The organism is Streptomyces sp. YJ-C3 (assembly GCF_053891275.1).
The window spans coordinates 7088569-7142135 of the sequence record NZ_CM132685.1; the positions used below are offsets into that span (position 1 = coordinate 7088569).

Sequence of the window (53567 nt, forward strand, 5' to 3'; positions counted from 1 at the left end):
CCGGTCGCCGCGGAGAACGACGCGGCGCTGACCAAGGAGCTCGACAAGCAGTTCGCGGCGCTCGACACGCTGCTCGACAAGTACCGCGAGGACAAGACCTCCTACGACTTCACCTCCTACGACAAGGTCGGCAAGGCGGACCAGAAGGAGCTGTCCGACGCCGTCAACGCGCTCGCGGAGCCGCTGTCGAAGCTCGCTGCCGCGGTCGTCAAGTAGCCGATACGTGCACGCAGAACCAGCGACCACGGAGGACCCCGTCATGACGGACAACTCCCCTGCCCCGTCCCGGCGTTCGCTGCTCGCGGTCGGCGGCGCCGGGCTCGCGCTCGGTGCCGCGGCGGCGGGCGGCGCCGTCGCGCTGACCCGATCCGACGGCGACGACATGCAGCCGGCCGCCGAGTCGGGCGGCGCGGTGCCGTTCCACGGCGCGCACCAGGCCGGTATCGCGACGGCGGTGCAGGACCGGCTGCACTTCGCCGCGTTCGACGTGAAGACGGACGACCGCGAGGAGTTCGTGCAGCTCCTCAAGGACTGGACGAAGGCCGCCGCCCTGATGACCGAGGGGCGCACGGTCGGCGAGGGCGCGTACGGCGGGCTCGCCGAGGCACCGCCGGACGACACCGGCGAGGCGCTCGGCCTCAAGCCGTCCCGGCTCACCCTGACGATCGGCTTCGGGCCCTCGCTGTTCGAGACGTACGGGAAGAAGTTCGGGATCGCCGGCCGCCGGCCCGAGGCGCTGGTGGAGCTGCCGAGGTTCCCCGGCGACAACCTCGACAAGGCGCGCAGCGGCGGCGACCTGTGCGTGCAGGCCTGCGCGGACGACCCGCAGGTCGCCGTGCACGCGATCCGCAATCTGGCCCGGATCGGCTTCGGCAAGGTCGCCATCCGCTGGTCGCAGCTCGGCTTCGGCAAGACGTCGTCGACGACGCCGGACGCGCAGACCCCTCGTAACCTGATGGGCTTCAAGGACGGCACCCGCAACATCGCGGGCACGGAGACGAAGCGGCTCGACGAGCACGTGTGGGTGTCCGGCTCGGACTGGATGGACGGCGGCTCGTATCTCGTCGCCCGGCGGATCCGGATGAACATCGAGACCTGGGACCGTACGTCGCTGCAGGAGCAGGAGGACGTGTTCGGCCGGGACAAGGGCGAGGGCGCCCCGGTCGGCAGGGCGAAGGAGCGCGACGAGCCGTTCCTGAAGGCCATGAAGCCGGACGCGCACGTGCGGCTCGCGCACCCCGACTCCAATCACGGCGCGACGATCCTGCGCCGCGGCTACTCGTTCACCGACGGCACGGACGGCCTGGGCCGCCTGGACGCCGGGCTGTTCTTCCTCGCGTACCAGAAGGACGTGCGCACGGGGTTCATCCCGGTGCAGCGGAGCCTGTCGCGGAGCGACGCGCTCAACGAGTACATCCAGCACGTCGGTTCGGCGGTGTTCGCGGTGCCGCCGGGGGTGCGGGACGGCAAGGACTGGTGGGGCCGCGGGCTCTTCGAGCGGAAGGCGAGCTGAGCGATGTTCGCGAACTATCTGATCGGTCTGCGCGAGGGTCTGGAGGCGAGCCTGATCGTCTGCATCCTCATCGCGTACCTGGTGAAGACGGACCGCAGGGACGCCCTGAAGCCGGTGTGGCTGGGGGTCGGGGTCGCCGTGTTCGTGGCGCTGGCGTTCGGCGCGGGCCTGGAGTTCGGCTCGCAGGAGATGACGTTCAAGGCGCAGGAGGCGCTCGGCGGCTCGCTGTCGATCATCGCGGTGGGCCTGGTGACGTGGATGGTGTTCTGGATGCGGCGCACCGCCCGGCACCTGAAGTCGGAGCTGCACGGGAAGCTGGACAGCGCGCTGCGGATGGGCACGGCGGCGCTGGTCCTCACCGCCTTCCTGGCGGTGGGCCGGGAGGGTCTCGAGACGTCCCTCTTCGTCTGGACGGCGGTGCACGCCACCAGCAACGGCACCACGGAGCCGGTGATCGGCGCGCTGCTCGGCCTGGCCACGGCGGTCGTCCTCGGCTGGCTGTTCTACCGGGGCGCCCTGCGCATCAACCTGGCGAAGTTCTTCACGTGGACCGGCGCCATGCTGGTCGTCGTGGCCGCGGGTGTCCTCGCGTACGGCTTCCACGACCTGCAGGAGGCCGACTTCGTCGGCGGCCTGAACGACCTGGCGTTCGACATCAGCGGCACGATCGCCCCCGACGGCTGGCTGGGCACGCTCCTGAAGGGCGTCCTCAACTTCCAGCCCGACCCGACGGTGCTCCAAGTCGTCGTCTGGTGCGTGTACTTGGTGCCGACGCTGGCGCTGTTCTTCGCCCCGCCCGGGCTGCTGTCCCGCAGGGGCGAGGCACTGGGTGCTTCTTCTTCCCGGTAGGGTTCGGCCCCGGGAAGGGGAAGGTGAGGTCAACGTCATGAGCGAGGTCAGGAACAGGCTCGGCAGACCCGCCGCGGCGGCGGCAGCGACGGTCGTGCTGTCCCTCGCGGCGAGCGGCTGCGTGACCGTGCACGGGGAGCTCGAGGTCGTGCCCACGACCACGAAGGCGCAGGCCGCACGCGCCCTGGACACCTTCGTGACCGCGTACAACAAGGCGGACAAGACGTACGACCGGGCGGCCGACGCGCGGTACGTCACCGGGGCGCTGGCCGCGATCGACGGGGCCAAGCTGAAGGCGGGCCGCGCGGTGAGCCCGCAGGGCAACCCGAAGCACGCGCCGCTGAAGCTCACCGACACGAACTTCACGGTCCCGAAGAAGGCCGGCTGGCCGCGCTGGTTCGTCACCGACTCCGCCAACAGCCGGGTCGCCAACTCCCGCTGGGTGATGGTCTTCACCCGCGACGACGTCGACGAGCCGTGGGCGGTCTCGTATCTGACGCTGTTCCGGGGCGACACGCTCCCCGCGTTCAAGAAGGACGCCGACGGCTGGGGCGAGGCCATCGCCGCCGACGACAAGGGGCTCGCGATGCCGCCGGGCGAGGTGAGCGACAAGTACACCGGGTACCTGAAGGACGGCGGCGACGGGTTCGCGCAGGGGCCGTACACCTCGCAGTGGCGCGAGTCCCGCAAGAAGAGCACCCGGCCCGGCCTCGCCACGCAGTTCGTCGACGAGCCGCTCACGTCCGGGGACTACGCGCCCGTCGCGCTGCGCACCGAGGACGGCGGGGCGCTCGTCTTCTTCACGACGCGGCGCTACGAGAAGCAGACCGCGTCGCCGGGCAGCGATCTGCCCACGATCAGCCCGGGCGTGAAGGCGCTGATGTCGGGGGACGCGAAGCAGTCGGCGACGTACGGGTACGTGTCGAACCAGACGGCCCTCGACCCGGCGAAGGGCTCCGCCGGGGACGGGGTGCAGGTGCTGAACCGGGTCGAGGGGATCACCACGGCCGAGGGGTCGTGACCGTCACGGGGCTCCGCCCCGGGCCCCGCTCCCCGGAAGGGGCTCGGACTACGGCCAGGCGGACGTGAAGTCCGGCTCCGCTCCCACGTAGCGCGCGCACGCGTCGGTGAGGGTCTCCAGCAGGGTCAGCGGGTCCGGCAGCGGGTACTCGGGGCCGCGCACCCACTCCACGGACCGGTCGGCCGGGAGGCGGGCCGGGGGGACCAGGACGTACGAGCCGCGGCAGTGCCAGCGCAGGCCGGGGTGCTCGTCCATCGTCTCGGGGTGGCAGTCCAGCTCGCAGGGCCACCACTCGTCCTCGTCCTCGGGCGTGCCGCGCGTCGCCGTGAAGAAGAGCATGCGGTCGCCGCCGGACTCCGCGACGGGGCCGACCTCGACACCCGCCGCGAGGAGGCGCTCCAGGGCCTCACGGCCGGCCTCCAGCGGTACGTCCAGGACGTCGTGGACCATGCCGGTCGCGGTGATGAAGTTGGCCTGCGGCTGGTGCCGGGCCCAGCGCTCGATCTGCGCGCGGTCCGTCGTGGACTGGGTCTGCCAGGCGAAGGAGACGGGGTGCCGGCCGGGTGTCGGACAGCCGATGCGGTTGCAGGAACATCGGTAGTCGGCGGGGTACGCGGCCGGTGCGAGGGGCAGTCCGGCGGCGGCAGCGGCGATCAGCAGGGACTCGCGGTCCGTGTCGACCGGGGTCTCCTTCGGGCCCCGGGCGGACTTGAGCCACTGGGCGAACCTGCCCAGGCCCGTGCGTGCGCTGTCGCTGTGCTCCGCGCCCATCTATCCCCTCACCATCGCCGTCGTGCCGGGTGCCGGATGAACCCCGGGTCTCCATGGTCCCACCATCCCGCTTCCCGAGAGGCCACAGGGTGTCATTGCCTGATTTGCCCATATTTGGGGGCCTACCTTGGTCGCCATGGTCACTCTCGCCCACCGGGCCGCGCGGGTGGGCGGCCTCGCCGGCGCCCTCTCCCTGGCCGTACTGGCCTCCGCGCCGCCGCTGGAGTGGGGCCGTGGCCCGCTCACCGTCGACGCCCTGCCCCGCGTCACGTACACGGCGCACCGCGGCGGCGCCCTGGAGGTGCCGGAGAACAGCATGGCGGGACTGGCCGCGGCCTTCGAGCGGGGCACCGCGCAGGTCCTCGACTTCGATACGCGGATGCTGCGCGACGGCACCCTCGTCGTGATGCACGACGCGACCCTGGACCGGACGACCTCCTCGGGCGGCCGGGTGGCCGCCCTGGACCGGACGGAGTGGCGGGGCGTGCGGCTGCGGCCGAAGGCGTCGCTGCCGGGCGGCTGGCGCTCGGAGCGGCCGCCGACGGTCGCGGAGGTGCTCGACCGGTTCGGCGGCCGGATCGTCCTGATGCTGGAGGCCAAGGACCCCAGGAGCCTGACCGGGCTGGCCCGGCTGATCCGCGACCGCGGCCTGACCCGCTCGGTACTGGTCAACTCCAACCGGCCGGCCGTCGCCGAGCGCGCGCACCGCCTCGGCCTCATCTCCCAACTGTGGCGCTCCGCACGGCAGATGAGGACCGACCGGCCCGCGCGCTGGGCCTCGTACGTCGACATCCTGGACATGGATCACCGGGCGCGCGACGCGGATCTGGTGCGGGCGGTCCGCTCGGGGGTGCCGCGCGTGTGGGCGCACACCGTGAACCGGCCGGAGGACCGGGACCGGGCGCTGCGGCTCGGCTGCAACGGGGTCATCACGAACGCGCCGGGCCTGCTGGCGGCTACGCCGGTGCGGACCCCGGGCGGGCGCTGATCCCGTAGAGGGCGTACTCGACGAGCCTGTCGGCGTACGCGTGGTCGAGCGGGCCGGTCTCCTGCAGCCAGCGCTGGGCGAGCGGCCCGGAGAACAGGTCGCGGGCGATCTCGGGGTCGACGTCCGCGCGGACCTGGCCGGCGCCCTGGGCGGCGCGCAGCCGGGCGGCGTAGAGGTCGAGTCCGGGCATGAGGAGCTTGCCGACGAACTCGCGGGCGAACTCGCGGTTGGCGACGCCCTCGGCGGCGAGCGCGCGGGCCGGGGCGTCGAAGCGGGGGTCGAGGAGTTCGTCGACGGTGGCGCGCAGCACCAGCTTGAGGTCGGCCTCGAGGTCGCCGGTGTCGGGCAGGGCGACCGGGTCGAGCGGGACGTCGGGGTGGTTCTCGGAGGCGGCCTGCTGGTTCTGCTCGTTGAGGTCGATGAAGGCCTCCATCAGGACCTGCGCCTTCGAGCCCCACCAGCGGTAGATCGTCTGCTTGCCGACGCCGGCGCGGGCGGCGATGCCCTCGATGGTGGTGCGGGGGTAGCCGATCTCGCCGACCAGGGCGAGGGCGGCGTCGTAGATCGCGCGGCGGGAGCGCTCGCTGCGGCGGGCGGAGTCGGGGGCCGTCTTCTTCGGGGCGCGGCTGGGCGTGGCAGACATGGTTCGAATGTAGCAGCGGGCGAGGCGAGACGTCCCGTCTCGAAAACGATTGACAAGACGAACCGTCTCGTTCACAGTGGAACCGTCGACACGGCGAGACGAACCGTCTCGTCGAAGGTGAGTGAGGCAGAGGAGTACGTCATGACCCGAGGTGGAGCAGGCGGCATGCTGGGCGTCGGCGGGACCCGTCGCACGCTCTCCCGCAAGGCGCTGCGCGGCGGCGGCCGGGGCGGGCAGGTGGGCGGCGGGGGCGTCGATCCCGTGGCGCAGAAGCGCGAGCTGCTGCGCAGGATGCAGGAGAGGCGCGGCACCTCCGACGCCTCGTGACCGGGTGCGGGTGTGAACCACCCGTTCGGTTCACAGCCGTGAGGGCTCCTCCGACCGCACCATGGGCGCAACAGCCCCTGCGGTCGTGAGGAGCCCTCATTGCGTAATCCGTACTCCGGGTGTTCCGTCGAACGGCGCGCCACACCCCGGCGCTACCTGATGTGCCCGCCTGCGCACTTCAAGGTCACGTACTCGATCAATCCGTGGATGGACCCGGCGAAACCGGTCGACGTCCCCCTCGCCGTCGCACAGTGGGAGGACCTGCGCGACCGCTACCGCGCCCTCGGCCACACCGTCGAGGTGCTCGACCCGCGGCCCGGACTGCCCGACATGGTGTTCGCGGCGAACGGGGCGACCGTCGTGGACGGGCGGGTGCTCGGCGCGCGGTTCGCCCATCCCCAGCGGGAGCCGGAGGCCGTCGCGCACCTGGAGTGGTTCCGTGCGCACGGGTACGCCGAGGTGGGCGAGCCCGTGCACGTCAACGAGGGCGAGGGCGACTTCGCCGTCACCGCGTCGTACCTGCTCGCCGGGCGCGGGTTCCGGGCGTCACCGCTGTCGCACGGGGAGGCGCAGGAGTTCTTCGGCCGGCCGGTCATCGGGCTCGATCTGGTGGACCCGCGCTTCTACCACCTGGACACGGCGCTCGCCGTGCTCGACGACGCGGCGGACGAGGTCGTGTACTACCCGGGGGCGTTCTCCGCGGGGAGCCGGGCGGTGCTGCGGCGGCTGTTCCCGGACGCGCTGATCGCCGAGGAGTCCGACGCGGTGGCCTTCGGCCTGAACTCGGTGTCGGACGGGCTGCACGTGCTGTTGCCGCAGGCGGCGGTGGGGTTGTTCGAGCCGTTGCGGGAGCGGGGTTTCGTGCCGGTCGGGATGGATCTCGGGGAGCTGCTGAAGGGGGGCGGGTCGGTGAAGTGCTGCACGCTTGAGCTGCGCCCCTAGAAGCCTCTCCGGCGAGTGAGGAGCGGGGGCCGGGGCAGAGCCCCGCGGCCGTGCGCTAGCGCGGCTGTGCCCAGGAATCCCCCCAGTCCGCGTCACGGGCCTCTCTGTACAGCGCCCCGTGCTTCTTCGTCACGGTCACCCGGTCCAGGCCGCCCTCGGCCCCGCACAGGTCCAGGAGCACCTGGCCCTTGCGGATCTGGGGGCGGCGGACCACCCGGGACGGGGCCGGTTCGGGGGTGAAGCGGGTCGCCGCCACGTACGCGAACTTCTCGTCCTCGTACGCCAACGAGCCGCCCTTGACCCGCCGGTGCAGCGAGGAGCGGCTGACCCGGGCCGAGAAGTGGCACCAGTCCTCGCCGGGCGTGATCGGGCAGGCGGCGCTGTGCGGGCAGGGGGCCGCGATGTGGAAGCCCGCGGCGATCAGCCGGTCGCGGGCCTCGATGATCCGGGTGTAGCCGTCGGGGGTGCCGGGTTCGATGATCACCACGGCGCCGGTGGACGCCTGGGCGGCGGCGTCGACCACCGCGGCGCGGTCGGCGTCCGTCAGTTCCTTCAGGACGTAGGAGACCGTGACGAGGTCCACGGCGGCGGGCAGCTCCGTCGCGCCGATGCGGCCGCGCCTCCACTCCACCGAACGGGCCAGCTCGGCGTCCCTCGACGCCAGTTCGCGGCCCAGCGTCAGCGCGGGCTCCGACCAGTCGAGGACCGTCGTCGGGCGCGCTCCGGGCAGCGTCTCGTGGGCCGCCCAGACCGCGGCGCCGGTACCGCCGCCGATATCGAGGTGCCCGTCGGGCCTCCAGTCCGCCGGTGCCGCGCCGACGAGGCCGCCCAGCGCGGAGCACACCGCCTCGAACGTGGCCGGCATCCGGTACGCCGCGTACGCCGCCACGTCCGCCCGGTCGCGCAGGATCGGGGCGTCGGTCGGGGTGGTGCCCCGGTAGTTCGCGATGAGCCGGTCCACGGCGCGGGCCGCCTGCGTCGGCGGGAGGCCGTCGAGGAGTCCGGCGAGGGCCGAGCGCAGGGTGTCGGCGGGGGCGTGCGGGTCGGTCGGGGCGTTCACCCGGACGATTTTAGGCGGCCCGCGGCTACGGGCCCGCCGGGCCGGTGACCGCCCGGGCGAGCCGGGTCGCCGCGGCCTCCCGGGGGCCGCTGTCGGCGGGGCGGCGACGCGGGTGGACGGTGTTGGCGAGGAGCACCAGGAAGGTGTCGGTCACCGGGTCCAGGACGAGGGAGGTGCCGGTGAACCCGGTGTGCCCGGCCGCGCCCCGGCCCGCCAGCTCCCCCATGAACGAGGGCTGGTCGACCCGGAAGCCGAGCCCGGGCGCCGCCAGCATCAGGTCGACGAAGTCGGGGCCGAGGATGCGCGCGGTGCCGTACGAGCCGCCGTTGAGCAGGGCGCGGCAGAGCACCGCCAGGTCGTACGCCGTGGAGAACAGGCCCGCGTGGCCGGCGACGCCGCCGAGCGCCCAGGCGTTCTCGTCGTGGACCTCGCCGCGCAGCATGCCGCGGTCGGCCTTGGCCCAGGGGCGGCGCTGGTCCTCCGTGGCGGCGGCGCCGGGCCGCGGCCCGTACGACGTGGCGGTCATGCCGAGGGGGCGGGTGATGCCCTCGCGGACGAGGACGTCGAGTGCCCGGCCGGTCAGACGCTGCAGGAGGTGCTGGAGCAGCAGCATGTTCAGGTCGGAGTAGCGGAACTCCCCCGGCTTCGACGAGGGCGCCTCCGCGCGCAGCAGCGCCAGCCGGGAGGACATGTCCGGGGCGTCGTACAGCGGGAGTTCGGGGCGCAGGCCCGAGGTGTGGGTGAGGAGCTGGCGCACGGTGATGCCGTGCCGGGCGGCGGCGGTGAAGTCGGGGAGGTACGCGCCCACCCGCGCGTCGATGCCGAGGGTGCCGCGCTCGATCTGCTGCACGGCGGCGATCGTGGTGAACAGCTTGGTGACCGAGGCGAGGTCGAAGGGCGTGTCCAGGGTCATGGGGACCCGGGCCGCCACCGGGAGCTCGACGCCCCGGTCGGCCGTCTCGTCGTACGCCGCGTGGCGCACGGCCCAGCCGCAAGCGGCCTCGGCGGCGATCACCGGGCCGCGCCCGGCGATCAGCACGGCGCCCGCGCACCAGGGGCGCGGCCCTTCGGGCAGCGCGCGCACGCCGCGGACCAGGCGGGCGATCCGCGCGGCGTCCAGGCCGGCCCGCTCGGGCGTGCCGTGGCGCAGTCGTGGGGAACTCAGCGCTCCGTCACCTCCCCCATCGCTCTGGCGGTGTGCCGCCAGGGGCGGCACAGTGCCATGAAGGCGACGGCCGCCGCCAGGCCGCAGGAGAGTTGCACCAGGGCCATCGGTACGGCCGTGCGCTCGCCCGCGATGCCGACGAGCGGCGAGGCGACCGCGCCGATCAGGAACGACGAGGTGCCGAGCAGGGCGGACGCGGAACCGGCGGCGTGCGGGGTGCGCAGCAGGGCGAGGGCGTTGGTGTTGGGGGTGGCCAGGCCCATCGACGCCATGAGCACGAACAGGCCCGCGGCGACGGGCACCAGGCCGAGCTCGTCGGGGTCGCCGAGCACGCCGGTGGCGACGAGGAGGAGGAAGGCGGCGGCCAGCACGATCAGGGTCAGGCCGACCGCGAGGACCTTGTCGAGGCTGACCCGGCCGACGAGGACCTTGCCGTTGAGCTGGCCGACGGCGATCAGGCCGATCGAGTTGAGCCCGAAGAGCAGGCTGAAGGTCTGCGGCGAGGCCCCGTAGATCTCCTGGATCACGAACGGGCTGGCGCTGATGTAGGCGAAGAGCGCGGCGAACGCGAAGCCGCCCGCGATCATGTATCCGGTGAAGACGCGGTCGGCGAGCAGGGACCGCATGGTGCGCAGCGCCTCGACGGTGCCGCCCCCGTGCCGCCGCTCGGGCGGCAGGGTCTCGGGCAGGCACTTGCCCACGAGGGTGGTGAGCGCGATGCCGATGACGGTGAGCACGACGAAGACGCCGCGCCAGTCCGTGACGCGCAGGACCTGGCCGCCGATGAGGGGCGCGACGATCGGGGCGACGCCGGAGATCAGCATCAGGGTGGAGAAGAACCGGGCCATCGCGACGCCGTCGTAGAGGTCGCGCACGACGGCCCGGGCGATCACGATGCCGGCCGCGCCCGCCAGGCCCTGCAGCAGCCGGAAGGCGACGAGCAGGGCGGCGTTCGGCGCGAGGGCGCAGATCGCGGTGGCGGCGACGTACACGAACAGACCGATCATGAGCGGCCTGCGGCGGCCCCACTTGTCGCTCATCGGGCCGACCACGAGCTGGCCGAGCGCCATGCCGGTCAGGCACGCGGTGAGGGTGAGCTGGGCGGTGGCGGCGGAGGTGCCCAGGGCGCCGGTGACCTCGGGCAGGGCCGGGAGGTACATGTCCATCGACAGCGGCGGCACGGCGGTCAGCCCGCCGAGCACGAAGGTGACGAGCATGCCGGTGCGAACGGCCGCCCTGGGCGCGGCGGTTGGGCCGCCATCCGGGGTGACCTGCGCGGGTCCGGCCGCGCTCGTGGTGCTCCCGGTACTTCCGCTCTCCGCCATCCCGATGCCCCTCGTTCCCTTTCGTCTCTCCCGGTCGTACGTGCGATTACCTATGCTCTCAGCTCGGTGGAGTGGTCGAGACCAACAACTGAGGTGGGCAGGGATGGCAGCGGAGCGCGTGCGGTGGGGAATTCTCGCGACGGGCGGGATCGCCGCGTCGTTCACGGCGGATCTGCTGGATCTGCCGGACGCCGAGGTGGTGGCGGTCGCCTCGCGGACCGAGACGTCGGCGAAGGCGTTCGCGGAGCGGTTCGGGATCGAGCGGGCGTACGGCGACTGGGCGTCGCTCGCCGCGGACGAGGACGTCGACGTGGTGTACGTGGCCACGCCGCACTCCGCGCACCGGGAGGCGGCCGGGCTCTGTCTGGAGGCGGGCCGTGCGGTGCTGTGCGAGAAGGCGTTCACGCTGAACGCGCGGGAGGCCGGGGAACTGGTGACGCTCGCGCGTTCGCGGGGCCTGTTCCTGATGGAGGCCATGTGGATGTACTGCAACCCGATGATCCGCCGCCTCAAGGCGTTGGTCGACGACGGCGCGATCGGTGAAGTCCGCACGGTGCAGGCCGACTTCGGGCTCGCGGGCCCGTTCCCGCCCGCGCACCGGCTGCGGGACCCCGCGCAGGGCGGTGGCGCGACGCTGGATCTCGGGGTGTACCCGGTGTCGTTCGCGCAGCTGCTGCTCGGGGAGCCGTCGGGGGTGACGGCGCGCGCGATGCTGTCGGAGGAGGGCGTCGACCTCCAGACGGCGATGCTGCTGTCGTGGGACAGCGGGGCGCAGGCGCTGCTGCACTGCGCCATCAACTCCGGTACGGGCGTGACGGCTTCGGTGACGGGGTCCGCGGGGCGGATCGATGTGCCGGCCGGGTTCTTCTACCCGGAGCGGTTCGTGCTGCACCGGGACGGGCGCGACCCCGAGGAGTTCACGGCGGTGCCGGAGGACGGGCCGCGGGACTCGATGCGGCACGAGGCGATCGAGGTGATGGGGCGGCTCCGGGCCGGCGACACGGAGTCGCCCTTGGTGCCGCTCGACGGGTCGCTCGCGGTGATGCGGACCCTGGACGCGGTGCGGGGGGCTGTGGGGGTGCGGTATCCCGGGGAGCGGTGAGGCGTCCGCCCTGGTGCGGTCCCGTCGCCGGGTGCCGGCCCGGTGGGGCTTCTCGCGCAGTTCCCCGCGCCGCTGAAGGCTTGCGGCTTCGCCGCTCGCCTTCAGCCCCCACCGCACCCGCACCCGGCGTCAGACCTGATCAGGCAGGACGCAGGCCCTGGTCGCCGACGGCCGTCACGAACGACGCCGCCGTCGTGAGCGGCGCCCCCGGGACGGTGACCGCCGAGACCGTCTTGAAGTCGGCCCGGGCCGACTCCTCCCCCAGGTCCACGGTGACGTAACCACGACGCCCGTTGTAGAACTTCAGATGCGGGTTGGCCTGCGTGTACGTGGCCCAGTTGGACGGCCTCTCGGAACCGTCCTTGCCGGAGGCGATGGACGTGGCCACGATCTCCGTGCCGAGCGTGCGCGACGCGGGGTCGTCGAAGTCGTCCTTGATGTCGAAGGCGTACCCGACGTGCACGTCACCGGTGAGCACCATCAGGTTCTCGACGCGCGCGGCCTTGGCGCCGGCCAGCACCCGGTCACGGGAGGCGCGGTAGCCGTCCCACGCGTCCATGGAGACCTTCGCCTCGGCGTTCAGGTCGAGCTTGCGCTGGGAGAACGTGACCTGCTGCGGCACCACGTTCCACAGGGCGCGCGAGCGGCGCCAGCCGTCGAGGAGCCAGCGCTCCTGCGTGGCGCCGGTGATGGTGCGCGCCGGGTCGTCCGACTCGGGACCGGGGACGTGCGAGCCGTCGCCGTAGGCCTGGTTCGAGCGGTACTGGCGGGTGTCGAGGATGTCGAACTGGGCGAGGCGGCCCCAGACCAGGCGCCGGTAGAGCTGGGCGTCGGGGCCGGTCGGAAGCTGGGGGCGGCGCAGCGGCTGGTTCTCCCAGTACGCGCGGTACGCGGAGGCGCGGCGCAGCAGGAACTCGTCCGCCGGACCCTCGGTCTCGGAGGTGTCGTCGGCGTAGTTGTTCTCGGTCTCGTGGTCGTCCCAGGTGACGACGAAGGGGTGGGCGGCGTGCGCGGCCCGCAGGTCCGGGTCGGACTTGTAGAGGGCGTACCGCAGCCGGTAGTCCTCCAGGGTCATGGTCTCCCGGTTGAAGATGTCGGGCACGACGCGGTCCGTGTAGTTGCGGGCGCCGCCGACCGAGTTGACCGCGTACTCGTAGAGGTAGTCGCCGAGGTGGAAGACGACGTCGACGTCGTCCTCGGCCAGGTGCTTGTACGCGGTGAAGTAGCCGTCGTGGTACGCCTGGCAGGAGACGGCGGCCAGGGTGAGGCCGGGGACGTGCCGGGAAGAGGCGGCGGGCGCGGTGCGGGTGCGGCCGGTCTCGCTGACCCGGTCGCCGACGCGGAAGCGGTAGTAGTAGACGCGGCCCGGCTCCAGGTGGTCGACCTCGACGTGCACGGAGTGGTCGAACTCGGGGTGCGCGGTGGCCGTGCCGCGTCTGGCGACGCGCCGGAAGCGCTCGTCGAGGGCGAGCTCCCAGCGCACCTCGACGCGCTGCGCGGGCAGCCCGCCGCCGGTCTCGTACGGTTTCGGGGCGAGCCGCGTCCACAGCAGCACGGAGTCGGGCAGCGGGTCACCGGAGGCGACGCCCAGTGTGAACGGATCGCTGGTGATCTTGCGACCGTCCAGTTCGGCGGCGGCCGCGGTGCCGGCCGCGGGCAGGTTCACACTGAAGGCTAGCGCCGCGGCGGCACCCGCGACAGTGAGGAAGCGCCGGCGGCCCAAGTGCTGGGCGGCTGCGCGGAGTTCGGGTGCGTGCTGCGGTACGTGTGACATGGAGCCCCTCCCCTGACTGCTGGCGTCATCTGGCGTCACGGGGAATTGCAGTGGGCCGGGACGACGCCCGACTGTCGCGTACACAACAGCCACATGGCGGATCGGTGATCTCCGCATGGCGGGGCGCCCGTACGCTGCGGCCCCATGGACGATCTGCGAACCGCATCGACAAGGACCGCCGTGGTCACCGGCGCCGGCTCCGGCATCGGCCGGGCCGTCGCCCTGGAGCTGCTGCGCACCGGCTGGCGGGTGGCCCTGGCCGGCCGCCGCGTCGAGACGCTGGCACGGACGGCGGGGCTGGCCCCGGGCACGGAGTCGTTCGTCGCCCCGACGGACGTGTCGGACCCGGACGGGGTGACGGCCCTCTTCACCGCCGTACGCGACCGGTTCGGCCGGCTCGATCTGCTCTTCAACAACGCGGGGACGTTCGGGCCCGGCGGCGTGGCCGTGGAGGACCTGGCGTACGACGCGTGGCGGCACGTCGTCGACACCAACCTCAACGGGGCGTTCCTGTGCGCGCAGGCGGCGTTCCGGCAGATGAAGGAGCAGGACCCGCAGGGCGGCCGGATCATCAACAACGGCTCCATCTCGGCGCACACGCCGCGGCCGCACTCGATCGCGTACACGGCGACGAAGCACGCCCTGACGGGCCTGACCAAGTCCCTTTCGCTGGACGGCCGTCCGTACCGGATCGCCTGCGGGCAGATCGACATCGGCAACGCGGCGACCGACATGACCGAGCGCATGCAGTCCGGCATCCTCCAGGCCAACGGGGAGCTGGCGGCGGAGCCGGTGATGGACGTGGCGGACGTGGCGCGCACGGTGCGGCACATGGCGGAGCTGCCGCTGGAGGCGAATGTGCAGTTCGCGACGGTGCTGGCGACGAACATGCCGTACGTCGGCCGGGGTTGAGCGCACCGGCCCAGCTTGCTTGAGAGATAAATCTCCACAAACGGAATGGGATCTACCGCCGCATTACCGGACGCCGGGGCCCGTATGCTCAGTTCCTCTCCACGAGAACTTCACATTCGGAGCACACTTTGCGCATACGTTCCGCGGCCCCGGCCGCCCTCGCCGCGGCGGCCCTCGCGGGCTCGCTGCTCGCCACGACCCCGGCGTCCGCCGCGGCGCACCAGGGCGGGCTGCACCTCGGCTTCATCCAGTACGACAGCCCCGGCTCGGACAATCGCAGCAACAGCTCTCTGAACGCGGAGTGGGTGAACATCCACAACAACACCCGCTCCGCGATCCAGCTCAAGGGCTACAAGCTGAAGGACAACACCGGCTACACGTACACCTTCGGCAGCTACAACATCGGCGCGGGCAAGACCGTCAAGGTCCGCACCGGCAAGGGGACGAACGCCTCGGGCGTCCGGTACTGGGGCCGCGGCTCGTACGTCTGGAACAACACGGGCGACAAGGCCCGCCTGATCAAGCCCAGCGGCACGCAGCTCGACTCCTGCTCCTGGAGCCGTCTCGGCTCGGGCGCGATCAGCTGCCACTGAGCCACCACGAGGGGGGGAAGACGGTTCCCCGCGCTCCGGGAGGGGCGCGGGGAACCGCGCCTGCCGCACCGGCGAGAATGCACCGCATGACCGACAACGTGCTGCGCTACACCGCCTTCGCGACCGACCCCGCCGGGGGCAACCCCGCCGGGATCGTGCTCGACGCCTCCGCGCTCAGCGCCGAGGACATGCTCAAGATCGCCGCGGACCTGGGGTACAGCGAGTCCGCATTCGTGACGCCGGGCCCGGCCGGAAGCGGCGAACGGGCCTATACCGTGCGCTACTTCAGCCCCAAGGCCGAGGTCCCGTTCTGCGGCCACGCCACCGTCGCCACCGCGGTCGCCCTCGCCGAGCGCCACGGCACCGGCGACTACCTGTTCCACACCCTCGCCGGCGAGGTGCCGGTCTCCGTCGACCGGGCCGGGGACACGCTGCGCGCCACCCTCACCAGCGTCGCGCCGCGGGTGGAGGACGTGAGCGGCGAGGACCTCGCCGAGGCGCTCGCCGCGCTGGACTGGCCGGCCGCCGATCTGGACCCGGCCCTGCCGCCGCGCATCGCCTATGCCGGTGCCCGCCACCTCGTCCTGGCCGCGGCCACCCGGCAGCGCCTCGCCGACCTCGCGTACGACTTCGAGCGGCTCGCCGCCCTGATGCGCCGACTGGACCTGACGACCGTCCAACTGGTCTGGCGGGAGAGCGAGTTCACCTTCCACGTGCGCGACCCGTTCCCGGTCGGCGGCGTCGTCGAGGATCCGGCCACCGGCGCCGCGGCCGCCGCGTTCGGGGCGTATCTGCGCGAGCTGGGCCTGGTCCCGGAGGAGGCCGTGCTCACCCTGCACCAGGGCGCCGACATGGGCCGCCCCGGTGAGCTGACGGTGACGCTGCAGGCGGGCGACCCGCGGGTGCGGGTGAGCGGGACGGCGGTCCCCCTCGCCTAGGGGCTGTCACGTACCGGGGCTCGTCACGCCCGGCCCAGAAGGTGCTCCACCTGCGTCAACTCGTCCTGGGACAGGGGCCCGTGGGCCAGCGCGCCCGCGTTCTCCTCGGCCTGCGCCACCGTGCGGAACCCGGGGATCGGCACGGCGCGCGGGCTGCGGGCCCACAGCCAGGCGAGCGCGCCCTGCGCCGGGGTGCGGCCGCCGCCCGTGAGCACGGAGCGCAGCGCGTCGACCCGGGCCAGCCACTCCGGGTCCGCGCCGCCGCCCGTGCCGAAGCCGGGCAGCCAGGCGGGCGGGGCGCTGCGGATGTCGCCCGCGGCGGGCGTGCGCCCGGCGCCGTGGCCACCGCCGAGCAGGCCCATGGCGAGCGGGCTGCGCTGGATGCCGGCCAGCCCCAGCTCCTCGCACAGCGCGTGGAGTTCGGGCGCGTCCTGGAGGACGTTGCAGCGGTACTGCACGGCCGCGCAGTGCGGGCCCTCGGCGAAGACGCGGGCCCGGTCGGGGTCGTCGGTGCTCCACGCGTAGGCGCGTACGAGCCCTTCGCGGACGAACTCCTCGCAGGTGTCGCGGAGCCGGGCGGCCCGCTGCGGGTCGGCGTCGGAGAGGTGCAGCTGGTACAGGTCGATGCGGTCGGTGCCGAGGCGGGCGAGCGACGCGGTGAGGGCGCGGCGGGCGTGCTCGGGGGAGTCGTCGCCGCCGGTGAGGGTCCTGGTGCGTTCGTCGAAGACGTTGCCCCACTTGGTGGCGATGACGACGTCGTCCCGGCGCTTGCCGAGGGCGCGGCCGAGCACGCGTTCGCTGTGGCCGGTCCCGTACGCGTCGGCGGTGTCGAAGAAGGTGACGCCGAGGTCGAGCGCGCGCCGCACGGCACGCTCCGATTCCTCGTCGTCGACGCGGCCCCAGCCGAGCGGCCGCCCGTCCGGGTCCTGCCACTCGCCGCCGATGGCCCAGCATCCGAAGCCGAGGGCGCTGACCTCGATGCCGCTGCCGCCCAGTGTCCTGGTGTCGATGTCCATGCCCGGGAACGCTAGGAGTTGAAGCGCACGCGAGGTCAACAGCCCTACGGATACGGGATGTTCAGGCCTGTCCGGTCTCGAACCGGGTGACCTTGCCGCCCGACACGTCGAACGTCCACCTGGTGCGCATCTCGCCCCAGGTGTCGTTGCGGTAGCGGGCGACGAGGGAGCGGCCCTCGGCGGTCTCCTTCTCGACCTCCATGTGGCCGTTCGAGTCGAAGATCTCGCGGGCCGTCCAGTCGTCGAGGTCCCGGTCGCTGCCGTCGTCCGCCATGGTCGCGCCGGGCGCGAGCGCCGCACGGAAGGCTTCCTGGTCGTGGGCGTTCAGCGCCGACACGAAGGCGCGGACCGCCGGGTCGCTGAGCTTTGCGGTCTGGATGGGCATGCGCCCAGGCTTGCACCGCGGCCGGCCGGCCGCCACCCGAATGGGCCCGCGCGCGAGGTGCGCGGCGCACGGCTGCCGGACGGTGGGGACATGACCTGCACTCGATTGCGTACCTCTCGCACCTCCTGCTCCAGCCGTCGTGACCTGGGCCTTCTCGCGTTGCGCCTGGGGACCGGCGGGGTTCTCGCCGCGCACGGCGCCCAGAAGCTGCTCGGCTGGTTCGGCGGCGGTGGCGTGTCCGGGACGACCGCCGCCATGGACGCCATGGGGTACACCCCCGCCAAGGCGAGCGCCCTCGCGGCCGGGCTCGGCGAGGCGGGCGGCGGGGCGCTCCTCGCGCTCGGCCTCGCCACACCGCTGGGCGGCGCCGCGGCGGCCGGGACCATGGCGGGCGCGGCGGCCGTGCACGCCCCGAACGGGTTCTTCGCGATGAACGGCGGCTACGAGTACCCGGCGTTCCTCGGTTTCGTCGCGGCGGGCCTCGCGGTGACCGGCGCGGGCCGCTACTCCCTCGACCACGCGCTCGGCCATGTGCTCGACCGGCACTGGATGGTGCCGGCGGCGCTCGTGGGTGCCGGGGCGGCGGCGCTGGCGGTGGTCGCCTCGCGCACCAGGCCGACGCAGGATCCGGACGCGGGCGAGTAGCCGCGCGGGCCGAGGCTCTAGGCTCGTCGCTCGTGACGACGTACGACGACGAGCTGTGGACGACCATCGACCGGCTGCGCGACTGGCTGGACTCGAACAATCGGCGGCCTTCCCAAGAGGCGCTGCTCCTGCGGGTGTTGAAGCTCTCGGAGGAGGTGGGCGAGGTGGCGGAGGCGGTCATCGGGGCCGTCGGCCAGAACCCGCGCAAGGGCGTCAGCCACACCTGGCAGGACGTCGAGTCGGAGCTGTGCGACGTGGTGGTCACGGCGCTGGTCGCGCTCGGCACGCTCACGCCGGACGCGCGCGAGGCGCTGTCCGCGCATGTGGCGAAGCTGGCGGAGCGCTCGCTGGGGCCCGCGTAGGCGGTGACCGGACGGCCGGGCGTCAGGGACGACGGGGCGGACCGCCCGGAACCCCGGACGCCACCGCCGCGCGGGGGCCTTGCGGAGCCGCCCTCAGAGCCGCCCCGACGCCCGCAGCATCGGCACCACGTGCCCCGCGACGGCCGGGGCCAGGCGGGTGTCACGGCCGTCGGTCCAGCGCAGCGCGGCCAGCTCGGCCGCGGGCCGCGGCCGCCCGGACAGTGTGGCGGTGAACAGCGTCAGCCGCATCGGGACGCCTTCCAGCGCCGCGACGTCCTCGACCACGCCGAGCGGTTCCAGGTCTTCCGGCGCGACCCCGAGCTCCTCGTCCAGTTCGCGCCGCAGCGTCTCCTCGGGGCTCTCCCCCGGCTCCGGCTTCCCGCCGGGCAGGTAGAAGAGGTCCGGCGCGGCCTCCTTGCTGACGACGAGCAGCTTGCCGTCCGCGACGACCGCGGCGGCGACGACTTCCATGACTTCCTGGCGCATACGGCCGATTCTGCCTCGGACTACGCTGCTCACGATCAGCGATCAGGTTGCTCAGCGGTCTCAGGCTTCAGGGGGTCACGCAAGATGAACGGGTTCGACAGCGCCGCCGTCACAGCGGTCAGCAGCAACAGCACCTACTCCTTCACCAAGCCGAACCGGGACAGCGTCACGCTGCTCGCGGGCCTCGGCGTCGAGGGGGACGTGCACGCCGGGGTCACGGTGCAGCACCGCTCCCGGGTGGCCCAGGATCCGACGCAGCCGAATCTGCGCCAAGTCCACCTGATCCAGGAGGAGTTGTTTGCGGAGGTCGCCGCGCTCGGCCACCGGGTGCGGCCCGGCGAGCTCGGCGAGAACATCACCACGCGCGGCATCGACCTGCTCGCCCTGCCGACCGGAACACTCCTGCACCTCGGCGCGGGCGGCGCGGTCGTCGAGGTCACCGGGCTGCGCAATCCGTGCCTGCAGATCGACCACTTCCAGGACGGCCTCCTCAAGCGCGTCGTGGGCCGGGACCCGGAGACCGGCGCGATCGTCCGCAAGGCCGGGATCATGAGCGTCGTACGGGAGGGCGGGACCGTCCGCCCCGGAGACGCCATCCGCGTGCAGCTGCCCGCCGAGCCGCATCGCCCCCTGGAGAAGGTCTGATGCCTCCGCACGAGAAGCCGGTCGTCGTTCCGCACGACCCCGGGTGGGCGGCCCATGGAGCCGCGCTCTGCACCCAACTGGCTTACCTTCTGGGCCCGTTGGCGCTGCACGTGGACCACATCGGTTCGACGTCCGTGCCGGGCATGGCCGCCAAGGACGTCTACGACGTGCAGGTGAGCGTCGCTGACCTGGACGCCGCCGCGGCCGCGTTCGAGGCGCCGCTGTCCACGCTCGGCTTCGTCCGCGCACCGTACATGCGCGACCACGTCCCGGCCGGACGCGAGGGCGAGGAGGACCCCGCCGACTGGACCAAGCGCTACTGGTCACGGCGGACCGCGGACGCCGCGCCGGTCAACCTCCATGTCCGCAGGGCCGGTTCACCGAACGAGCGGCTCGCGCTGCTGTTCCGCGACTGGCTGCGCGCGACGCCACGGGCCGTCCCCGCGTACGCCCGCTTCAAGTACGTACTCGCGCGGGCCGTCCCCGACACCGGGACGTACGCCGACGTGAAGGACCCCGTCGTCGACCTCGTCGGCGTCGTCGCCGAACAGTGGGCCGCGCGGACGGGCTGGCGCCCGCACGGGTAGCACGCCGCGGCCGCCCGCCGTGATCGGCGGACGGCCGGGGCCGGGGGCTCAGCCCTCCTGCGCGCGGCGTCGGCGCGCGGCGAACACCGTGCCCGCGCCCGCGGCGACGACCAGCGCGGCGGCCGCGGCGAGCGGGCCCGCCGGGACGTCGGCGCCGGTGGCGGCGAGCGAGCCGGTGCCGCCGGTGGTGGACCCGGTGCCGGTGGCGCCCGTGGTGCCCGTGCCGCCCGAAGTGCCGCCGGACGTACCGCCGTCGGAGCCGTTGCCGCCCGACGGGAGCGTGGCGTCCTCGTCGAGGGAGACGGCCACGTCGACCGGGTCGAGGGCGGCGCCCGCCTGGTAGAACCCGCCGAACGCCTTGGCGCCGTCGGCGGTGAGGGTGGCCGCGGCGCCGTCGAGCTCGACGATGTCGTCCTTCGCGGTCAGGTCGCCGGAGCCGACCTTGAGGGTGGCCACGGTCAGGTCGTCGTACGTGGTGACCTTGCCGGTCTGCCGGTCCTTGCTGGACACGTCGGCGACGAGCTTTCCGCTGCCGCCCTTCGCCGTCACCCGCAGATCGCTGAACTGCAGGTCGAGGGCGTACGTGCCGTCCTCCTCGTGGCCGAGGAAGCGGACCTTGCCCGCGAACTCGGCGTCGAGGGACCTGGCGTCGGCGTCGTAGCTGCCGTTCGCGTCGCCGAACCGGTACACCGAGCCGTTCTTCGCGGCGCCGCCGGTCAGTTCGACCTTGCCGTTCGCGATGGGGCCCGTGATGTACGTACGGAAGGACTCCTTGACGCCCCAGTCCAGGTTGCCGTCGGCGATGGCGCCGGAGACGGCCTCGTCGGACGGGGCGGCCGTGGCGGTGGCGGACGGCTTCGGGGTCGTCGTCGCGCTCGGCTTGCCGGTGGGCTGCGCGCTGCCGGTGGGGGCCGGCGAGGACGGGGGTGTCGTCGACGGGTCCGGGGAGGGCGAGGAGGCGGCGGCGGTCACGGTCAGCGTCGCCGTGTCGAGGGCGGTGCCCTCCTTGTACATGCCGTTGAACGCCTTGGCGCCGTCGGCGGTCAGCGTCGCCGGGATGTCCTTGAAGGTCATCGCGCCGCCCGCGCCCTGGCCCGGCTTCACGGCGGACAGGTCGAGCGTGGCGAACTCGATGTCGTTCTGGACGGTGCCGTTGAGGCTGATGTCGGCGTCGATGTGCCCGGTCGTGCCGGACGTCACGACCTTCACGTCACTGATCTTGATGTCGAACCCGTGGGCCGTGGAGGCGAACCGGACGGCGCCCTTGAAGGCGGTGTCCGTGCCGTGGGTGGCCGTGTCGTACGTGCCCGTGCCGTCGGTGAAGGTGAAGGCGCCGTTGTCGGCGGCCTGGGTCGCGCCGTCGCTCGCGGTGATCGATCCGGCGGCGATCCCGGTGACGTACTTGCGGAAGGACTCCTTCACGCCCCAGTCGAGCGTGCCGTCCTTCAGCTCGACGGCGGGAGCCTTGTCGGCGGCGAACGCGGGCAGTGCGACGGCACCGGCTCCGAGCGCGACGGCGGTGGCGGCGGCGAGGGCTATGGGGTGTCTGACGAGAGACATGCTTTCTCCTAGCGATGATCGGGGTGCGCCTTCAGGGGCGCGGGGAACTGCGCGAGCGACCGCGGACAACCGGCGCCCGGCAGCGAGACAGAAGGGGGCGGACGCCTAGCCGCCCACGGAGGCCCGCTTGCGCATCCGAAGAACGACCACCACGGCACCGGCGACGAGCACCACGACCCCGCCGGCGATCCCGGCGACGGCGCCACCGGACAGCCCCGAACTCCCGCTTCCGGCATCGGACTTGGCGGCAACCGCGCTGGGGCGGGGACTGGGAGTGGCCGAACCGTCCGACCCGGAGCTGCCGAGATCGGGCAGAGCGGGAAGCTTCGCGTCCGCGTCGAGCGCGACGGCCAGGGAGACCGGATCCATCGCGGCCCCCTTCTGGTACATGCCGCCGAACGCCTTCGCCCCGTCGGCGGTCAGCACGGCCGGCGCCTCGGTGATCCGCACGAGCCCGTCCTTCGCCGCGAGGGACTTCACGGTGAAGGTCACGAGCGGGCTGTCCTTGGTGGTCTTCCTGCCGCTGGTGACGTCGGCGCGCAGGGTGCCCTTGCCGTCGGCGACGGTGACGGTCGGGTCCGCGAGCGTCAGGTCGAGCCCGTGCTTCCCGGTGAACCGCACGGATCCGGTGAACTCCCCGTCGAGGGTCTGCTTCTTCTTGTCGTACGCACCCTCACCCTTCGGGAACCGGAACAGCGCGCCCCCGTCCTGCGCCCCGGCGCCGAGCTTCCACTCGCCCTGGGCGATGTCCCCGGTGACGTACTCGCGGAAGGTGCGGCGCACACCCCAGTCGACGGCGCCGTCCCGGAGCTTCCCGGAGGAGTCCTGCTTCTCCTTCTTCTCCTTGGACTCGTCCTTCTTCGTGGCGGAGGCCGACGGCTTCGCGGCCGCCTTCTCGGGCGCGACGTCCGCGGACAGGCTCACCGGGTCGAGCGCGGTGCCGGCCGTGTAGTAGCCGGCGAAGGACTTGGCGCCCTGTGCGGTGAGCGTGGCGGGCAGGTTGTTGAGGGTGACGGCGTTCCCGTCGCCCTTCATGTCGATCCCGCCCAGGGCGAGCGTGGCGAAGGGCACCTGGCTGGACGACGTGACCGTCCCCGTGCCCTTCGCCTTGCTCACGACATCGACGTACAACGTCCCGCTGCCGCCCGAGATGCGCACGGTGGGACGGCTGATGGTCATGTCGAGTTCGTAGGAGCCGTCGCTCTTCTTGTGTCCGACGAAGTGCACGCCGCCGGAGAAGGAGGAGGTGAAGCTCCCCGTCGAGCCGTCGTACGTGCCGGTCGCCGAGTGGAAGCGGAACTGGCTGGCGCCCACGGTCGCCGCGCCGCCCGTCAGGGAGTAACTCCCCTTGGCGATGGGCCCGGTGATGTAGCTCTGGAACGACGATTTCAGGCCCCAGTCCAGCCGGCCGCCCTGCACGCCGCGGGCCGCGGCGTGCGCGCCGGCGACCGGGAGCAGCGTCCCGAGCAACGCGGTGAACAGGGCGACGGCGAGGACGCGTATCCGTGCGCGTCGGGACATGACGATTCCTCCGGGTCTCCATCACCAGGACCTGGCGACTTAGGTAAGGCTAACCTAAACTATGCTCGCCTCTGTTCAACAGCCCCACTCACCACGACAGGACGGTGTCCGCGTGCCGACGCCAGCCGACCCTTCTCGCGCTCCCCGGCGGACGGGCGTACTGATCTCCGTACTCGCCCTGGCCCTCGCGCTGGCCGCCGCCGCCTGCGCAGGCGGCGGCACCATCACGGCCACCGCGAGGACCGGAGCGAAGGCGGCCACGACCGCGAACCGTCTCGAACCGCTCGCGTCGACGCCCCGCCCGAAGCTGCCCGTCACGGTCGACTCCGCCGACGGCCACGAGGTGACGGTGCGGAAGGCCGACCGGATCGTGCCGCTCTCCGGCAGCCTCAGCGAGATCGTGTTCACGCTCGGGCTCGGCGAGCAGGTGGTCGCCCGCGACATCACCGCCACCTTCGACCAGGCGAAGAAGCTGCCGGTGGTCACCCGCAACCACGACGTGTCCGCGGAGAGCGTCCTGTCGCTCAAGCCGGACCTGGTGCTGGCCGAGCGGACGACCGGGCCCGACGAGGCGATGCAGCAGATACGCGACGCGGGCGTTCCCGTCGTCGTGCTGGACCCGGCCCAGGGGCTCGACGACGTCGGCACCCGCATCCAGGCCGTCGCGGACACGCTCGGAGTCCCCTCCGCGGGACGGGAGTTGACCGAGCGCTCCGAGGACCGGATCGCCGCGGTGCAGAAGAACATCCCGCACGAGGAGGAGCAGCCCCGCGTCGCCTTCCTCTACGTACGCGGCTCGGCCTCCGTCTATCTCATCGGCGGCGCGAAGTCCGGCGCCACCTCGCTCCTGGAGGCCGCGGGCGCGGTCGACGCGGGCGCGGCGTCCGGCCTGAAGACCGACTTCCGGGCCATCACCAGCGAGGCCCTCGCCAAGGCCGCGCCCGACGCGATCCTCGTCATGACCAAGGGCCTCGACTCCGTCGGCGGCATCGACGGCCTGGTGAAGATCCCGGGAGTGGCCGAGACCCCGGCGGGCGTCGACCGCCGCGTGGTGTCCGTCGAGGACGGCGTCCTGCTGAACTACGGGCCGCGCACGGACCAGGTCCTGCAGTCGATCGTGGACCAGCTCTACGGCAAGAGCGGTGCCTGACATGACGACGACGGCGACCCCGCCCACGACCTCCCCCTCGAAGGTCCCCGCGCGTCAACCCCGCAGCAAGGCATGGCTGTTGACGGTCGTCCTGGCCGCGGCGCTGATCGTCCTGGCGCTGCTCTCGGCGGGCATCGGCGCGTACGACATCCCGGCGACGGACGTCCTCTCCTCGGTCCAGCACCGGATGGGCCTGGGCGGCTCCGCCCTGGACCGGGTCGGCGAATCGGTCCTGTGGAACGTCCGCCTGCCCCGCATCGTCCTCGCCCTCCTCGTCGGCGCCTCGCTCGGCTGCGCGGGCGCGCTGATGCAGGGCGTGTTCGGCAACCCGCTCGCCGAGCCGGGCGTCATCGGCATCTCGTCGGGCGCGGCGGTCGGCGCGGTCGCCTGCATCGCGCTCGGCCTCAACTTCTTCGGCACGTGGACGATCACGGTCTGCGCGTTCGTGTCGGGCCTGGCGACGGTCCTCATCGTGTACGTGATGTCGCGCTCGGGCGGCCGCACGGAGGTCGTCACGCTCATCCTCACCGGCATCGCGGTGAACGCCTTCGCGGGCGCCCTGATCGGCCTGTTCCTCTCCTACGCCGACACGGCCGCGGTCAACCAGATCACGTTCTGGCAGCTCGGTTCACTGGCGCAGGCGACGTGGCCGAAGGTGCTGGCGGTCCTCCCCTGCGCGGCGATCGGTCTGCTCGTCGCGCCCTTCTACTCCCGCAAGCTGGACCTCCTCTCCCTCGGCGAACGCCCGGCCCGCCACCTGGGCGTGGACGTGGAGAGGCTGAGGATCACCCTGATCCTGGTCATCGCGCTCCTCACGGCGGCGGCGGTGGCGGTCTCCGGAGTGATCGGCTTCGTGGGCCTCGTCGTCCCGCACCTGCTGCGGATGCTCGCGGGCCCGGGTCATCGCTTCCTCGTCCCCGGCAGCGCGCTCGGCGGGGCGGTCGTGCTGGTCGCGGCGGATCTCGCGGCGCGCACCGTGGCCGCCCCCGCCGAACTCCCCATCGGTGTCCTCACCGCCCTGACCGGCAGCCCGTTCTTCTTCTGGCTGCTGCGCCGCACCCGCCGCAAGCAAGGAGGCTGGGCATGATCCCGTACTGGACGACGCTGCTGCGGGGATCCCGCGCCCGCGCCCTGCCGCCGCGCCTCGCCCCCGGTGACACGGTGGCCGAGGCCCGCGCCCTGCATCTGGACCTGGGCGCCCGCGAGGTCCTGTCCGGTGTCGACCTGACGGTCCGGGCGGGCGAGGTCCTGGCGCTGGTGGGCCCCAACGGCGCAGGGAAATCGACCCTGCTGGCGGCGCTGGCCGCGGACCTCGCCCCGGCCCGCGGCGACCTCCTCATCGGCGACCGCCCGGCCACGTCCTGGACCGCGCCCGAACTGGCGCTGCGCCGGGCCCTGTTGCCGCAGTCGGCGACCCTGTCGTTCCCGTTCACGGTGGACGAGGTGGTCCGCATGGGCCGGGCGCCCTGGTCGGGCACACCGTACGAGGACCAGGACGACAGGACGGTCGCGGCGGCCCTGCGCGCCACGGAGACGGAGGACTTCGCGGCCCGGCCCTTCTCGGCGCTCTCGGGCGGCGAACGCGCCCGGGTGGCGCTGGCCCGCGTCCTGGCCCAGTCGACCCAGCTGCTGCTCCTCGACGAGCCGACGGCGGCCCTGGACCTGCGCCACCAGGAACTGGTCCTGCGGGTCTGCCGCGAACGCGCCGCGGCCGGCGACGCGGTCGTCGTCGTCCTCCACGACCTGGGCCTGGCCGCGGCCCACGCGGACCGCACGGCGATCCTGCACGCGGGCCGCATCACGGCGGCCGGTCCCCCGGCCGAGGTCTTCGACGGGCCGCTCCTCAGCGAGGTCTACCAGCACCCGGTCGAGGTACTGCCGCACCCGGGATCGGGGGCGCCGCTGGTGATCCCGGTGCGGTCGTAGGGGTTCGGGCCGCCGGCCCGTGGAAGAGGGAGGCGGCAGACGAGTCGGGCTGTACGCCGGGTTCTGTTCCCCGGTTGCCTCGCGGCGGCCGGGGCGACGGCCATCCATCTAGGGCCGGCGTTGCCGCCGGCCTCGTGCGGTCTACCCGCGGACTCGGGCGGGCAGCCCTCGAACGTCCGCGCAGAGCCGCCGAGGCGGCTCCTCTTGACCTTGCTCCAGGTGGGGTTTACCTAGCCGCCTGAGTCACCTCAGGCGCTGGTGGTCTCTTACACCACCGTTTCACCCTTACCCGGCGCCGAAGCACCGGGCGGTCTGTTTTCTGTGGCACTGTCCCGCGGGTCACCCCGGGTGGCCGTTAGCCACCACCTTGCCCTGTGGAGCCCGGACGTTCCTCGGGGAGACCGAGGTCTCCACGCGGCCGCCCGCCCGGCTCGTCTGCCGTGCCGGACATCTTACCCGGGCGATCACGGGCGCAGTGCCGTCAGGCCCGTGCGCCAGGCCCGCTCCAGGTCCGCCCCGTCCGGGAACCGGCCGTGGATCTCCAGGATCACCATGCCGTGCGCGAAGGCCCAGACCGCACGGGCCAGATCCTCGTCACCGCCGCACACCCGCATCAGCGGCATCGCGGCCTGCTCCTCAAGCCCCTCGGGCAGGGCGTGGCGGGGCAGCGGGCGTTCGGTGGCGAGGCAGTAGAGGTGGGGGTGGGCGAGGGCCCAGGCGCGGTAGGCGTCCGCGAGGGCCGCGAGGGGGTCCGGCGCCGTGCGCTCCGCCTCCTCGCAGGCCTCGGCCGATTCCGTCAGCATCTGCGCGACGAGCTCGGCCTCGACGGCCTGTTTGTCGGGGAAGTGCTTGTAGAGCGAGGGGGCCTTGATGCCGAGGCGGTCGGCGAGCGCCCGCATCGTGAGGGCGTCGGGCCCGGACTGCTCCAGGAGCGTCCGGGCCTCGGCCGCGATCTCGGTGGCGCGGGGCGTGAGCCGCCGCGGTTCGGTGGTGGCCTCAGGCACGCTGGAAGCCCTCCTTGGTCCGCAGTCCGTAGCCGAAGGCGCGATCGTACGAGATGTGGGCCAGCCAGCCGCACAGGGCCGCGAAGGCCGGGGCCCATGGGACGAGGAGCACCGTGTACGCGACGAGCAGGGCCAGCGGGATCAGGGCCCGGTGGGCAGCGTTGTAGAAGGGCACCGCGCGGGGCGGGAGCTGGCCCTTGCTCATGCGGGGCGCGTCGCTCATGCCGACCAGGAACGTGAAGTCGGGCGCGATGAAGAAGACGAACGCCAGGGTTCCGGCGAGCCAGCCGTGGTGGACGCCCTCCAGGACCGCGAAGGCCGACCAGAACAGCGCGTTCAGGAGCCACGCGGTGCGGCGGACGACAGCGAGCGGCTTGACGGTCGTGGTGGGTGCGGTGGCGCTCATGGAGACCTCCGGAGTCTGCGGCTAACGGCGTTAGCCGCATCATGGGAAGACCGTACGGCTAACATCGTTAGCCGTCAAGGGCGCGGAGCGCGGCGCGCTTGACCTTGTCGTAGCGTCAACGTTTCTACTGAGGTCATGAGGATCGGAGAGCTGGCCGGGATGGTCGGCGTCACCACGCGGGCCATCAGGCACTATCACCACCTCGGACTGCTCCCGGAGCCCGGGCGGCGGGGCAACGGGTACCGCGAGTACGGGCTGCGGCACGCGGTCGAGCTGGCCCGCATCCGGCGGCTGACCGAGCTGGGGCTCGGGCTGCCCGAGGTGCGGGACGTGCTGGCCGACGACGCCGGGCGCGAGCTCGTCGAGGTGCTCGCCGAGCTGGACGCCGATCTGGCCCGGCAGGAGGCCGCGATCCACGAGCGGCGGGCGCGGCTGCGAACGCTGCTGGCGCAGGCCGAGCGGGGGGAACTGCCCGCGGACGGGCCGCTCTCGCCCGAACTGGCCTCCTTCCTCGGCGCGTTGGGGGCGGTCGACGACACGTCCCCGATGGCCGTGAAGGACCGCGAGGTGCTCACTCTCATCGACACGGCCGCGCCGCCGGAGGAGCGCGGGCCGCTGATGGACTCGCTGCTGGCCGCGTTCACGGAACCGGGCACCCTGGAGGCGGCGCGGGACGTGTACGCGCGCCTCGACGCCCTGGCCGACGCGGCGCCGGACGATCCGCGGGTGGCCGGGACGGCGCGGGCGATCCTCGCCTGCCTGCCGGCGGACCTGCCCGTCGCCGAGGCCTCGGAGCAGCGGGTCTTCCTCGACGCCTTCCTCGACGACTTCTCCCCCGCCCAGGCGGCGGCCGTCCGGCTCGTGATGCGCCTGGCGACCGAGGGCGGTGCGTGATGAGGAGACTCGTCGAGGCGGTCCTGTTCGCCGTGCTGTACCGGCGGGGCGGCCGGGACGCCGTCAGGTCCGTCCTCCCGGCGGCCGCGCGCCGGCTCGTCGGGCACGAGCTGCGGGTGCTGGCGAGTTTCGGGCTGTGGCTGACCGGGCGCCGCAGCGGCGTCCCGGCGGGGGCGAGCTCGTTCGCGTACGCCCGCGGGCAGGCCACGATGATGTACGCCTTCGCGTTCGTCGGCGTCGTGGAGAGCGTCGGGATGTCGGTGCTGCTGCGCGACTGGCCGACGCTGCACCGCATCGTGCTCGCCCTCGACGTCTACACCGTGGTGATGGTGCTCGGCCTGCAGGCGGCGGCGGTGACGCGGCCGCACGTCGTCACCGCCGACGCGCTGCGGGTGCGCCGGGGCGCGCACGTGGACCTGCGGATACCGCTGGAGCGGATCGCGGCGGTGCGCCGCGAGAACCGGTACACGCACACCCCGGCCGAGGGCGAGCTGAACCTGGACGTCGCCTCGCAGACCAGCGTCACCGTGGAACTCACCGAACCCGTACGGCACTTCACGTTCCTCGGGCGTCCGAAGGACGTGCGCCTGGTGCGGCTGCACGCCGAGGAGCCGGACCTGCTGGCGGGCGCCCTGCGGGCGGCGCTCACGCGGGAGCGAACAGCACCTTCGCCTGCCCCGGGTCGGCCTGCGTGAGCCGCACCCGCAGCCGCTCCCCCAGGGGCAGCGCGGCGGTGCCGCCCTCGATCCGGGCGACGACGGCCGGTTCGGGCAACTGGACGGTGCCGACGGCCCGTTCCTTCTCCTTCACGTCCACCACGTACGCGTCGAAGAGTTCGCCGACCCGGTGCTGCAGCAGCGCCGCCTCGACGATGTCGACGCACTCGCGCTCCACGGTGTTGGCCCGCCGGGTGCCCTCGGCCATCTCCTTGGGGAGGTCGGCCAGCGCCTCGACCGCCCACTGCGGGGCGTCGCGCTCGGCGCACGCGGCCAGGCACAGCTCGGACGCGTAGCGGTCGACGAGGCGGCGCAGCGGGGCGGTGCAGTGCGCGTAGGGCGCGGCGACCGCGGCGTGCGTGGTGAGCTCCGGGACCTCGCCGCCGCTGAACGCCGTGTATCCGGCGCCGCGCAGCAGGGTCGTGCACTCCTGGAGGAACGCCGCCTGGTGCGGGACGCGCGGGTCGAGGGAGCGGACGAGTTCGGAGTACGGGACGTGGTGCGGCCAGTCGATGTGCAGTGCCTTCGCGGTGCGGCGCAGGCGGCCGACGGCGCCGTCGGGGGCGGCGGGCAGGGTGCGCAGGATGCCGGTGCCGGCGGCGAGCATCAGGTCGGCGGCGGCCATGCCGGTGAGGAGGGAGATCTGCGCGTTCCAGGAGTCGGCGGGCAGCGGGGCGCGGTAGGCGAGTTCGTACGCGCTGTCGCTCGCGACGATCTCCTGCTCGGGGACGTCGAGGGAGATGCCGCCGCGCTCGGCCTCCAGGGCCTCGCGCAGCCGCCCGATGTCCTTGAGCAGCGCGACGGGTTCCTCGGCGCTGCCGTCGTCGATGGCCTTCTGCACGCCTTCGTAGTCGAGTTTGGCGCGGCTGCGCACCAGGGCGCGTACGACGTCGGTGGTCTCGGCGCGCCCGTCCGCGTCGAGGTCGATCGTCCACAGGACGGCCGGGCAGGTCTGGTCGGGCAGCAGGCTCGCCGCGCCCTCGCTGAGGACGGTCGGGTGCAGCGGGACCCGCTCGTCCGGGAAGTAGAGGGTGGTGACCCGGCGGTGGGCCTCCGCGTCGAGCGCGCCGCCGGGCGTGACGAACGCGGCGACGTCGGCGATCGCGTACCGCACGCGGTAGCCACCGCCGGGGCGGCGGGACAGGTGCATGGCCTGGTCGAGATCGGTGGAGGTGGGCGGGTCGATCGTGAAGAGCGGGATCGCCGTCTCGTCCCGCTGCGGCAGCCGGGGCGGCGCGGCGGCGGCCCGCTGGGCCTCGGCGAGCACCTCGGCCGGGAACTCCTCGGGCACGTCCAGCTTCGTACGCAGGTCGCGCAGCACGGCGCCGAGCGGCGCCTGTGCTGCGCCGGTCACGCGGAGGTGGCGGCGGGGCATGCACCGAGCGTAGGCCGGGCGGGGCGCGGCGGCACGGCGGAGCGTCGGGGGCCGTCCGCCGACTACCCTGACGCGGGGCCGCACCCCTCCCCGCCGCACCGAAGGAGAAGCACGTGCTCGTCTTGCTGCCGCCGTCCGAAGGAAAGGCCGCCTCCGGGCGGGGCACCCCGCTGAAGCCCGAGTCGCTCTCGCTGCCGGGGCTCGCCGGGGCGCGGGCGGCGGTCCTGGACGAGCTGGTCGAGCTGTGCGCCGCCGACGAGGAGAAGGCGCGCGAGGTGCTCGGCCTGAGCGAGGGGCTGCGGGGGGAGATCGCGAAGAACACCGAGCTGCTGACGGCGGGCGCGCGGCCGGCCGGGGAGATCTACACCGGTGTCCTCTACGACGCCCTGGACCTGGCCTCGCTCGACGCGGCGGCGAAGAAGCGGGCGGCGCGTTTGCTGCTGGTGTTCTCCGGGCTGTGGGGCGCGGTGCGGGTGACCGACCGCATCCCGTCGTACCGCTGCTCGATGGGCGTGAAGCTGCCCGGGCTCGGGGCGCTCGGGGCGTACTGGCGGGCGCCGATGGCCGAGGTGCTGCCGGAGACCGCCGGGAACGGCATGGTCCTCGACCTGCGGTCGGCGGCGTACGCGACCGCGTGGAAGCCGAAGGGCGAGCTCGCGGGGCGGACGGCGACGGTGCGGGTGCTGCACGCGCCGACCCGCAAGGTCGTCAGCCACTTCAACAAGGCGACGAAGGGCCGCATCGTGCGCTCGCTGCTGACCTCGGGGAGCACGCCCGCGTCCCCGGCGGAGCTGGTCGACGCGCTGCGGGACCTGAAGTACGTGGTGGAGGTCGAGGAGCCCGCCAGGGGCGGGCGCGCGTGGAGTCTGGACGTGCTGGTGGACGAGGTCCACTGAGAAGCACCCGCCGTGCATTGCAGCATGCGCAACGACCTTTGCGCATGCTGCGTCTCGCGGGGCAGGATGTCCTCATGACCTCCTCTGTGCTCGATCTCGCGCCCGTCGTTCCCGTCGTCGTCGTGGAGGACGTCGCCGACGCGGTGCCGCTCGCGCGGGCGCTGGTCGCGGGCGGGCTGCCCGCGATCGAGGTGACCCTGCGCACCTCCGCCGCGCTCGACGCGATCCGCGCGATCGCCGCCGAGGTGCCGGACGCGGTCGTCGGCGCGGGCACCGTGATCTCTCCGGCCAACGTCGCCGACTCGGTGGCCGCCGGGGCGCGGTTCCTGGTCAGCCCCGGCTGGACGGACGCGCTGCTCGACGCGATGAAGGGGTCGGGGGTGCCGTTCCTGCCGGGCGTCTCGACGACGTCGGAGGTCGTGGCGCTGATCGAGCGCGGCGTGCGCGAGATGAAGTTCTTCCCGGCCGAGGCCGCGGGCGGCGCCGCCTATCTGAAGGCGCTCGCCGGACCGCTGCCGCAGGCCCGGTTCTGCCCGACCGGCGGCGTCTCGCCCGCGAACGCTCCCGCGTACCTGGCGCTGAAGAACGTCGGCTGCGTGGGCGGCAGTTGGATGCTGCCGGGCGACGCCATCGCCGCGAAGGACTGGGGCCGGGTGGAGTCGCTGGCCCGCGAGGCGAGCCTCATCGCAGGTGAGCGGTCCCGTTGAGGAAGCGCACGCTGGCGTTGCCGTCGGCGTAGTACGCGATCTCCGTCAGGGACGCCGCCGCCAGCTCCATGCGGAACAGGGCCTCGGGCGGGGCGCCGAGCGCGAGCCGGACGAGCGTCTTGATCGGCGTGACGTGGCTGACCAGGAGCACGGTGCGGCCCCGGTGTGCGGCGGTCAGCCGGTCGCGGGCCGCCGCGACCCGTTCGGCGACCGCGGCGAAGCTCTCGCCGCCGCCGGTCGGGGCGGCCTCGGGTGAGGCGAGCCAGGCGTTCATGTCGTCGGGGTGGCGCTCCCGGACTTCCTTGAACGTGAGGCCCTCCCAGGCCCCGAAGTCCGTCTCGCGCAGGCCCGCGTCGACCGTGACGCCGAGACCGAGCCGGCCGGCCACGGCCGCGGCGGTCTCCCGGCAGCGCCGCAGCGGCGACGACACGACGGCCTCGACCGTGCCGCGGGCGGCGAGCGCGGCCGCCGCCCGCTCGGCCTGCCGGCGGCCCGCCTCGGACAGCTCCGGGTCGTGGCCCGCCCCGCTCCCGGAGAACCGCTTCTCCGGCGTGAGGGCGGTCTCCCCGTGGCGGAGCAGGACGAAGGCGGCGGGCGGACCGAGGTCCGGGCCCGCGCCGCCCGTCACGCTCAGAGACCCGACTCCGACGTACGGACCAGGATCCGACGGCAGTTCTCGCAGCGGACCACCGCGTCGGCGGCGGCCGCGCGGACCTCGTTGAGCTCCGTGATGTTGAGCTCCAGGCGGCAGCCCTCGCAGCGGCGCTGGAACAGCTTGGCCGCGCCGACGCCGCCCTCCTTCTCGCGCAGCTTGTCGTAGAGCTTCAGCAGGTCGGCCGGGATCGAGCCCGCCACGACCTCGCGCTCCTTCGCCACCGTCGCCGCCTCCTCGTCCAGCCGGCCGGACGCCTCGTCACGGCGGGCCGTCGCGTCGTCGGCCTTCGACTGGACGGAGGAGAGGCGCTCGGCGAGCTCGCCCACGCGCTCCTGCGCCGACTCGCGGCGCTCCATGACCTCCAGGACGACGTCCTCCAGGTCGCCCTGGCGCTTGGCCAGCGAGGCGATCTCGCGCTGGAGGTTCTCCAGGTCCTTCGGGGAGGTGACCGCGCCGGAGTCCAGGCGCTGCTGGTCGCGGGAGGCGCGCTGGCGGACCTGGTCGACGTCCTGCTCGGCCTTGGTCTGCTCGCGGGAGCAGTCGCTCTCCTCCGTCGTCGCGGCGACGTGCAGGTCGCGCAGCTGCGCGAGGTCCTTGTTCAGCGACTCGATCTCGGCGTGCTCGGGCAGCGACTTCTTCTTGTGCGCGAGCTGCTGGAGGCGGACGTCGAGGTCCTGGACGTCCAGGAGGCGGATCTGGTCGGCGGGCGCGGCGTTCAGTTGGGGGCTCCAAAAGTAGAGAGGGGTTCGTGGTTGGACGCCGCGTGGGCGGTCCAGGGGTCGGTGACCGTCTTCGAGACGTGGACGCGCAGGTCCCATCCGTTGCGGTCGGAGATCTCGTCGAGCTGGGCTGCGGCCAGCTCGCACCAGGGCCACTCGGTGGCCCAGTGCGCCGCGTCGAGCAGCGCGAGAGGCTGTGCGGAAAGGGTCTCGCGGGCCTCGCTCACCGGGTGGTGGCGCAGGTCCGCGGTGAGGAAGGCGTCGACGCCCGCCGCGCGTACGTCGTCGAAGAGGCTGTCGCCGCTGCCGCCGGACACCGCGAGCGTACGGATCGTCGCGTCCGGGTCGCCCGCGACGCGGATGCCCTGCGCGGTGGCGGGCAGCCGGTCGGCGGCGCGGCCCGCGAGCTCGCGCAGGGTGACGGGGTGGTCGAGGGCGCAGACACGGCCGAGACCGCGGCGGCCGGACAGGTCGGTGGGGTCCGGGACCAGGGGGCGGACGACGCGGACGTCCAGGGCTCCGGCGAGCGCGTCGCTGACCCCGGGGTCGGCCTTGTCGGCGTTCGTGTGCGCGACGTGCAGCGCGATGTCGTTCTTGATGAGGGTGTGGACGACCCGGCCCTTGAAGGTGTCCGCCGCGACCGTCGTCGTCCCGCGCAGATAGAGCGGGTGGTGCGTGATCAGCAGGTCCGCGCCGAGCTTCACGGCCTCGTCGGCGATCTCCTGGACCGGGTCGACGGCGAACAGGACCCGGCCGACCTCGGCGTCCGGGTCCCCGGCGACCGTGCCGACCGCGTCCCATCCCTCGGCGAGGGCCGGGGGCCAGAGGGCGTCGAGCGCGGCGGTTACTTCAGACAGACGGGGCACGCAGACAGGTTACCTGCGCCGCGTGCCCCTTCCCCAAGCCCGGCTACTTCACCAGATGGGCGCGGAGGTCCTTGAGGACCTCGTCGGCGGCGGTGACGCCGAGGCCGAGGTACCAGGTCTCGTCCGGGACGTCCTTGGCCTGCCCGTTCTTCACGGCGCCCAGCTTCTTCCAGAGCGGGTTGTCCTCGGCGCTCGCGCGCTGGGTCTTCTTCGCGTCGCCGTAGACGCCGGTGAAGATCCAGTCGGCGTCCGCGGAGTCGATCTTCTCCGGGCTGATCTCCGTCGCCAGGTCGTCGATCCGCTGGTTCTTCGGGCGCGGGATGCCGGCGTCGTCGAGGATCGTGCCGATGAAGGAGGCCTTGGCGTAGAGGCGGATGCGGTCCGGCATGTAGCGGAGCATGGTCACGGTCGGGGCCGTGCCGCCGTTCGCCTTCTTCACGTCGGCGCCGAGCCGCTTCACGTTCTTCTCGTACGTGGCGAGGTTCGCCTTGGCCTCGGCCGTCCTGTCGAGGGCGGACGCGTTGAGGAGGTAGTTCTCCTTCCACGTGAAGCCCGGACGGATGGAGAAGACGGTGGGGGCGATCTTGGAGAGCTGCGGGTAGAGCTTGGCGGCGCGCAGCTCGCTGCCGAGGATCAGGTCGGGCTTGAGGTTCGCGATCGCCTCCAGGTTGAGGGAGTTGATCGTGCCGACGTTCTTCGGGTTACCCGCTTCCTTCTTCAGGTAGGAGGGGATGCCGTCGTCGCCCTCGGTGGGGGCGTAGCCGACGGGCTCGACGCCGAGGGAGGCGACGTTGTCGAGCTCGCCGACGTCCAGGACGACGACCCGGGTCGGCTTCTTCGGCAGCTCGGTCCTGCCCATGGCGTGCGTGACGGTGCGCGGGAACTGGCCGGTCTTCGCCGTCGTGCCCATCTTCGCCGTCTGCTCGGCGGCCTTCGAGAAGCCGTCGCCGCCCTGGGCGACGGCCTTGGAGCCGGCGCCGTTGTCGCTCTTGGCCGAGGCGTCGTCACCCGAGCCGGAACCGCAGGCGGTGAGGGCGAGCGCGGCGGCCGTCGTGACGGCGGCGGCCGCGATCCGGGTGCGGGGACGCAGGGATATCGGGGACATCGGCTTGCTCCAGCTCTGGGTGCACAGGCAGTGCACAGGTATGAGTTAGGTAAACCTAACACCAGCCTCTCCGGGGCCCGGCGCCGGTCCGTGAGCACACCAAGCACTTGCCTCACAGCCGATTGAGGACATGGCCACCCTTTGGTGTGAAGAGGTGAGCCGTGCGTGCCACGGAGGTACGTACGAAAACTAGCTTCGGCTGCGAAGACGAACGGACGGGCCAGCGAGACAGCGAGACAGCGAGAAGTCGGGACGACCGGAGGCGACAGATCCCCATGACGGCCTTGGCCATCGAGCCCGCGCCGGAGGCACGACCGGAGCCGCCGCGGACCGGATGCGTGATCACGGCGGACGCGTCGTACGCGGCGCGGCTCGCGCACGACGGGGCGAGCCCCGGGTCGTGGTTCCCCGAGCGCTGGACCCTGGACGGTCCGGAGCCGTACGCGGTGCCACTGCCCGGGCCTCAGCCCGAGGAGCCCGGCACCGCCGTCCTGCCGCTGACCGACGGCCGGGTGCTCATCCGGCGCGAGGCCGACGGCCGGCATCTGTTCTCGCTGCTGTATCCGACCGGACCCGGCACCGGCGAGGTGCCGCTGGGGGCCGTGGAGTGCGCGGAGCTGACGCTGCTGCCGCCGGCGCCGGACGGCCGGTCCGCGTACGCGCTGGGCGTGCGCGAGGAGACGACCGACGTGTGGCTGGTGGCGGGCGGCGCGTTCGGGCCCGAGCACGTGGCCGAGGTGAAGGGGCGCTGCTCGGGCGGCGTGTGGCTGGACCGCGCGGGGCGGCTGCTGGCGCTCGACCGGGAGCCGCCGGGGGGCGGGCCCGTGAAGACGGTGGCGGTGGACCTGGACCGGGGCGGCGAGATCTCCCCGCTGCTGCAGATCACCGAGGAGAGCGAGGACCGGCTGCTGCTCGCCGATCCGGACAGCGGGCTGATCCTGGTCCGCTCGGACGCCGCGGAGCCGGGCCGGCCGCGGCTCGGCTGGGGCGTGCTGGGCGGGACGCTGCCGATCCGCTTCCCGCGGGCGCTGCGGCTCGCGGACTGTGCGGTGACCCCGTTCGCCGTGCAGCCGGGGCAGACGCTGATGCCGGAGAGCTGCGCGGTGGCGCTGCGGATCGAGAGCGCGGCCGGCCCGCACGACGGCGCGCCGTGGCTCGGGATGTGGCGGCCGGCCGAGGGCAAGCTGCATCAACTCGCGGCGCCGCAAGGTTGGTTGGCGGGATGTGGTTTCTGGTCGCGGGACGGGGTACTGGCACTTCCGTACGTCACCGAGGACGTGCCGTGCGGACTGGCCCGGGTGTCCGCGCCCGAGCCCGAGGAACAGCAGACGGCCGCGGCTGCCGAACAGCCCGCGCCTGTCGCGCCGCGGCCGGTGCCGTTGGCGCAGGCACCTCTCGGCGGGCGGAAGGCGGGTGGTTAGACTCGCCCGGCGGTAAGTGAACGGAACTTGTAGGGGTTTACGGGGTGAGTTTTCCGATGACGGGAAGCAACGGTACGCACACGGAGACAGACACCGCGGAGCGGCTCGAGGCCGCCGCGGACGGATCGGGCCGGCACCGCGGTGCGGTCGCCGGATCCGCGGCGCAGGGCGACCAGCCCGAGCCGCGCGGGCGGCACCGGGGGCCTCGCGCCGACGAGGCCTAGGGTCACCCGGCACGACGAAGGGCCCGGCATGATGCCGGGCCCTTCGTCGTGCCGGGTGCGGCTCAGCCGTGCTTGAGGCCGAGCACCTCCGCGGCGGCGAACGTCTCGTTCGCGGGGCGGTCCTGGTAGTGCGGGGTGAGCAGGGCGTCGAGTTCGTCGTACGTGAACGCGTCCTTGGCGGTGTCGAACTTCGCCTGCACCCTGGGCCGTTCCACGATGGCGACCATGCCGCCGTGCACGACGAGGAGCTGGCCGTTGATGTGCGCGGCGGCCGGTGCGGCGAGGTAGCCGACGAGCGGGGCGACGTGTTCGGGTGCGAGCGGGTCGAGGCCCTCGTCGGGCTCGGCGAACCCGGCGAACACGTCCTCGGTCATCCGGGTGCGGGCCCGGGGGCAGATGACGTTGGCGGTGACGCCGTACTTGGCCAGGGCCAGCGCCGTGGACGTGGTCAGTCCGACGATGCCGCCCTTCGCGGCCGCGTAGTTGGGCTGGCCGGCCGAGCCCGCGAGGAACGCCTCGGAGGACGTGTTGACGATGCGGCCGTAGACCGGGCCGCCGGACTCCTTGGAGCGGGCCCGCCAGTGCCGGGCGGCGAAGTGCGTGGTGTTGTAGTGGCCCTTGAGGTGGACGCGGATGACCGAGTCCCATTCGTCCTCGGTCATCGAGAAGATCATGCGGTCGCGCAGGATCCCCGCGTTGTTCACGAGGATGTCGAGTCCGCCGTAGGTGTCCACGGCCAACTGGACGAGTTCTTCGGCCTGTTGGTGGTCGGCCACGTCCCCGGTGTGCGGGGTGGCGGTGCCGCCCGCCGCGCGGATCTCCTGGGCGACCTGTTCGGCGGGGGTGGCATCGGCCCCGCCCGAGCCGTCCCGGCCGGGCTGGCCGAAGTCGTTGACGACCACGTTGGCGCCGAGGCGCGCCAGTTCGAGAGCCTCGGCGCGGCCGAGCCCCCGTCCGGCGCCCGTGACCATTGCCGTGCGGCCCTTGAGCGGCGTTGACATGGTGCGATTCCCTTCCGGTTCTGGCCTTGTCAAGACCCTGCGGCGATTGAGCAGCGGGGTCCCCGGCGCCGAGCAGCGCCGCTAGATCTCGATGCAGGTCCGCAGGGCGGAGCCCGTGCGCATCTGGTCCAGCGCCTCGTTGATCCCTGCCAGCGGCACCCGGTGCGTGATGAGGGACTCCAGGTCGATACGGCCCGCCCGCCACAGGGCGATGGCCCGCTCGTAGGACTCCAGGACGTCACCGCCCCCGTACATCGAGGGCAGGATGCGCTTCTCGTCGAAGAACAGCTCGAACATGTTGAGCTGGAGGAAGTCGTCCAGGGCGCCCGCTCCGACGACGACGAGCGTGCCGCCGCGCCGCGTGGTCTCGTACGCGGTCCTGGCCGTGGCCGACGTGCCGACGACCTCGAAGACGTAGTCGAAGCCCTCGCCCGCCGTGACGCGCTGCTTGGCGTCGGCCAGTGCGTCGGGGCCGACCGCTTCCGTGGCACCGAACGTCAGGGCCGCCTCGCGCCGCGACGCCACGGGGTCCACGGCGACGATCTGCGCCGCGCCCTTGAGCCGGGCGCCCTGGATCGCCGAGATGCCGACGCCGCCGCAGCCGATGACGGCGACCGACGCACCGGCTTTCACATCGGCCGTGTTGATGGCCGCGCCGAGCCCGGTGGTGACGCCGCAGCCGATGAGCGCGGCGATGTCGAAGGGGACGTCGTCGGGGATCGGGACCGCGCAGCCCGCGTCGACCACGACCTCCTCGGCGAAGGTGCCGGTGCCCGCGAAGCCGAAGACGTCACCGCCGGGGCGCTTGAAGTTGGGGGTGCCGGCGTTCACGAATCCGGCGAGGCAGAGCTGGGTCTGGCCGCGCTTGCAGGCGGGACAGGCCCCGCAGGCCGGGAGCCAGCAGACCACTACGCGCTGACCGACCGTCACATGTGCTACACCGTCGCCGACTTCGATGATCTCGCCGGCGCCCTCGTGGCCCGGGACGAACGGGGCGGGCTGCGGCAGCACACCGTTCATGGCGGAGACGTCGGAGTGGCACAGGCCGGTCGCCCGCACCCGGATCCGCACCTTGCCCGGGCCGAAGCCGACCGCCTCGACGTCGTCCAGTACCTCGAGTTTGTCCTGGCCTGTCTCGTGCAGTACGGCTGCGCGCATGGCGTGCGGCTCCTTCGCGTGAGGGGCGTGCTGTCAGCTGTGGTCGATGACGGTGTCGGCCAGGACCGGGGCCTCGTCGCGCTCCACGGCCGTCACCGTCACCTGCACCCGGTTCGGCTCCTGCCACATCCGGATGCGCAGCGTCTCGCCGGGCAGGACGGTGCCCGCGAAACGGGTGGTGTAGCGGGTGACGCGGGAGACGTCCCCGTCCAGGACCGTGTCCACGACGGCCTTGAGCGTCATGCCGTACGAGCACAGGCCGTGCAGGATCGGCTTGTCGAAGCCGGCCAGCTTGGCGAACTCCGGGTCGGCGTGCAGCGGGTTCCAGTCTCCGGAGAGCCGGTAGAGGAGGGCCTGGTCCTCGCGGATGGGGCGGTCGACGGTGCGGTCGGGCTCGCGGGCGGGGACCTCCAGGCGGTCGGACGGTCCCCGTTCGCCGCCGAAGCCGCCCTCGCCGCGGATGAAGATCTGCGCGTCGCTGGTCCACAACGGGCCGTCGGCGTCGGCGACTTCGGTGCGCAGCACGACGATGGCGGCCTTGGTCTTGTCGTAGACCGCCGCCACCCGGGCCGTGGTGCGCGCCGCTCCCTTGACGGGGATGGGGCGGTGCAGCTCGATGGTCTGGCCGCCGTGCAGGACGTGCGCGAGGTTCACGTCGATGCCGGGTGCGGCGAGGCCGCCCATCATCGCCATCCCGGCGCCCGCGACGGTCGCGAAGCTCGGCAGGACGTGGAGCTTCGACTCGAGGGTGTAGCGCAGCTCGTCGGGGTCGTCGGCGGGGAGGCCCGCGCCGAGGCCGAGGTGGTAGAGCTGGATGTCCTTGTGGTCCCAGGTGATCTCTGCGGACCTGGGCTCGGCGGCTACGGCCTTCGCTGCGTCGATCGGCATGGGGCAGGCGCTCCTAAGGCTGGTCGAGCGGGTCAAGACCTCGGTGCGGCCGTCCGCACCGTCGGCCGCACCGAGGTCGTCGCGGGCCGGTACTAGAACCTGTTTCATTCCGTCCGGCGATCCTCATGTATAGCCAAGAGCGGATGGGTTGGGAAGGGCCCGGACCCCGCTTTCTGACGCTTCGTCAGAACACTTGGGCGGGCCGGGAGAAGGCGGCCGGCCCCGCCGCGTCGTCGAGGAACGAGCGGGGCCGGCCCCAGGGAAGTCCGGCCGCGGTGTGTGCACCTCCCCCGCGACGCGCTCCGCGCAAGGATCCGCGGCCGGACGTGCGGGACAACGCGGATGCGATATGCCACGTTCCGCCACCGGATGCGGATGTTGACGAATTTCATGACATCCGTGCCGCGCCATCACACCGGCTTCACCGGGGTCGGTCTCCCGCATTCCGCGGCACCCGTGACATTTGTACCGCCGGACCGTGGACAACCGCATCTGCCGGGGCCCCGCCCGGCTCCGTAGCGTCGTGGTCATGACGACGAGGGCAACGAAGACGACGGGGGCGACGGTGACGCCGGGTACCGCACCGGCTGTGTCCTTCACGGGGGCCGTCAAGACGTTCGGGGAGGTGCGCGCGGTCGACGGGCTCGACCTGGTGATCGCGCCCGGCGAGACGGTGGCGCTGCTCGGCCGCAACGGTGCCGGGAAGTCCACCGCGATCGCGCTGCTGCTCGGTCTGGACGACCCGGACGAGGGGCGCGTGGAGCTGTTCGGCGGCGCGCCGCAGGAGGCGGTGCGGTCCGGCCGGGTCGGCGCCATGCTCCAGGAGGGCCGGGCGGTGCCCCGGGTCACCGTCGGCGAGCTGGTGGGTTTCGTGGCCGGGCGCTACCCGGCGCCGATGCCGGTGTCCGAGGCGCTGCGGCTCGCCGGGATCGAGGAGCTGGCCGGGCGGCGGATCGACAAGCTGTCGGGCGGGCAGACACAGCGGGTGCGCTTCGCCGTGGCGCTGGCCGGGAATCCGGCGCTGATCGTGCTCGACGAGCCGACCGCCGCACTGGACGTGGAGGCGCGGCACGCCTTCTGGACGTCGATGCGGGCCTTCACCCGGCGCGGCCACACCGTGCTGTTCTCCACGCACTACCTGGAGGAGGCCGACGCCAACGCGGACCGGATCGTCGTCGTCGACCACGGCCGGGTCGTCGCCGACGGCAGCGGCGAGGAACTGCGCCGGGCCGGGGGCGGCAGCCTGGTCTCCTTCGATCTCGCCGGGCGCGGCTCGGAAGGGCTCGGGCTGCTTCCGGGCGTGCTCTCCGTGGAGATCCGCGGCGACCGGGCCCGGCTGCGCACCGACGACTCGGACGCGACGGTGCTGGCGCTGGCCGCCATGGACGCCGTACGGAACCTGGAGGTCGCCCCGGCCTCCCTCGACGACGCCTTCATGGCGCTGACCGCGGACCCCCGCGACCTGGAGCATGTGTGATGTGGGACTACCTGCGGCTCGAAGTGCGGCGCACCCTGCGCGACGGGAAGTTCGTGATCGGCACGGTCGCGATGCCCGTGATGATGTACCTCCTCTTCACCAACCTCGGTGAGGACGCCGGGAGCTGGAAGACGGCGTCGATGGTCGGCATGGCCGCGTACGGGGCCCTGGGCGCGGCCCTCAACACCGGCGCCGGGGTCGCCGAGGACAAGGCGATCGGCTGGCTGCGGCAGCTGCGGATCACGCCGATGACCCCGCGGGAGGGCGTCATCGGACGGGCGCTGACCGGGGCGGTGACCGTGCTGCCCGCGATCACGGCGGTGCTGCTCGCGGGGGCCCTGGTCAACGGCGTACGGATGGACGCGTGGAAGTGGCCGGTCATCGCGCTGCTGCTGTGGGCGGGCTCGCTGCCCTTCACCATGCTGGGCCTCGGCAACGGCTACCGGCTCACCTCGCAGGCCATGGGCGGCATCAACATGCTCTGCTATCTGGGGCTCGCGGTGCTCGGCGGGCTGTGGTTCCCGGTGGAGCTGTTCCCCGGCTGGCTGCAGCACGTCTCGTCCTTCACGCCGACCAACCGCTTCGCCCAGCTCGGCCGGGCGGTCGCCGACGGGCAGGCGCCTTCCCTGGCGGCGCTCGCCGTGCTCATCTGCTGGCTGCTGGTCTTCGGTTCGTACGCTGTGGTCTCGTATCGCAGGGCCGCGCGCACCATCTGAACGGCACGACGGGGAATCGGAGAGTCACGGACATGTCCTGGTGGAGCAAGGTCAACGGGCAGTTCCACGAACTGCGCGCGACGCAGGCCGAGTGGAAGGCCGAGAACGAGCGGGTGAAGGCGGAGCGCCGGGCGCGCGGCGAGCACGGCCGCCCGGCCGAGGAGCTGGGCCCGCCGCCGACCGGCTTCGCGCTGCTGCCGTGGCTGCTGATGGGCATGGGCGCCTTCTCGAACATCGTCCAGGGCAAGTCCGGCAATCCGTGGCTCGGCGGCCTGGGGCTGCTCACCTTCAACTCCCTTTACATCTATGTGGTGTTCAGGGCGTTCCACAAGGAGACCCGCGGTGCGACCTCGACGCGGGTCGCGCTGCTCCTGATGACGCTGCTGACCTGCGCCCTGGTCGGTGGTTTCGGCGGCAGCTGGGTGGCGTTCTTCCCGCTGCTCGGGCTCGCGGTCGGCGCGATCGTGCGCGGCCGGCACCTCGGCAAGATCGGTCTGGGCCTGACCGCTCTCGCGGGGGTCGTCTCCGGGCTGAAGGAGGGCTGGGACGCGGTCGGTGTCGTGTACGGCACGTTCCTGTCGATGATGGTGACCGCGGCGATCCTCTCGCTGTCCGAGGCGGTACGAGAACTGCGGGCGGCCCGCGAGGAGTTGGCCCGCCAGGCGGTGGAGAAGGAGCGGCTGCGCTTCTCCCGCGACCTGCACGATCTGCTCGGCCACACGCTGTCGGTGATCGTGGTGAAGTCGGAGGCTGCGCGGCGGCTCGCGCCGCGCAGCATGGACGCGGCCCTGGAGCAGGTCTCCGACATCGAGGCGGTGGGGCGGCAGGCGCTCACCGAGATCCGGGAGGCGGTCACCGGGTACCGCGAGGGCAGCCTGGCGACCGAGCTGGACCGGGCGCGCTCGGCGCTCACCGCCGCCGGGATCGAGCCGGTCGTGCGCCAGTCGGGGCCGCCGCTGTCCGCGCAGACGGAGGCGCTGCTCGGCTGGGTGGTGCGGGAGGCGGTGACGAACGCGGTGCGCTACAGCGCCGCCACCACCTGCACGATCTCGGTGGAGGGCGCCGCGGAGCGGGTCCGGCTGCGGGTCCGCGACGACGGTGTGGGCGCGGCCGCGGTGGTGGACCGCAGCGTCGGCGGCACCGGCCTCAAGGGTCTCACCGAGCGGCTCGCCACGGCGGGCGGTTCGCTGGAGGCGGGGCCCGGCGCGCGCGGCGGATTCGAGGTGCGGGCCGAACTGCCGGTCGGCGAGCCGGAGTCGGCGCCGGGCGCCGCTCTGGCGGAGAGCGTCTGACACGGCGGGGCGGGGCGGTCCGCGTAATCTCTCCCCGTGACAGAGATGCCTCAAGACCATCGGCCGGCCAAGAGCGTGCGCGTTCTGCTCGCGGAGGACCAGGGAATGATGCGCGGCGCGCTCGCGCTGCTGCTCGGCCTGGAGGAGGACATGGAGGTGGTCGCGCAGGTCGCGGCCGGTGACGTGATCGTCGACAAGGCGCTGGAGTGCCGGCCCGACGTCGCCCTCCTGGACATCGAGCTCCCCGGTCGCAGCGGCCTGGACGCCGCCGCCGATCTGCGTGACCAGGTCCCGGACTGCCGGGTGCTGATCCTGACCACGTTCGGGCGGCCCGGGTATCTGCGCCGGGCGATGGAGGCGGGCGCGGCGGGGTTCCTGGTCAAGGACGGCCCGGTCGAGGATCTGGCCGAGTCGATCCGCAAGGTGCTGCGCGGGGAGACGGTGGTCGACCCCGCGCTGGCCGCGGCGGCGCTGTCGGCGGGGCCCAGTCCGCTGACCGCCCGGGAGGCGGATGCGCTGCGGGCGTCGGCGGACGGGGCGACCGTGTCCGACATCGCCGGGAAGCTGCACCTGTCGGAGTCGACGGTGCGGAACTATCTGTCCTCCGCCATCGGGAAGACGGGGACGCGCAATCGCATGGAGGCGATGCGGTTCGCCCGTCAGCAGGGCTGGCTGTAGGCCCTCGACGTAAGATTCCCCGGGGGCTTCGGGGGAAGGCAGGCGCTGTGACGCGGTCGGCGAGAGCAAGCACTGTGGTGGTGCTGACCGCCTTCGCCTCGGTCTATCTGATCGCCGGATCACCCCTGGCCCTCGCGGTGTTGGCGCTGCAGCTGGTCCATGTGCTCCCCGCGCTGCGCCGCGTGCGCGGGCCGTGGCTGCCGGCCCTGCAGGCCGTTGCCGGATACGGGGCGGTGCTGGCCGACGGCGCGTCCGTCGGCATCCTCGGGTTCCTCGGCGGTTCGCTGCTGCTGTGGCGTCGGCCCTGGTCGCTGCTGGTGCTGCCGGTCGCGGGCAGCGCGGCGCTGATCGGGCCGCCGGACCCGGCCATCAGCATGGTTCTGATCAGCCTGGTGGTGTACGGACTGACCAGGCTGACCGAGCGCGCCGAGGAGGCGGACGCCGCCCGCGTCGGCAGCGTCGTGGCGGCCGTCGCCGAGGAGCGGCTGCTGATGGCCGCGGAGCTCGGGGACGGCATCGGCCGCGGCCTCGCCGAGATCGGCGCGGGCGCCCGGGCCGCGCTGGCCCGCCCGGACCGGGCGGACGGCGTGCTCGCCGAGGTGACCCGCTCGGCCCGCGACTGCCTGGCATCCGCCCGCGCGTCCGCCGCGGCCTACCGTGCGCTGTCCCTGACCCCTGAACTCACCACCGCCCGCGCCCTGCTCACCACCGCGGGCATCGAGGCGGAGATCCGGACCGAGCACACCGAGCCGCTCGGCCCGCCCGGCGCCCTGCTCGCCCACGTGCTGCGCGAGGCGGTGACCGGGGTGGTACGGCGCGGCGCCACCGTCTGCCGTATCGAGACCGGCGCCGCGCACGGCCGGGTCCGGCTACGGGTCGTCAGCGACTCGGCCAGGACCGCCGACGACGAGAGCCTCGGCGAGGTGCCGGCCCGGGTCGCCGAGGCCCATGGCGTCCTGACCACCGGACTGACCCCCGAGGGGCGGTACTTCACCGAAGCCGTCCTGCCCGGCGCGGTCCGGGCGGGTACGGAGGAGACGGACGACGGCAACGCCTACCGGCTCTCCCTCGCCCTGCTCACCACCGTGCTCATCGGCTTCTGCGGCAAGGCGCTGCTGATGCTCGACGGCCGTCAACTCCTGCCCGCGGCGGCCGGGTTGGCGGCCATCGTCTACCTCCAGCTGTCCTCGGTGCACGGCCGCCACCCGTACAAGCTGGGCATGATGACCGCCCTCGCGTTCGTGCCCGTCCTCGCCTTCGGGCAGGCGTGGCTGGGCGTCCCCGGGTTCGTCGCCGGGCCGCTGCTGCTCGCCCTGCCGTGGCGGGTGGCGTGGCCGCTGGTGGGCGTGGTGGCCGGTGCGGTGGGGATGATGGGGGTGCGGCTCGGGCTCCCGGCCGGGCTCACCGTGAACTACGCGGTGTCGAGCGTGGTGACCGGCCTGGTGATGTACGGGCTGCTGCGGCAGGCGCAGATCATCCGGGAGCTGCGGCTCGACCGGCACCGGCAGGCACGGGCGGCCGTCGTCGAGGAGCGGCTGCGCGCCGCCCGCGATCTGCACGATCTGCTGGGGCACAGCCTGGCCGCCATCCTCCTCAAGTGCGAGCTGGCCCGACGGCTGCCGCCGGAGCGGGCCCGCGCGGAGCTCGACGACGTCCTCGCCATGACGGAGCGCGGCGAGGCGGATCTGCGGGCTGCCTCGGGCGGAGAGGAGGTACGGATGATGCTGGCCGCGGAGGCCGGGTCGGCGCGTTCGGTGCTGGCAGCGGCCGGGATCGAGGCCAAGGTCCGGCTGAACCACGGCGAGTTGATGTCTGCGGTGGAGACGGTGCTCAGCGCGGGGCTGCGCGAGGCCGTCACCAATGTGCTGCGGCACAGCTCCGCCGCGCTCTGCGAGATCACCACCGAGGCGTCGCGCGACGGCACCGTACTGCGCGTCCGCAACGACGGGGTGTCAGGACCGCTCGGCCGCCCGGGATCGTCGGGCATCGGCAATCTGACGACGCGCCTGACGGCCCTCGGCGGCACACTGACGACCACGGTGGCGGACGGCTGGTTCACGCTGGAGGCCGTGCTGCCCGCTGCCGCGCCTGCGGACCAGGCGTCACCGCACCGGGGCTGAGCGGGCCCGGGGAAGCAGGGGTGCGTTCCCGCGCCCGCCGCGGCAGCAGCCGGTGCGCGCGGTCAGGGGTGCGCCCGGGCGAAGGCCGGCGGAGTGCACGCCGGGCGGCGCGGGGTGTGCCCCCGCTTCCCCGGGCCCGCTCAGATCCAGCCCGCCTCGGAGGCGATCCGGACCGCGTCCGTGCGGTTGCGGGCGTTCAGCTTGGCGACGATCCCGGTCAGGTAGTTGCGCACGGTGCCCGCCGACAGATGGATGCGGGTGGCGATCTCCGTCGCCTCCGCGCCCTCCGCCACGAGCCGCAGCACATCCGTCTCCCGGGAGGTGAGCGGGTTGTCGGCCAGGTCCCAGGCGGTGACCGCGAGGGAGGGGTCGAGCACCCGCTCCCCGGCGGCGACCTTGCGGACGGCCGCGAGCAGTTCGTCGGGCGGCGCGGTCTTCAGGACGAAGCCGTGGACCTGGGCGGCGAGCGCCCGGCGCAGATGGCCGGGTTTGCCGTACGCGGTGAGCATGAGCAGCCGGCAGTCCGGCACCTTCTCGGCGATCCTGGCCGCCGCGTCGAGACCGTCGAGCTCGCCGGGCATGTCGATGTCGAGCACGGCCACATCGGGCCGGTGGACCAGAGCCCTGGCGAGCGCGGCGGCGCCCGCGTCGGCCTCCGCGACGACCTCCAGGTCGTCCTCAAGACCCAGCAGCGTCGCCAGCGCGCTGCGGATGACGTGCTGATCCTCGGCCAGCAGTACGCGAATCACCGTCTGAACTCCCCCACTTGGCCCCTCTTGCCCCGGCGAATGTACTGCAGTGTCCGGATCATGACGAGGTCATGGCCGATCCAGGACGACGTCCGTGGGGGCGGCCTCGTTCGATCAGCAGTCTTGAACTCATGACGGACGCAGTGCAGTTGGAAGCCGTGAGCAAGGTCTACGGCAAGGGGCAGGGGGCGGTCGCCGCCCTGCGCGAGGTGTCGGTGCGGATCCCACGGGGTTCGTTCACCGCGGTGATGGGACCCTCCGGGTCGGGCAAGAGCACGTTCCTGCACTGTGCCGCCGGGCTCGACACCCCCTCCTCGGGGTCGGTGCGGCTCGGCGACACGGAGCTCGCCGGGATGAACGAGACGAAGCTGACCGAACTGCGGCGCCGCCGCGTCGGGTTCGTCTTCCAGTCCTTCAACCTGATCCCCGCCCTGGACGTGCTGGAGAACATCACTCTGCCGATGCGGCTGGCCGGCGCCCGCGTGGAGCGGGCCTGGCTGGACGAGATCGTCGCCCGGGTGGGCCTCACGGGCCGCACCGGCCACCGCCCCGCCCAGCTCTCCGGCGGCCAGCAGCAGCGGGTGGCGATCGCGCGGGCCCTGGTCACCCGCCCCGAGGTGGTCTTCGGCGACGAGCCGACCGGCGCCCTGGACACGGTGACGGCGCGCGAGGTCCTGACACTGCTGCGCGACGTGGCCGGCGCCATGGGGCAGACGGTGGTGATGGTGACGCACGACCCGATGGCGGCGGCGTACGCGGACTCCGTGCTGTTCCTGGCCGACGGCCGGATCGTGGATGCGATGACCGACCCGACGGCGGACAAGGTCGCCGAGCGGATGACCCGGCTGGGGGCGTGGACGTGATGATGGGTTTCGCGTGGAAGACGCTGCGGCACCGCAAGGCCGCGTTCGCGGGTGCGTTCGTCACCCTGCTGTGCGCCGCGGCGCTGGTCACCGGCTGCGGAATGCTGCTGGAGACCGGGCTGCGGGGGAAGGTGGCGCCCGAGCGGTACGCGGGCACACCGGTCGTCGTCGCCGGTGACCAGTATGTGCACCAGACCATCACCAAGAAGAAGGGCAAGACGAAACACAAGGCCAAGCAGATCGCCGAACGGCGGTGGATCCCGAGCGACTTGACGGGCAAGCTGCGCCGCGTACCCGGTGTCGCCAAGGTGGTTGCGGAGGTGACGTTCCCCGTCCACGGCGCGGACGGCGGCGAGGCGCTGGGCCACGGCTGGGACTCGGCGGCCCTGACCCCGTTCACCCTGGCCGCCGGTCGGGCCCCGAAGGCCGCGGACGAAGTGGTCGTGGACGCCGCGTCCGGGCAGCGGATGGGAGCGCGGCTGAAGGCGATGACCCCGGCGGGCGTGGCCTCGTACCGGATCGTCGGCGTGACGGCGCAGCACCTGAGCAGTCAGCGCACGCTGTTCTTCTCCCCCGAGCAGGCGGCGCGCCTGGCGCACCGGCCCGGACAGGTCACGGCCATCGGTGTCTTCCCGAAGGCGGGCGTCTCGACCGTCGATGTGTCGAAGGTCGTGGGGTCGTCCAGCGGCGTGGTCTCGTACGCCGGTGAGGAGCGCGGGAAGGCGGAGTTCTACGACGCCGAGCAGGCGCGGATCAAGCTGATCAGCCTGGGCGGTGCGCTGGGCGGTACGGCGCTGCTGGTGGCGGTGCTCGTGGTGGTGGGCACGTTCGCCCTGTCCGTGCAGCAGCGGCAGCGGGAGATCGCGCTGCTGCGGGCCGTCGCGGCGACACCGAAGCAGCTGCGCCGACTGCTGGGCGGTGAGGCGCTGCTGGTCGCCGCCGTCGCCTCGGTGTGCGGGGCGGGGGCCGGGCTGGGGCTGGGGTTCTGGCTGCGGTCGCGGTTCGTGGCCCTGGGCGCGATGCCGGAGCAGCTGAAGCTGGTCGTCAGCCCGTTCCCGGCGGCGGCCGCGGTGGCGGCGACGCTGGTGGCGGCCTGGGCGGCGGCGCGGCTCTCGGCCCGGCGGGCGGCGCGGATCCGGCCGGTCGAGGCGCTCGGCGAGGCGGCGCTGCCGACGGCGCGGCTGCCGTGGACGCGACTGGTGGCGGGGGCGCTGGTGACCGGCGGCGCGGTGACACTGACGCTGGTCCTGTCGACGCTGACGACCGAGGCGGCATCCGGCCCGCTGACGATGGTCACCGCCCTGATGTGGACCGTGGCCGTGGCGCTGCTCGGCCCGGTGCTGGTACGGGCGGCGGTCGCGCTGATCGGCATCGCGCTGCGGATCTCGCCCACGAGCGGCCATCTGGCCGCCGCCAACCTGCGCAGCCGGGCCCGCCGGCTGGCCTCCGTGGTGGTGCCGCTGACCCTGATGATCGGGGTGACCTGCACGATCCTGTTCGTCCCGACGACGATGGGGCACGCGGCGCAGGCGGAGGCGGAGGCCGGCAACCGGGCCGACTACGTCCTGGGCCCGCACGTCCCCGCCGCATCGGCGGCCCGGCTGCGGGACAGGAAAGGCGTGTCGGCGGTCACCGAGGTGCTGCACACGTCGGTACGGGTGGGCCTGACGAAGTACGGGGCGCAGGGCGTGACTGCGCGCGGCCTGGACCGCACGTCCGACCTGGGGGTCACGTCCGGGTCCCTGGACCGGCTGTCCCCCGGCACACTGGCCGTCAGCGAGAACGCGGCCGACCGGCTCGGCGTCCGGGTCGGCGGCACGGTGAAGATGACACTGGGCGACGGCACTCCGGCCCGGCTGCGGGTGATCGCGGTGTACTCGCGCGGCCTCGGCTTCGGTGAACTGACCCTGGACCACGCCCTGTTGGCCCAGCATGTGGACGATCCGACGGGCACGCTGCTCGTCACCGCGCCCGGTCTGAGCCGTGCGGACGTGGCGGCGGCCGTGCCGGGGGCCGCGGTCCTGGACCGGGCGCAGGCGGTCGAGGCGGCCGCTCCGGACGCGGAGGTCAACTACGTCGCCATGGGCCTGGTCATCGCCTTCACCGCGATCGCGGTCGTCAACACCCTGGCCATGTCGACGTCGGACCGCACCCGGGAACTGGCCCTGCTGCGCCTGGTCGGCACGACCCGGCGGCAGATCCTGCGGATGCTGCGCCTGGAGACGCTGACCGCGCTGCTGATCGCGGCGGTCCTGGGCACGGCCCTGTCGGTGGCCACGCTGACGGCGTTCAGCAGCGGCATGACCGGGACGGCGGCCCCGCACATCCCGCTGTCGATGTACGCGACGGTCATCGCCGTGGCGGGGGCGCTGGCGCTGACGGCGACGGCGCTGCCGGCGCGGGTCGCTCTGCGGGGGCGGGCGGCTGAGGCGGTTGCCGGGCGTGAGTGACCTCCGGTCGGGGGCGCGGGGAACTGCGCGCGCGACCACGACGAACGCCGCACCCGGCAACGCATCAGCAACCCGCGGCGGCGCGCGGCCCCGGGGCGGAGCCCCGGGGCCGCGCGCCTCAATCGCCGGAGGGGCTCGACTTGGCGGCGCTCCGGCCGGAGGCCCTCGGCATCCACACCAGAAGCACCACAACCGCCAGCACCAGGATCCCCGCCCCACAGAGGAACGCCGCCGAATACCCCCGGGTCAGCGAGACAGGATCCGCCGAACCCGCGGAGCGACTCGCCGCAACCGTCGACAAAACGGCGAGCCCCAACGAACCCCCGAGCGTCCGGGACGTGTTGACCAGCCCCGACACAAGGCCCGCATCCCCCGGCGCCGCCCCCGACGTCGCCAGCGAAGCGAGCGGCGTCATCGCGAACCCGGCCCCGGCCATCATCACGATCCCGGGCAGCATGATCGTGGTCACGTACGACCCGTTCGCGCTCATCGTGGACTGCCACGCGAACCCGGCGGCGGTCACGAGCACACCGGCCGCCGCCACGTTCCGCGCCCCGAACCGCGGCATCAGGCGCGGTGCGCACTTCGAGCCCGCGACCACCGCGAGCGAGCTGGGCACGAGGGCGAGGCCCGCCTCGACGGGGGTGTAGCCGAGCACGTTCTGCGCGTACAGCGTCATGAAGAACCACATGGCGAAGCTGCCCATGCCGCACACGAACATCGCCGCGTTGGCCGCCGCCACCGACCGCACCCGGAACAGACCGAGCGGCATCAGCGGCAGCCGCGTACGGGCTTCGACCAGGAGGAACGCCACGATCAGCGCGAGCGCGACGCCCAGCGGCACCAGGGTCGACGCCGCGCCCCAGCCCGCGGCCTCGGTCTGCACGATGCCGTACGCGAGGGTCGCCGTGCCCGCCGTCACGAGGACGGCGCCCGGCAGGTCGAGCCGCCGCTCGCCGCCGGCCCGGGACTCGCGGATCCAGCGGGCGGCGGCCGCGAGGACGACGGCGCCGAGCGGGACGTTGATGAGCAGCACCCAGCGCCAGTTGAGGCCTTCGGTGAGGACGCCGCCGACCAGTCCGCCGGCCGCGCCGCCGCCCGCGCCGACGGCGGTCCAGGTCGCGATGGCGCGGGCCCGCGCGGCCCCCTCCGGGACGGCGGAGGTCAGGATCGTGAGGGTGGAGGGGGCGAGCACCGCGGCCCCGAGGCCCTGCACGGCCCGCGCGGCGAGGAGCTGCCAGTCGTCCTGCGCGAGCCCGCCCACGAGCGAGGCGAGGGTGAACAGGCCGAGGCCCACCAGGAACATCCGCTTGCGTCCGAAGAGGTCCCCGGCCCGGCCGCCGAGCAGCATGAATCCGGCGAACGCGATCGAGTACGCGTTCACCACCCACTGCAGGCCCGTCGCACTGAGCCCGAGATCGGCGCGCATGGACGGCAGCGCGACGTTCACGACGGACACGTCGAGGACGACGAGGAACTGCCCGGCGCAGGCCACGGCCACCACCAGCCAGGCGGGCGGGGCGGATCCGGGGGTGCGTATCGAGGCGTCCGAACCGGACGAGGTCTGCAGCATGCATGTCATGGTCGCAGCACGGCGGTGCCCCGTACATCAGGATTTCGGAGCACGGGAGGTGGGCCGGAAGTCATACGTCCCCGGACCTAGGGCCACCGTCTCGAATTCCCTTGTCCGGTGATCCTCCTGTCCCGCAGACTCCCCGGATGACCACCACGCCCTTCTCCGACAAGCCCGTCCTGACCGGCGAGAGGACCGTGCTGCGTCCCTTCACCGAGGACGACGCCGCGGCCATGGCCGGGATCATCGAGGACCCCGAGGTGGTCCGCTTCACCGGTGGTTCCGCCGCGTTCACCCTGGAGCACCTGCGGTCCTGGTACGGCTCCCGCAGCGCGCAGGACGACCGTCTCGACCTCGCCGTCACCGATCGCGCGACGGGCGAGCTGGTCGGCGAGGTGGTCCTCAACGAGTGGGACCCGGAGCACCGTCACGCCACGTTCCGCACGCTCATCGGCCCGCGGGGCCGGGGCCGGGGTCTGGGCACGGAGGCGCTCCGTCTTGTCGTCGCCCACGGTTTCGGGACCGTCGGACTGCACCGGATCGGCCTGGAGGCCTTCGCGGACAACCACCGGGCCCGGCACGTCTACGAGAAGGTCGGCTTCGTCCTCGAGGGCGTGCGCCGCCAGGTCGCGCTGCACGACGGCGCCTGGCGGGACGAGGTGGTGATGGGGATGCTCGCCGACGACTGGAAGGCCGTCTGAGGGCGGGCGTCAGGCCCGCCGGACCATCGTCACCACCGCGGCGCCGCCCAGCCCGATGTTGTGCGCGAGCCCGACCCGGGCGCCGGTGACCTGGCGAGCGTCCGCCTCACCCCGCAACTGCCAGGTCAGCTCGGCCAGTTGGGCGATGCCGGTGGCGCCGAGCGGGTGTCCCTTGGAGATCAGGCCGCCGGAGGGGTTCACCACCCAGCGGCCGCCGTACGTCGTGGCGCCCGACTCGACGAGCTTGCCGGACTCCCCCGCCTCGCACATGCCGAGCGCCTCGTACGTCAGGAGTTCGTTGATCGAGAAGCAGTCGTGGAGTTCGATGACGTCGACGTCGTCGATGCCGAGCCCGGACCGCTCGAACACCTGGCGCGCCGCCTCCCGCGACATCGGCTGCCCGACCACGTCGATGCACGATCCCGACGCGAAGGACTCCTCGGTGTCCGTCGTCATCGACTGGGCGACGATCTCCACCGCCTTGTCTCCGAGGCCCCGTTCCTCGACGAACCGCTCGGAGACGACGACGGCCGCCGCGGCGCCGTCGGAGGTCGGCGAGCACTGGAGCTTGGTGAGCGGCAGGTGGATGGTCTTCGCGGCGAGGATCTCGTCGACGGTGTACACGTCCTGGAACTGGGCGTACGGGTTGTTCGCCGAGTGCCGGTGGTTCTTGGCGGCGACCGCCGCGAGCTGCGCCGCGGTCGTGC

Annotated in this window: 55 protein-coding genes, 1 other RNA gene and 1 pseudogene (2 of these 57 only partly in view); 32 read left to right on the plus strand and 25 right to left on the minus strand. The window is 73.1% G+C overall.

Annotation, left to right across the window (positions count from 1 at the left end; all coding sequences use genetic code 11):
* The 4 genes in view from efeO to ACVHNB_RS31895 are tightly spaced (at most 43 nt apart) and all read left to right on the plus strand, a layout consistent with a single transcriptional unit that may run on beyond the window.
* Nucleotides 1-216: the final stretch of an iron uptake system protein EfeO gene (gene efeO / locus ACVHNB_RS31880; protein ID WP_428955060.1), read on the plus strand. The gene continues 924 nt to the left of window position 1, outside the view; the window shows 216 of its 1140 coding nt (coding positions 925-1140); the start codon falls outside the window, past its left edge; the stop codon is at nt 214-216.
* Nucleotides 217-259: 43 nt separating this feature from the next.
* Nucleotides 260-1513 carry an iron uptake transporter deferrochelatase/peroxidase subunit gene (gene efeB, locus ACVHNB_RS31885; protein WP_428955059.1) on the plus strand — a complete coding sequence of 418 codons (1254 nt, stop codon included), beginning with the start codon at nt 260-262 and terminating at the stop codon, nt 1511-1513.
* 3 nt (nt 1514-1516) lie between these two features.
* Entirely contained in the window at nt 1517-2362 is an 846-nt protein-coding gene (efeU, locus tag ACVHNB_RS31890) for an iron uptake transporter permease EfeU (protein ID WP_428955058.1), read from the plus strand.
* 37 nt (nt 2363-2399) lie between these two features.
* Entirely contained in the window at nt 2400-3383 is a 984-nt protein-coding gene (locus ACVHNB_RS31895; RefSeq protein WP_456226430.1) for a hypothetical protein, read from the plus strand.
* A gap of 48 nt (nt 3384-3431) precedes the next feature.
* Here the strand turns inward: ACVHNB_RS31895 and ACVHNB_RS31900 are convergent, their stop codons facing one another.
* Complete coding sequence (locus ACVHNB_RS31900; RefSeq protein ID WP_428955056.1) at nt 3432-4154, minus strand: bifunctional DNA primase/polymerase; 723 nt, start codon at nt 4152-4154, stop codon at nt 3432-3434.
* Between the two features lie 127 nt (nt 4155-4281).
* On the opposite strand from ACVHNB_RS31900, the gene ACVHNB_RS31905 reads away from it, so the two are divergent.
* Nucleotides 4282-5142: a glycerophosphodiester phosphodiesterase gene (locus ACVHNB_RS31905; protein WP_456226431.1), complete on the plus strand. Its 861-nt coding sequence runs from the start codon at nt 4282-4284 to the stop codon at nt 5140-5142.
* Here ACVHNB_RS31905 and ACVHNB_RS31910 read toward each other — a convergent pair.
* A complete protein-coding gene (locus ACVHNB_RS31910; RefSeq protein ID WP_428955054.1) occupies nt 5111-5785 on the minus strand; it encodes a TetR/AcrR family transcriptional regulator in 675 nt (224 codons plus the stop codon). The genes ACVHNB_RS31905 and ACVHNB_RS31910 overlap by 32 nt on opposite strands.
* A gap of 141 nt (nt 5786-5926) precedes the next feature.
* Here ACVHNB_RS31910 and ACVHNB_RS31915 point away from each other — a divergent pair, with 141 nt between their 5' ends.
* Nucleotides 5927-6112, plus strand: a complete 186-nt coding sequence (locus ACVHNB_RS31915) for a DUF6243 family protein (protein ID WP_428955053.1) — start codon at nt 5927-5929, stop codon at nt 6110-6112.
* Nucleotides 6113-6271: 159 nt separating this feature from the next.
* Nucleotides 6272-7054, plus strand: coding sequence for a dimethylargininase (gene ddaH / locus ACVHNB_RS31920; protein ID WP_456228977.1), 783 nt, complete (start codon nt 6272-6274; stop codon nt 7052-7054).
* A gap of 55 nt (nt 7055-7109) precedes the next feature.
* On the opposite strand, the gene ACVHNB_RS31925 is transcribed toward ddaH, so the two are convergent.
* The 3 genes from ACVHNB_RS31925 to ACVHNB_RS31935 are packed head-to-tail and all read right to left on the minus strand — an operon-like array spanning nt 7110 to nt 10604.
* The gene (locus tag ACVHNB_RS31925) at nt 7110-8114 is read right to left on the minus strand and encodes a small ribosomal subunit Rsm22 family protein (RefSeq protein ID WP_456226432.1); all 1005 of its coding nucleotides are present in this window, start codon (nt 8112-8114) and stop codon (nt 7110-7112) included.
* A gap of 25 nt (nt 8115-8139) precedes the next feature.
* Nucleotides 8140-9321: a serine hydrolase domain-containing protein gene (locus ACVHNB_RS31930; RefSeq protein WP_456228978.1), complete on the minus strand. Its 1182-nt coding sequence runs from the start codon at nt 9319-9321 to the stop codon at nt 8140-8142.
* Entirely contained in the window at nt 9276-10604 is a 1329-nt protein-coding gene (locus ACVHNB_RS31935) for a multidrug effflux MFS transporter (RefSeq protein WP_456226433.1), read from the minus strand. Before ACVHNB_RS31935 ends, ACVHNB_RS31930 begins: the two co-directional genes overlap by 46 nt.
* Nucleotides 10605-10707: 103 nt before the next feature.
* Here ACVHNB_RS31935 and ACVHNB_RS31940 point away from each other — a divergent pair, with 103 nt between their 5' ends.
* Nucleotides 10708-11706 carry a Gfo/Idh/MocA family protein gene (locus tag ACVHNB_RS31940; RefSeq protein WP_456226434.1) on the plus strand — a complete coding sequence of 333 codons (999 nt, stop codon included), beginning with the start codon at nt 10708-10710 and terminating at the stop codon, nt 11704-11706.
* Between the two features lie 139 nt (nt 11707-11845).
* On the opposite strand, the gene ACVHNB_RS31945 is transcribed toward ACVHNB_RS31940, so the two are convergent.
* The gene (locus tag ACVHNB_RS31945; RefSeq protein ID WP_428955048.1) at nt 11846-13480 is read right to left on the minus strand and encodes an alkaline phosphatase D family protein; all 1635 of its coding nucleotides are present in this window, start codon (nt 13478-13480) and stop codon (nt 11846-11848) included.
* Between the two features lie 144 nt (nt 13481-13624).
* Here ACVHNB_RS31945 and ACVHNB_RS31950 point away from each other — a divergent pair, with 144 nt between their 5' ends.
* From ACVHNB_RS31950 to ACVHNB_RS31960, 3 genes are all read left to right on the plus strand, one after another.
* The gene (locus ACVHNB_RS31950) at nt 13625-14392 is read left to right on the plus strand and encodes an SDR family oxidoreductase (protein WP_456226435.1); all 768 of its coding nucleotides are present in this window, start codon (nt 13625-13627) and stop codon (nt 14390-14392) included.
* A 128-nt stretch (nt 14393-14520) separates the two neighbouring features.
* Nucleotides 14521-14985 (plus strand): lamin tail domain-containing protein, encoded by a 465-nt coding sequence (locus ACVHNB_RS31955; protein ID WP_428955046.1) that lies wholly within the window; start codon nt 14521-14523, stop codon nt 14983-14985.
* A gap of 86 nt (nt 14986-15071) precedes the next feature.
* Nucleotides 15072-15923 carry a PhzF family phenazine biosynthesis protein gene (locus ACVHNB_RS31960; protein ID WP_456226436.1) on the plus strand — a complete coding sequence of 284 codons (852 nt, stop codon included), beginning with the start codon at nt 15072-15074 and terminating at the stop codon, nt 15921-15923.
* A gap of 23 nt (nt 15924-15946) precedes the next feature.
* On the opposite strand, the gene ACVHNB_RS31965 is transcribed toward ACVHNB_RS31960, so the two are convergent.
* A complete protein-coding gene (locus tag ACVHNB_RS31965; RefSeq protein WP_456226437.1) occupies nt 15947-16939 on the minus strand; it encodes an aldo/keto reductase in 993 nt (330 codons plus the stop codon).
* A gap of 61 nt (nt 16940-17000) precedes the next feature.
* Complete coding sequence (locus tag ACVHNB_RS31970; protein WP_428955043.1) at nt 17001-17324, minus strand: nuclear transport factor 2 family protein; 324 nt, start codon at nt 17322-17324, stop codon at nt 17001-17003.
* A 90-nt stretch (nt 17325-17414) separates the two neighbouring features.
* On the opposite strand from ACVHNB_RS31970, the gene ACVHNB_RS31975 reads away from it, so the two are divergent.
* Both ACVHNB_RS31975 and ACVHNB_RS31980 read left to right on the plus strand, forming a co-directional pair.
* Nucleotides 17415-17969: a DoxX family protein gene (locus tag ACVHNB_RS31975; RefSeq protein ID WP_428955042.1), complete on the plus strand. Its 555-nt coding sequence runs from the start codon at nt 17415-17417 to the stop codon at nt 17967-17969.
* Nucleotides 17970-18001: 32 nt separating this feature from the next.
* The gene (locus ACVHNB_RS31980; protein WP_456226438.1) at nt 18002-18331 is read left to right on the plus strand and encodes a MazG-like family protein; all 330 of its coding nucleotides are present in this window, start codon (nt 18002-18004) and stop codon (nt 18329-18331) included.
* Nucleotides 18332-18424: 93 nt separating this feature from the next.
* Here ACVHNB_RS31980 and ACVHNB_RS31985 read toward each other — a convergent pair whose 3' ends face one another.
* Nucleotides 18425-18817, minus strand: a complete 393-nt coding sequence (locus tag ACVHNB_RS31985) for an NUDIX hydrolase (RefSeq protein ID WP_428955040.1) — start codon at nt 18815-18817, stop codon at nt 18425-18427.
* An 84-nt stretch (nt 18818-18901) separates the two neighbouring features.
* On the opposite strand from ACVHNB_RS31985, the gene ACVHNB_RS31990 reads away from it, so the two are divergent.
* Both ACVHNB_RS31990 and ACVHNB_RS31995 read left to right on the plus strand, forming a co-directional pair.
* Nucleotides 18902-19462, plus strand: a complete 561-nt coding sequence (locus ACVHNB_RS31990; RefSeq protein WP_428955039.1) for an MOSC domain-containing protein — start codon at nt 18902-18904, stop codon at nt 19460-19462.
* Nucleotides 19462-20049 (plus strand): GrpB family protein, encoded by a 588-nt coding sequence (locus ACVHNB_RS31995; RefSeq protein WP_456226439.1) that lies wholly within the window; start codon nt 19462-19464, stop codon nt 20047-20049. The genes ACVHNB_RS31990 and ACVHNB_RS31995 overlap by 1 nt, the downstream gene beginning before the upstream one ends.
* Before the next feature lie 48 nt (nt 20050-20097).
* Here ACVHNB_RS31995 and ACVHNB_RS32000 read toward each other — a convergent pair whose 3' ends face one another.
* Together ACVHNB_RS32000 and ACVHNB_RS32005 are read right to left on the minus strand one after the other, a co-directional pair.
* Nucleotides 20098-21609 carry an HtaA domain-containing protein gene (locus ACVHNB_RS32000; RefSeq protein WP_428955037.1) on the minus strand — a complete coding sequence of 504 codons (1512 nt, stop codon included), beginning with the start codon at nt 21607-21609 and terminating at the stop codon, nt 20098-20100.
* 105 nt (nt 21610-21714) lie between these two features.
* Nucleotides 21715-23130, minus strand: coding sequence for an HtaA domain-containing protein (locus ACVHNB_RS32005; RefSeq protein ID WP_428955036.1), 1416 nt, complete (start codon nt 23128-23130; stop codon nt 21715-21717).
* A gap of 61 nt (nt 23131-23191) precedes the next feature.
* Here ACVHNB_RS32005 and ACVHNB_RS32010 point away from each other — a divergent pair, with 61 nt between their 5' ends.
* From ACVHNB_RS32010 to ACVHNB_RS32020, 3 genes are read left to right on the plus strand one after another with little or no spacing between them, the layout of a single operon-like run.
* Nucleotides 23192-24280 (plus strand): heme/hemin ABC transporter substrate-binding protein, encoded by a 1089-nt coding sequence (locus ACVHNB_RS32010; protein WP_456226440.1) that lies wholly within the window; start codon nt 23192-23194, stop codon nt 24278-24280.
* A gap of 1 nt (nt 24281) precedes the next feature.
* On the plus strand, nt 24282-25367 hold the full coding sequence (locus ACVHNB_RS32015; protein WP_456226441.1) for a FecCD family ABC transporter permease: 1086 nt from the start codon (nt 24282-24284) through the stop codon (nt 25365-25367).
* The gene (locus ACVHNB_RS32020) at nt 25364-26206 is read left to right on the plus strand and encodes a heme ABC transporter ATP-binding protein (protein WP_456226442.1); all 843 of its coding nucleotides are present in this window, start codon (nt 25364-25366) and stop codon (nt 26204-26206) included. The genes ACVHNB_RS32015 and ACVHNB_RS32020 overlap by 4 nt, the downstream gene beginning before the upstream one ends.
* 36 nt (nt 26207-26242) lie before the next feature.
* Here the strand turns inward: ACVHNB_RS32020 and rnpB are convergent.
* The 3 genes from rnpB to ACVHNB_RS32035 all read right to left on the minus strand — a co-directional run bounded on the left by rnpB (nt 26243) and on the right by ACVHNB_RS32035 (nt 27616).
* An RNA gene (gene rnpB / locus ACVHNB_RS32025) (RNase P RNA component class A) lies at nt 26243-26640 on the minus strand.
* Between the two features lie 30 nt (nt 26641-26670).
* A complete protein-coding gene (locus ACVHNB_RS32030) occupies nt 26671-27210 on the minus strand; it encodes a TetR/AcrR family transcriptional regulator (RefSeq protein ID WP_456226443.1) in 540 nt (179 codons plus the stop codon).
* Nucleotides 27203-27616 carry a DUF4260 family protein gene (locus ACVHNB_RS32035; RefSeq protein WP_428955031.1) on the minus strand — a complete coding sequence of 138 codons (414 nt, stop codon included), beginning with the start codon at nt 27614-27616 and terminating at the stop codon, nt 27203-27205. The genes ACVHNB_RS32030 and ACVHNB_RS32035 overlap by 8 nt, the downstream gene beginning before the upstream one ends.
* A gap of 135 nt (nt 27617-27751) precedes the next feature.
* Between ACVHNB_RS32035 and ACVHNB_RS32040 the strand changes: the two genes are divergently transcribed.
* Entirely contained in the window at nt 27752-28510 is a 759-nt protein-coding gene (locus ACVHNB_RS32040; RefSeq protein WP_428955030.1) for a MerR family transcriptional regulator, read from the plus strand.
* On the plus strand, nt 28510-29205 hold the full coding sequence (locus ACVHNB_RS32045) for a hypothetical protein (protein WP_456226444.1): 696 nt from the start codon (nt 28510-28512) through the stop codon (nt 29203-29205). Before ACVHNB_RS32040 ends, ACVHNB_RS32045 begins: the two co-directional genes overlap by 1 nt.
* Here ACVHNB_RS32045 and ACVHNB_RS32050 read toward each other — a convergent pair.
* Complete coding sequence (locus ACVHNB_RS32050; protein WP_428955028.1) at nt 29156-30601, minus strand: RNB domain-containing ribonuclease; 1446 nt, start codon at nt 30599-30601, stop codon at nt 29156-29158. The two genes, ACVHNB_RS32045 and ACVHNB_RS32050, sit on opposite strands and share 50 nt — an antisense overlap.
* A gap of 113 nt (nt 30602-30714) precedes the next feature.
* Between ACVHNB_RS32050 and yaaA the strand changes: the two genes are divergently transcribed.
* Both yaaA and eda read left to right on the plus strand, forming a co-directional pair.
* A complete protein-coding gene (yaaA, locus tag ACVHNB_RS32055; RefSeq protein ID WP_456226445.1) occupies nt 30715-31497 on the plus strand; it encodes a peroxide stress protein YaaA in 783 nt (260 codons plus the stop codon).
* 74 nt (nt 31498-31571) lie between these two features.
* Entirely contained in the window at nt 31572-32204 is a 633-nt protein-coding gene (eda, locus tag ACVHNB_RS32060; protein ID WP_428955026.1) for a bifunctional 4-hydroxy-2-oxoglutarate aldolase/2-dehydro-3-deoxy-phosphogluconate aldolase, read from the plus strand.
* Here the strand turns inward: eda and ACVHNB_RS32065 are convergent.
* The 4 genes and pseudogenes from ACVHNB_RS32065 to ACVHNB_RS32080 form a co-directional block, all read right to left on the minus strand.
* Nucleotides 32179-32823: pseudogene (locus tag ACVHNB_RS32065) on the minus strand (histidine phosphatase family protein); the annotation flags it as partial. The gene eda and the pseudogene ACVHNB_RS32065 overlap by 26 nt on opposite strands.
* A gap of 11 nt (nt 32824-32834) precedes the next feature.
* Complete coding sequence (locus tag ACVHNB_RS32070; protein WP_428957678.1) at nt 32835-33578, minus strand: zinc ribbon domain-containing protein; 744 nt, start codon at nt 33576-33578, stop codon at nt 32835-32837.
* Nucleotides 33575-34444 carry a Nif3-like dinuclear metal center hexameric protein gene (locus ACVHNB_RS32075; protein ID WP_456226446.1) on the minus strand — a complete coding sequence of 290 codons (870 nt, stop codon included), beginning with the start codon at nt 34442-34444 and terminating at the stop codon, nt 33575-33577. The genes ACVHNB_RS32070 and ACVHNB_RS32075 overlap by 4 nt, the downstream gene beginning before the upstream one ends.
* Nucleotides 34445-34487: 43 nt before the next feature.
* Complete coding sequence (locus tag ACVHNB_RS32080) at nt 34488-35549, minus strand: ABC transporter substrate-binding protein (protein WP_428955024.1); 1062 nt, start codon at nt 35547-35549, stop codon at nt 34488-34490.
* Between the two features lie 275 nt (nt 35550-35824).
* Here ACVHNB_RS32080 and ACVHNB_RS32085 point away from each other — a divergent pair, with 275 nt between their 5' ends.
* The gene (locus ACVHNB_RS32085) at nt 35825-36970 is read left to right on the plus strand and encodes a hypothetical protein (RefSeq protein WP_456226447.1); all 1146 of its coding nucleotides are present in this window, start codon (nt 35825-35827) and stop codon (nt 36968-36970) included.
* Between the two features lie 56 nt (nt 36971-37026).
* Nucleotides 37027-37194, plus strand: a complete 168-nt coding sequence (locus tag ACVHNB_RS32090) for a hypothetical protein (protein WP_428955022.1) — start codon at nt 37027-37029, stop codon at nt 37192-37194.
* A gap of 62 nt (nt 37195-37256) precedes the next feature.
* Here ACVHNB_RS32090 and ACVHNB_RS32095 read toward each other — a convergent pair whose 3' ends face one another.
* The 3 genes from ACVHNB_RS32095 to ACVHNB_RS32105 all read right to left on the minus strand — a co-directional run bounded on the left by ACVHNB_RS32095 (nt 37257) and on the right by ACVHNB_RS32105 (nt 40241).
* Complete coding sequence (locus ACVHNB_RS32095; RefSeq protein WP_456226448.1) at nt 37257-38195, minus strand: 3-oxoacyl-ACP reductase; 939 nt, start codon at nt 38193-38195, stop codon at nt 37257-37259.
* Nucleotides 38196-38276: 81 nt separating this feature from the next.
* The gene (locus ACVHNB_RS32100) at nt 38277-39353 is read right to left on the minus strand and encodes a Zn-dependent alcohol dehydrogenase (protein WP_428955020.1); all 1077 of its coding nucleotides are present in this window, start codon (nt 39351-39353) and stop codon (nt 38277-38279) included.
* A gap of 33 nt (nt 39354-39386) precedes the next feature.
* Nucleotides 39387-40241, minus strand: a complete 855-nt coding sequence (locus ACVHNB_RS32105) for a MaoC/PaaZ C-terminal domain-containing protein (protein WP_456226449.1) — start codon at nt 40239-40241, stop codon at nt 39387-39389.
* Between the two features lie 529 nt (nt 40242-40770).
* Here ACVHNB_RS32105 and ACVHNB_RS32110 point away from each other — a divergent pair.
* The 5 genes from ACVHNB_RS32110 (at nt 40771) to ACVHNB_RS32130 (ending at nt 46524) form a co-directional block, all read left to right on the plus strand.
* Nucleotides 40771-41718 (plus strand): ATP-binding cassette domain-containing protein, encoded by a 948-nt coding sequence (locus ACVHNB_RS32110; RefSeq protein WP_456226450.1) that lies wholly within the window; start codon nt 40771-40773, stop codon nt 41716-41718.
* Nucleotides 41718-42434, plus strand: coding sequence for an ABC transporter permease (locus ACVHNB_RS32115; RefSeq protein ID WP_456226451.1), 717 nt, complete (start codon nt 41718-41720; stop codon nt 42432-42434). The genes ACVHNB_RS32110 and ACVHNB_RS32115 overlap by 1 nt, the downstream gene beginning before the upstream one ends.
* 32 nt (nt 42435-42466) lie before the next feature.
* A complete protein-coding gene (locus ACVHNB_RS32120) occupies nt 42467-43726 on the plus strand; it encodes a sensor histidine kinase (RefSeq protein ID WP_456226452.1) in 1260 nt (419 codons plus the stop codon).
* A 45-nt stretch (nt 43727-43771) separates the two neighbouring features.
* Complete coding sequence (locus tag ACVHNB_RS32125) at nt 43772-44404, plus strand: response regulator (RefSeq protein WP_428957677.1); 633 nt, start codon at nt 43772-43774, stop codon at nt 44402-44404.
* A gap of 77 nt (nt 44405-44481) precedes the next feature.
* Nucleotides 44482-46524, plus strand: a complete 2043-nt coding sequence (locus ACVHNB_RS32130; protein WP_456226453.1) for a histidine kinase — start codon at nt 44482-44484, stop codon at nt 46522-46524.
* Between the two features lie 140 nt (nt 46525-46664).
* Here the strand turns inward: ACVHNB_RS32130 and ACVHNB_RS32135 are convergent, their stop codons facing one another.
* Nucleotides 46665-47273 (minus strand): response regulator transcription factor, encoded by a 609-nt coding sequence (locus ACVHNB_RS32135; protein ID WP_428955014.1) that lies wholly within the window; start codon nt 47271-47273, stop codon nt 46665-46667.
* A gap of 131 nt (nt 47274-47404) precedes the next feature.
* Here ACVHNB_RS32135 and ACVHNB_RS32140 point away from each other — a divergent pair, with 131 nt between their 5' ends.
* Together ACVHNB_RS32140 and ACVHNB_RS32145 are read left to right on the plus strand one after the other, a co-directional pair.
* Complete coding sequence (locus tag ACVHNB_RS32140; RefSeq protein WP_456226454.1) at nt 47405-48136, plus strand: ABC transporter ATP-binding protein; 732 nt, start codon at nt 47405-47407, stop codon at nt 48134-48136.
* Nucleotides 48136-50586, plus strand: coding sequence for an FtsX-like permease family protein (locus ACVHNB_RS32145; protein WP_456228979.1), 2451 nt, complete (start codon nt 48136-48138; stop codon nt 50584-50586). The genes ACVHNB_RS32140 and ACVHNB_RS32145 overlap by 1 nt, the downstream gene beginning before the upstream one ends.
* A 118-nt stretch (nt 50587-50704) precedes the next feature.
* Here ACVHNB_RS32145 and ACVHNB_RS32150 read toward each other — a convergent pair whose 3' ends face one another.
* A complete protein-coding gene (locus ACVHNB_RS32150) occupies nt 50705-52168 on the minus strand; it encodes an MFS transporter (protein ID WP_456226455.1) in 1464 nt (487 codons plus the stop codon).
* Nucleotides 52169-52305: 137 nt separating this feature from the next.
* Here ACVHNB_RS32150 and ACVHNB_RS32155 point away from each other — a divergent pair, with 137 nt between their 5' ends.
* Nucleotides 52306-52860, plus strand: coding sequence for a GNAT family N-acetyltransferase (locus ACVHNB_RS32155; RefSeq protein WP_428955011.1), 555 nt, complete (start codon nt 52306-52308; stop codon nt 52858-52860).
* A 9-nt stretch (nt 52861-52869) separates the two neighbouring features.
* Here the strand turns inward: ACVHNB_RS32155 and ACVHNB_RS32160 are convergent, their stop codons facing one another.
* Nucleotides 52870-53567 carry the 3' portion of a lipid-transfer protein gene (locus tag ACVHNB_RS32160; RefSeq protein WP_456226456.1) on the minus strand. The gene runs 493 nt beyond the window's last position, so 698 of the gene's 1191 nt are visible here — the last part of the coding sequence; the start codon falls outside the window, past its right edge — the gene reads right to left on this strand; its stop codon occupies nt 52870-52872.

What these genes read in the sequence shown, in the direction of transcription:
- efeB (WP_428955059.1), top strand. Translation starts at nt 260, where the DNA reads ATGACGGACAACTCCCCTGCCCCGTCCCGGCGTTCGCTGCTCGCGGTC.
- efeU (WP_428955058.1), top strand. Translation starts at nt 1,517, where the DNA reads ATGTTCGCGAACTATCTGATCGGTCTGCGCGAGGGTCTGGAGGCGAGC.
- ACVHNB_RS31895 (WP_456226430.1), top strand. Translation starts at nt 2,400, where the DNA reads ATGAGCGAGGTCAGGAACAGGCTCGGCAGACCCGCCGCGGCGGCGGCA.
- ACVHNB_RS31900 (WP_428955056.1), bottom strand. Translation starts at nt 4,154, where the DNA reads ATGGGCGCGGAGCACAGCGACAGCGCACGCACGGGCCTGGGCAGGTTC.
- ACVHNB_RS31910 (WP_428955054.1), bottom strand. Translation starts at nt 5,785, where the DNA reads ATGTCTGCCACGCCCAGCCGCGCCCCGAAGAAGACGGCCCCCGACTCC.
- ACVHNB_RS31915 (WP_428955053.1), top strand. Translation starts at nt 5,927, where the DNA reads ATGACCCGAGGTGGAGCAGGCGGCATGCTGGGCGTCGGCGGGACCCGT.
- ddaH (WP_456228977.1), top strand. Translation starts at nt 6,272, where the DNA reads ATGTGCCCGCCTGCGCACTTCAAGGTCACGTACTCGATCAATCCGTGG.
- ACVHNB_RS31935 (WP_456226433.1), bottom strand. Translation starts at nt 10,604, where the DNA reads ATGGCGGAGAGCGGAAGTACCGGGAGCACCACGAGCGCGGCCGGACCC.
- ACVHNB_RS31940 (WP_456226434.1), top strand. Translation starts at nt 10,708, where the DNA reads ATGGCAGCGGAGCGCGTGCGGTGGGGAATTCTCGCGACGGGCGGGATC.
- ACVHNB_RS31945 (WP_428955048.1), bottom strand. Translation starts at nt 13,480, where the DNA reads ATGTCACACGTACCGCAGCACGCACCCGAACTCCGCGCAGCCGCCCAG.
- ACVHNB_RS31950 (WP_456226435.1), top strand. Translation starts at nt 13,625, where the DNA reads ATGGACGATCTGCGAACCGCATCGACAAGGACCGCCGTGGTCACCGGC.
- ACVHNB_RS31960 (WP_456226436.1), top strand. Translation starts at nt 15,072, where the DNA reads ATGACCGACAACGTGCTGCGCTACACCGCCTTCGCGACCGACCCCGCC.
- ACVHNB_RS31965 (WP_456226437.1), bottom strand. Translation starts at nt 16,939, where the DNA reads ATGGACATCGACACCAGGACACTGGGCGGCAGCGGCATCGAGGTCAGC.
- ACVHNB_RS31970 (WP_428955043.1), bottom strand. Translation starts at nt 17,324, where the DNA reads ATGCCCATCCAGACCGCAAAGCTCAGCGACCCGGCGGTCCGCGCCTTC.
- ACVHNB_RS31975 (WP_428955042.1), top strand. Translation starts at nt 17,415, where the DNA reads ATGACCTGCACTCGATTGCGTACCTCTCGCACCTCCTGCTCCAGCCGT.
- ACVHNB_RS31985 (WP_428955040.1), bottom strand. Translation starts at nt 18,817, where the DNA reads ATGCGCCAGGAAGTCATGGAAGTCGTCGCCGCCGCGGTCGTCGCGGAC.
- ACVHNB_RS31990 (WP_428955039.1), top strand. Translation starts at nt 18,902, where the DNA reads ATGAACGGGTTCGACAGCGCCGCCGTCACAGCGGTCAGCAGCAACAGC.
- ACVHNB_RS31995 (WP_456226439.1), top strand. Translation starts at nt 19,462, where the DNA reads ATGCCTCCGCACGAGAAGCCGGTCGTCGTTCCGCACGACCCCGGGTGG.
- ACVHNB_RS32000 (WP_428955037.1), bottom strand. Translation starts at nt 21,609, where the DNA reads ATGTCTCTCGTCAGACACCCCATAGCCCTCGCCGCCGCCACCGCCGTC.
- ACVHNB_RS32005 (WP_428955036.1), bottom strand. Translation starts at nt 23,130, where the DNA reads ATGTCCCGACGCGCACGGATACGCGTCCTCGCCGTCGCCCTGTTCACC.
- ACVHNB_RS32010 (WP_456226440.1), top strand. Translation starts at nt 23,192, where the DNA reads ATGCTCGCCTCTGTTCAACAGCCCCACTCACCACGACAGGACGGTGTC.
- ACVHNB_RS32015 (WP_456226441.1), top strand. Translation starts at nt 24,282, where the DNA reads ATGACGACGACGGCGACCCCGCCCACGACCTCCCCCTCGAAGGTCCCC.
- ACVHNB_RS32020 (WP_456226442.1), top strand. Translation starts at nt 25,364, where the DNA reads ATGATCCCGTACTGGACGACGCTGCTGCGGGGATCCCGCGCCCGCGCC.
- ACVHNB_RS32035 (WP_428955031.1), bottom strand. Translation starts at nt 27,616, where the DNA reads ATGAGCGCCACCGCACCCACCACGACCGTCAAGCCGCTCGCTGTCGTC.
- ACVHNB_RS32040 (WP_428955030.1), top strand. Translation starts at nt 27,752, where the DNA reads ATGAGGATCGGAGAGCTGGCCGGGATGGTCGGCGTCACCACGCGGGCC.
- ACVHNB_RS32045 (WP_456226444.1), top strand. Translation starts at nt 28,510, where the DNA reads ATGAGGAGACTCGTCGAGGCGGTCCTGTTCGCCGTGCTGTACCGGCGG.
- ACVHNB_RS32050 (WP_428955028.1), bottom strand. Translation starts at nt 30,601, where the DNA reads ATGCCCCGCCGCCACCTCCGCGTGACCGGCGCAGCACAGGCGCCGCTC.
- eda (WP_428955026.1), top strand. Translation starts at nt 31,572, where the DNA reads ATGACCTCCTCTGTGCTCGATCTCGCGCCCGTCGTTCCCGTCGTCGTC.
- ACVHNB_RS32080 (WP_428955024.1), bottom strand. Translation starts at nt 35,549, where the DNA reads ATGTCCCCGATATCCCTGCGTCCCCGCACCCGGATCGCGGCCGCCGCC.
- ACVHNB_RS32085 (WP_456226447.1), top strand. Translation starts at nt 35,825, where the DNA reads ATGACGGCCTTGGCCATCGAGCCCGCGCCGGAGGCACGACCGGAGCCG.
- ACVHNB_RS32090 (WP_428955022.1), top strand. Translation starts at nt 37,027, where the DNA reads ATGACGGGAAGCAACGGTACGCACACGGAGACAGACACCGCGGAGCGG.
- ACVHNB_RS32095 (WP_456226448.1), bottom strand. Translation starts at nt 38,195, where the DNA reads ATGTCAACGCCGCTCAAGGGCCGCACGGCAATGGTCACGGGCGCCGGA.
- ACVHNB_RS32100 (WP_428955020.1), bottom strand. Translation starts at nt 39,353, where the DNA reads ATGCGCGCAGCCGTACTGCACGAGACAGGCCAGGACAAACTCGAGGTA.
- ACVHNB_RS32105 (WP_456226449.1), bottom strand. Translation starts at nt 40,241, where the DNA reads ATGCCGATCGACGCAGCGAAGGCCGTAGCCGCCGAGCCCAGGTCCGCA.
- ACVHNB_RS32110 (WP_456226450.1), top strand. Translation starts at nt 40,771, where the DNA reads ATGACGACGAGGGCAACGAAGACGACGGGGGCGACGGTGACGCCGGGT.
- ACVHNB_RS32115 (WP_456226451.1), top strand. Translation starts at nt 41,718, where the DNA reads ATGTGGGACTACCTGCGGCTCGAAGTGCGGCGCACCCTGCGCGACGGG.
- ACVHNB_RS32120 (WP_456226452.1), top strand. Translation starts at nt 42,467, where the DNA reads ATGTCCTGGTGGAGCAAGGTCAACGGGCAGTTCCACGAACTGCGCGCG.
- ACVHNB_RS32125 (WP_428957677.1), top strand. Translation starts at nt 43,772, where the DNA reads ATGCCTCAAGACCATCGGCCGGCCAAGAGCGTGCGCGTTCTGCTCGCG.
- ACVHNB_RS32140 (WP_456226454.1), top strand. Translation starts at nt 47,405, where the DNA reads ATGACGGACGCAGTGCAGTTGGAAGCCGTGAGCAAGGTCTACGGCAAG.
- ACVHNB_RS32145 (WP_456228979.1), top strand. Translation starts at nt 48,136, where the DNA reads ATGATGGGTTTCGCGTGGAAGACGCTGCGGCACCGCAAGGCCGCGTTC.
- ACVHNB_RS32150 (WP_456226455.1), bottom strand. Translation starts at nt 52,168, where the DNA reads ATGACATGCATGCTGCAGACCTCGTCCGGTTCGGACGCCTCGATACGC.
- ACVHNB_RS32155 (WP_428955011.1), top strand. Translation starts at nt 52,306, where the DNA reads ATGACCACCACGCCCTTCTCCGACAAGCCCGTCCTGACCGGCGAGAGG.